This window comes from Geodermatophilus sp. SYSU D00697, from assembly GCF_054050175.1.
In genome coordinates, this window is sequence record NZ_JBJGYV010000009.1 from 111,044 (window position 1) to 158,849 (window position 47,806).

Genomic DNA, 47,806 nt, shown 5'->3' on the forward strand with positions numbered 1-47,806 from the left:
GTGAGGCGGCCTTCGCCCTGGGCATGCGCAAGACCCAGGTGATGACCCTCGTACTGCTGCCACAGGCGGTCCGCCGGATGCTGCCGGTGCTCGTCGCGCAACTGGTCGTCCTGCTCAAGGACTCCTCGCTGGGCTTCATCGTCGGCTACCTGGAGCTGCTGCGGACCGCGCGCAGCCTCGTGGAGTTCTTCAACTTCGAGTTCGGCAACCGGTACACCTTCCAGCTCTACGTGGCCGCCGGCCTCATCTACATCGTGGTCAACCTGCTGTTGTCCTGGCTGGCCCGGTACGTCGAGCGGCGGACCCGGCGCAGCGCGAAGGCGGCGGCCACGACCGAGGCCGAACTGCCCGCGGACGTGCAGATGGGCGGCGGAGGCGGCGCGGTCCCGGTCTGACGGCGACGGGCGATCTCGCTGGGACCCGTGGGGCGCCGGCGGTCACGTCCGGCCCCTCACCTGCCGAGTCCTGTTCCGTGGACACCGCTCTCCGCCCCGCCGTCCCGCCGCTGCCGGCCGCCGTGCGGGTGCCCGACGGCATCACCGATGCGGCTCAGGAGTTCGTGACGCGCCTGCGCGCGGCGGCGCCGGACTTCGCCGCTGCCGCCGGTGCCGACAGCGCGGTGGTCCGCGAGGTGGTCCCGCCGGCCCGTCACCGCCGGTCACGCTGCCGGGTGGTGCTCCGCTCCGCCGGCGGCCAGGAGGCCGACCTGACCTTCCTCGGCCCGGTCAGCCGGGTGCCCTCCTCCCCCGAGCGTGCGTTCGACCTGCAGATCCAGACCTGGCTGGCCCACGGCCGGGGGACCGACGGCGACTGGCTGGTGCCGGACGACGAGGCTCACGACGGGGTGGCGGTCGACGTCTCGGCCTGGTCGGCGACGGCCCGCCCCGTGGGCTGACCCGCTCCCACCCACCTCGTCGCGCGTCGGGCGCGGGAGGAGCCGACCCCGACACGGTCGCCCTGCCGGGGTGAGCGACGTCGGCCAACTCCGCCGCACGCCAGGTCCCGCGCGACACCCACGTCGCATGGCATTGGGTCGCGTCCGGGGAGATGCGGTCTGGCGTTGCCGCCCGGTCCTGGGCGCCTGAGTCCGCGAGCCGCTGGTTCGAGCGCCTGCGCATTCAGGCACGCAGGTGCAGGCACGCAGGTGTCCACGCACGCACGTGTCCAGGCACGCACGTGTCCCGGCACTCGAGACGTCAGGCGCTCAGGGCAGCCAGGCGTCGAGCCCCAGGTCGCTGTGCGGGCCGGGCTCAAGGGAGTGCTCGCCGGTGCGGTCCTCGTCGAGGGCCTCGCGGACGACCCATCCCGCCAGCCCCGATCCGTACCCCTTGCGGGCCAGCATGCCGATGAGCCGGCGCTCGGCGGTGGCCCGGTCGACCCGCCGCAGGCTCGGCAGGCGTCGCTGCACCAGGCGTCGCGCGGTCGCCCACTCGTCCTCGTCGTCGACGAGCGCGACCGCCTCCTCGGCGACCTCCCCGTCGACACCCTTGGCGCGCAACTCGGCCTTGAGGGCGCGTCGGGCGAGGCCGCGTCCGGCCTGCCGGGAGGTGACCCAGGCGCGGGCGAAGGCGGCGTCGTCGATGAGCCCGACCTCTCCGAACCGGTCCAGCACCCGCTCAGCGGCCTCGTCGGGAACACCGCGCTTGGCCAGGAGCTCCTCGAGCTGCCGGCGGGTCTTCGGGGCGCCGGTGAGCGCGCGCAGGCAGATGGACCGGGCGACCTGTTCGGGGTCACCCGGGTCGTCCTCGGGATGCGGGCCGCCGGCCGGCGGGGCGGCGTCCGTACCGTCCGGGTCAGGGGACGGAGCGGATCGCCGCCCACGCCGGCGTCCGGGAGCGGAGCGCCCCCGGGCCTCGGGCCAGCTGCTCACGGTCAGAAGTCGACCGGCTCGTCAGCGGACGCGGGGGCGTCGAGCTTCGGGCCGATGCCGAGCTTCTCCTTGACCTTCTTCTCGATCTCGTCGGCGAGGTCGGGGTTGTCGCGCAGGAAGCTGCGGACGTTCTCCTTGCCCTGACCGAGCTGATCGCCCTCGTACGTGTACCAGGCGCCGGACTTGCGGATGAAGCCCTGCTCGACACCGGCATCGATCAGGCCGCCCTCGCGGCTGAAGCCGGTGCCCCAGAGGAGGTCGAGCTCGGCCTGCTTGAACGGGGCGGCCACCTTGTTCTTGACGACCTTCACGCGCACCCGGCTGCCGACGGCCTCGGTCCCCTGCTTGAGGGTCTCGATGCGCCGGACGTCCAGCCGGACCGACGAGTAGAACTTCAGCGCGCGGCCACCGGTGGTGACCTCCGGGGAGCCGTAGACGACGCCGACCTTCTCGCGCAGCTGGTTGATGAAGATCGCGGTGGTACCGGAGCTGTTCAGTGCACCGGTGATCTTGCGCAGCGCCTGGCTCATCAGCCGGGCCTGCAGACCGACGTGGCTGTCACCCATCTCGCCCTCGATCTCGGCGCGGGGCACCAGGGCGGCGACCGAGTCGATGACGATGATGTCGAGCGCGCCGGAGCGGATCAGCATGTCGGCGATCTCGAGCGCCTGCTCACCGGTGTCGGGCTGGCTCACCAGCAGGGCGTCGGTGTCGACACCGATCGCGCGGGCGTACTCCGGGTCGAGCGCGTGCTCGGCGTCGATGAACGCCGCGATGCCACCTGCGGCCTGGGCGTTGGCCACCGCGTGGAGGGCGACCGTCGTCTTACCGGAGGCCTCGGGGCCGTACACCTCGATGACGCGGCCGCGCGGGAGGCCGCCGATGCCCAGTGCGATGTCGAGGGCGATGGAGCCGGTCGGGATGACCTTGATCGCCTGCGCGGCGTTGTCGCCCAGCCGCATGACCGAGCCCTTGCCGAACTGCTTGTCGATCTGGGCGAGGGCCATGTCGAGGGCCTTGTCGCGGTCGAGCGTTGCCATGGTGCTCACCTTCGGGAAGTCGCGTGGAGCGGGTCGGTGTCGACGCTAGGGCGGGGGTCTGACACTTCCGGGGGAACCGGTGGACCTGTGGACGGGCACCCGGCCTGTGGGCTGCCGGACCAATCTAGCCCGAACGTGTGTTCGACTGCCAGGGTGACACGCCGGGACGACGACTCACCGCTCCTTCTGCGGGACGTCGTACTCCTCACAGATGGCCAGCCACACCGTGCGCACCGGGAGTCCCGCCTCGATCGCCTCGACCGCGGTGCGCCCGCCGAGGGAGGCGAAGACGTGGTCGCGGGCCACGCTCTCGGCCCGCATGGAGCCGAACTGGGAGGTGAGGCGGGACCAGAAATCCTGCAGGCGCACGTCCTCGACGCTAGCGCGCGCTCGCGGAGGACCGCCGGAGCCGGCGGGCTCCTACGCTGGTCGCGTGTTCCCCAGCACCGGGTCGTCGACCTGGGACCTCGTCCTCGAGATCGGCATCGTGCTGTGCCTCGTGGTCTCGCTGGTCCTGCTCTACCGCAACTACCGGGGTCGCTGAGCGGGGTCCGGCACCAGGCCGGCCCGGGCCCAGACCAGCACGAGCGGGACGACCAACGCAGCCGACACCGCCGCCACGAGCCCGTAGCCCCCGAAGGTCAACAGCGGGCCACCGGCGACGCCGGCCAGCGCCGCACCCAGTCCCATGAGCAGGTCCGTCCCGCCCTGCGCCGTGGGCCGCTGCTGCTCCCCGACCGACTCGGTCACCAGGGTGGAGCCGGCGATCAGCCCGCAGGACCAGCCCAGGCCCAGCAGCAGCAGGCCCGCCCCCAGCTGGAGGGCCGCGTCGGGGGCGGCTGTGCCGGCGAGCGCCGCCGCGGCCAGCAGCAGCGCCGCGGCCACGGCGACGACGGCGCGGCGCCCGACCCGGTCGGCCAGCTGCCCGACCAGTGGGGAGAACAGGTACATGCCGGCGACGTGCACGCTGATGACGAGGCCGATGACGCGCAGCGTCGTCCCCTCCGGGCCCCCGGCGTGGCCCATGTGCACGGGCGTCATCACCATCACGCCGACCATCACCGAGTGGGAGACGACGACCGCGGTCAGGCCCAGGCGGCCGCCCGGGTCGGCCCACACCGCACGCAACGCCGTCGCGGTCGCCCGCCGTGGGCGGACGGCACCGCCGGTCACCGCGCCCCTCAGCCGCCGGGCCAGCAGCAGCGGGTCCGGTCGCAGGAGGACGAGGAGGCCGACCGCCACCACCGCGAAGACCGCCATCGAGATGGCGAACGCGCCGGTGAGCGAGGGCAGGCCGAGCGAGTCGCCGAGCAACTCGCCCGGGCCGGCCAGGTTGGGGCCGAGCACGGAGCCGACGGTGGTCGCCCACACGACCAGCGACAGCGCGCGTCCCCGGTGCTCCGGGGCGGCCAGGTCGGCCGCGGCGTAGCGCGCCTGCAGCCCGCAGGCGGTGGCGGCGCCGAAGCCGAACAGGCCCAGCAGCAGCAGCGGCAGGGAGGACAGCAGCGCCGCCGCGACCGTGACGACCGAACCGAGGACGGCGACGGCGTAACCGACGGCCAGCCCCACCCGGCGGCCGGACCGGTCGCTGATCCGCGCCAGGGGGACGGCGATCACCGCGGCCCCGAGCACCCCGGCGGTCTGGCCGAGGCCCCCGGCGCTGTCGGTGCCCGCGACGTCCCGGGCCAGCAGGCCGCCGACGGTGATGCCGACGGTGACCCCCAGCCCCGCGAGGGCCACGCCGGTGCCGAGCACACCGAGGGTCCGGCGCTGGACGGGCACCGGGTCGGGCAGGGCACGCGTCTCCACGGTCACGGCAGACCTGGCCTACAGCCCCATGGAGCGGCCGATGATCTCCCGCATGATCTCGTTGGTCCCGCCGTAGATCGACTGGATGCGGGCGTCACGCCAGGCCTTGGAGACGGGGTACTCGTCCATGTAGCCGTAGCCCCCGTGCAGCTGGAGGCAGCGGTCGGCGACCTTGTTCTGCAGCTCGGTCGTCCAGTACTTCGCCATGGCCGCGTCGACCGGGGTCAGGTCCCCGCTGTCGAGCTGCCGCAGGCACTCGTCGACGAAGGTGCGGGCGATGGTGACCTCGGTCTGCAGCTCGGCCAGCACGAACCGGGTGTTCTGGAAGCTGCTCACCGGCCGGCCGAACGCGGTGCGGCCGGTGACGTACTCGACGGTCTGGGCGAGCACCGTCTCGGCGGAGGCCACCGCACCGACGGCGATGGACAGCCGCTCCTGCGGCAGGTTCTCCATGAGGTGGTAGAAGCCGCGGTTCTCGGTGCCGAGCAGGTTCTCCGCGGGCACTCGGACGTCGTCGAAGAACAGCTCGGCGGTGTCCTGCGCCTTGAGCCCGACCTTCTCCAGGTTGCGGCCGCGGGTGAAGCCGGGCATGTCCCGCTCCACCACGAGCAGGCTGATGCCCTTGGAGCCGGGCGCGTCCGGGTCGGTGCGGGCGACGACGACGACCAGGTCGGCGTTGATGCCGTTGGTGATGAAGGTCTTGCTCCCGTTGAGGACCCACGCGTCGCCGTCCCGGCGAGCCGTGGTGCGGATCCCCTGCAGGTCGCTGCCGGCCGCCGGCTCGGTCATGGCGATGGCGGTGATGAGCTCGCCGCTGCAGAACCCGGGCAGCCAGCGCTGCTTCTGCTCCTCCGTGCCGAGGTCGCGCAGGTAGGGGCCGGTCACGTCGTTGTGCAGTGTGATGCCGACGCCGGTGGCGCCGATCCGCATCAGCTCCTCGTCGATGACCGCCTGGTAGCGGAAGTCCCGGACGCCGCCGCCCCCGAACCGCTCCTCCATGTCGATGCCGAGCAGCCCCTGGGCGCCGGCCGAGATCCAGACGTCCCGCGGGACGATGCCCTCCTTCTCCCACTGGTCGTGGAAGGGCACGATCGTCTTCTCGGCCCAGGCCCGGACCATGTCACGGAAGTCCTCGTGCTCGGCCTCGTACAGGGAACGGCGCATGGCCGTCAGTGTGCCCGACGCCGCCCCCACTCCCGGAGCACGTCGCTGCCGGCGGGAGAGGCGTTGCCACCCCCTCGATCGCGGCCCGGCGAACTGTCGTAGCTGCGGGCGACACTGGTGCCCGTGTCCGCTCTCGACCGGTTCTCCGAGGCCACACGCGCGTGGTTCACCGGGGCCTTCGCCGAACCCACGCCCGCGCAGGAGGGTGCGTGGCAGGCGATCAGCAGCGGCGGGCACGCCCTCGTGGTGGCTCCGACCGGCTCCGGGAAGACCCTCGCCGCCTTCCTGTGGTCGTTGGACCGGCTGGCCAGCAGCCGGGCGCCGGAGGACGAGCGGGCCCGGTGCCGGGTCCTCTACGTCTCCCCCCTCAAGGCCCTCGCCGTCGACGTGGAGCGCAACCTGCGGGCGCCGCTGGCCGGCATCGGGCAGGCCGCGGCGCGGCTGGGGCTGCCCCGCCCCGAGATCTCCGTCGGCATCCGCTCCGGGGACACTCCGGCCGACCAGCGCCGGGCCTTCGCCCGCCGGCCAACCGACATCCTCATCACCACGCCCGAGTCGCTCTTCCTGCTGCTGACCAGCTCGGCCCGTGAGGCCCTGCGCGGGGTGGAGACGGTGATCGTCGACGAGGTGCACGCCGTCGCCGACACCAAGCGCGGAGCGCACCTGGCGGTGTCCCTCGACCGGCTCGACGAGCTGCTCGACCGGCCGGCGCAGCGGATCGGGCTGTCGGCGACGGTGCGGCCGATCGAGGAGGTGGCCACCTTCCTGGCCGGCGGCCGGCCGGTGGAGGTCGTGGCCCCGCCCGCGGCCAAGGTCTGGGATCTCTCGGTGGTGGTCCCGGTCGAGGACATGAGCACCCTCGGGCAGCCGACCGGCGAACTGGACGGCTCGGCGGCCGGCAACCAGCCGCGGACGTCGATCTGGCCGGCGGTCGAGGAGCGGGTGCTCGACCTGGTCGAGGCCCACCGCAGCACCATCGTCTTCGCCAACTCCCGGCGGCTGGCCGAGCGGCTCACCAGCCGGCTCAACGAGCTCGCCTACGAGCGGGCCACCGGGGAGACGGTCCCTCCCGGCACCAACGCCGCCGCCCTCATGGCGCAGGCCGGCTCCGGAGGTGGCGTGCCGGAGGGCGTGCAGCCGGTCGCCGCGGCCCACCACGGCTCGGTCTCCCGCGAGCAGCGGGCGGTGGTGGAGGAGGCCCTGAAGTCGGGTCGGCTGCCGGCGGTGGTCGCCACCTCCAGCCTCGAGCTCGGCATCGACATGGGGTCGGTGGACCTCGTCGTCCAGGTGGAGGCGCCGCCGACCGTCGCCTCGGGTCTGCAGCGGGTCGGGCGGGCCGGGCACCAGGTGGGTGCGGTGAGCCGGGGGGTGCTCTTCCCCAAGTACCGGGGTGACCTGGTGCAGTGCGCGCTGGTCGCAGAGCGCATGCGGGCGGGGGCCATCGAGTCGATCCGGTACCTGCGCAACCCGCTCGACGTCCTCGCCCAGCAGGTCGTCGCGATGGTCTCCGAGGGGCCCCGGACGGTCGAGGAGGTGGCGGCGCTGGTGCGGCGGTCGGCGCCGTTCGGGTCGCTGCCGGACTCCGCGCTGCACGCGGTCCTGGACATGCTGGCCGGCCGGTACCCCTCGGACGCCTTCGCCGAGCTGCGCCCACGGCTCACGTGGGACCGGGTCACCGACACGCTCACCGCTCGCAGCGGCGCCCAGCGGCTGGCGGTCACCAGCGGCGGGACGATCCCCGACCGGGGGCTGTTCGGCGTGTTCCTCGTAGGCGGGGAGGGCTCCGGTGGTCGACGGGTCGGCGAGCTCGACGAGGAGATGGTCTACGAGTCCCGGGTGGGCGACGTCTTCCTGCTCGGCTCCTCCTCGTGGCGGATCGAGGAGATCACCCACGACCGGGTCCTCGTCAGCCCGGCCCCGGGCCAGCCGGGGAAGATGCCGTTCTGGCACGGTGACGCACCCGGACGACCGCTCGAACTCGGCCGCGCGCTGGGCGCCTTCCTGCGCGAGGTCGGATCGGCGACGCCGGCGGCCGGCCTCGAGCGGGCGCGGGCCGCCGGGCTCGACGAGTGGGGTGCGGCCAACCTGCTGGCCTACCTCGCCGAGCAGAAGCAGGCCACCGGGCACCTCCCCGATGAACGCACGCTGCTCGTCGAGCGCTTCCGCGACGAGCTCGGCGACTGGCGGCTGGTCGTCCACTCCCCCTTCGGCGCCCAGGTCAACGCCCCCTGGGCGCTGGTGCTGGCCGCCCGGCTGCGTGAGCGGTACGGCGTGGACGTCGCCTCGATGCACTCCGACGACGGCATCGTGCTCCGACTGCCCGACACCACCGGGGAACCACCCGAGGCCGACCTCGCCGTCCTCGACCCGGACGACGTCGAGCGCGAGGTGACCGCGGAGGTCGGCAACTCCGCCCTGTTCGCCAGCCGCTTCCGCGAGTGTGCCGCCCGCGCCCTGCTCCTGCCCCGCCGCGACCCCCGGCGTCGCACGCCGCTGTGGCAGCAGCGCCAGCGCGCCGCACAGCTGCTGTCGGTGGCCAGCGAGTTCTCCAGCTTCCCCATCACCCTGGAAGCTGCCCGCGAGGTGCTGCAGGACGTCTACGACGTGCCGGGCCTGGTCGAGCTGATGCGGGACGTGCGTTCCCGCCGGGTCCGGGTCGCCGACGTCCAGACCCAGTCCGCCTCGCCGTTCGCCCAGTCGCTGCTGTTCGGCTACGTCGGGCAGTTCCTCTACGAGGGCGACGCCCCGCTGGCCGAGCGGCGCGCGCAGGCGCTGGCCCTCGACACCGGGCTGCTGGCCGAGCTGCTCGGCCGCTCCGAGCTGCGCGAGCTGCTCGACGCCGAGGCGCTCGCCGAGGTCGAGAACGAGCTGCAGCGCCTGCCCGCCGACCGCCACCCCCGCGACCTCGACGGTGCGGCCGACCTGTTGCGCATCCTCGGCGACCTGACCCCCGCGGAGGCCGCGGCCCGCGGTGTTCCCCGCGCCTGGCTCGACGAGCTGGTCGCCGCACGGCGTGCGCTGGTCGTGCGGGTCGCCGGCGAGGAACGGCACGTCGCCATCGAGGACGCCGGCCGGCTGCGCGACGCGCTCGGCACCGCGCTGCCCGTCGGGGTCCCGGAGGTCTTCACCGAGCCGGTTCCCGACCCGCTGGGCGACCTGGTCGGCCGCTACGCCCGCACCCACGGCCCCTTCCAGCCCGCCGAGGTGGCCGACCGGCTCGGCCTGGGCGTCGCCGTGGTCACCGCCACGCTGCAGGGGCTGGTCGGCACCGGGCGACTGGTCACCGGCGAGTTCCGTCCCGGCGGCACCGGGCAGGAGTGGTGCGACGCGGAGGTGCTGCGCTCGATCCGCCGGCGCAGCCTGGCCCGGCTCCGGCAGGAGGTGGAGCCGGTGCCGATCGACACCCTCGCCCGGTTCACCCCGTCCTGGCAGTCGGTGGGCAGCCGGATGCGGGGGCCCGACGGCGTGCTGGCCGTCGTCGAGCAGCTGGCCGGCGCGCTGGTGCCGGCGAGCGCGCTGGAGTCCCTGGTGCTGCCGGCCCGGGTGCGGGACTACTCCCCCGCGATGCTCGACGAGCTGACCAGCGCCGGTGAGGTGCTCTGGGCCGGGGCCGGCGGGCTGCCCGGTGGGGACGGCTGGATCAGCCTCGTCCCGGCCGACCTCGCCCCGCTGCTGCTCCCCGACCCGCTGGAACCGGCCGACGAGGGCAGCGTCGCAGCGGCCGTGCTCGAGCGGCTGGCCGGCGGGCAGGCGATGTTCTTCCGCGGCCTGTCCGACCTGGTCGGCTCCACCGACGACGCCGCACTCGCCGACGTCGTGTGGGACCTCGTGTGGGCCGGTGCCCTCACCAACGACACGCTCGCCCCGCTGCGCACCCGGCTGTCCGGCGGCGGCACGCACAAGCGGCAGCCGGCTCCGCCGCGGGCCCGGTTGGACCGCACCCGGTACGGGCGCCCCCGGCTCGGCCGGCCGGCCATGCCGACCCGCACCGGGCCCCCGACGGTGGCCGGCCGCTGGTCGCGGCTGCCCGACAGGGAGCCCAACCCCACGAAGCGGACGACCGCCCGGGCCGAGGCGCTGCTGGAACGGCACGGCGTGCTGACCCGCGGTGCGGTGATGGCCGAGCAGGTCCCGGGTGGCTTCTCCGCGGTCTACCCGGTGCTCCGGGCCTTCGAGGAGAACGGTCGGGCCCGGCGCGGCTACTTCGTCGAGACCCTCGGCGCCGCCCAGTTCGGCACCCCGGGCTCGGTGGACCGGCTGCGCAGCTTCGCCTCGCCCGACCGGGTCCCCTCGGGGGCGGTGGTGCTGGCCGCGACCGACCCGGCCAACGTCTACGGGGCGGCGTTGCCGTGGCCGGAGCGGTCGACCGGCGGGGACGACGGTGGCAGCGCCCTGGACGGAGGCGCTGCCGTGGACGTCGGCGAGGGCACCGGCGGCGGACGGCGGTCCGGCGCCGGGCACCGGGCCGGTCGCAAGGCCGGCGCCCTGGTGGTGCTCGTCGACGGCGACCTGGTCCTCTACGTCGAGCGGGGCGGCAAGACGTTGCTGTCGTGGACCGAGGACGAGACGGTGCTCAAGGAGGCGGCGACGGCACTGTCCGGGGCGGTGGCCGCCGGTGCGCTCGGCCGGATGGTGGTGCAGAAGGCCGACGGCGCGTCGGTGCACGAGTCCACCCCGCTGTCGGCGGCGCTGCAGGCCGCCGGCTTCGCCGCGACCCCGCGGGGCCTGCGCGTGCGCGCCTGAGAGCGAGGAGCCGGGTCGACCTCGGTCGCGCTGCCCGCGCAACCGGACCGGCCTCGGTCGCCCCGCGCGGACTGCCGGCCCGGCGTCGGTCGCGTCGCGGGACGCGGCCGGCCGGCGTCAGGCGCACTGCGCGGACAGCCGGGCCGGCCCCGGCCGCGCTGCGCGGACTGCCAGCCCGGCGTCAGTCGCGCTGCGGGCGCAGCCAGCCGGCGAACAGCCGGGTGAGCGCCGGCATGACGACGAAGCCGAGCAGCACGACGACGATGCAGGCCGACAGCAGCAGCCGGAACGGCCACGGCCAGCCGGCGACGTGCGGCATGACCAGCAACTGCAGCGTCGAGGTGATGAGGAAGACCGCGGCGATGGTGAGCACCGTGGACCGCCACCGCGGGCCGGGGGTGGCGGGGCGGGTGAAGAAGCTGTCCAGACCGGCGACCCGGGCATACCGCTCCTCGTCGACCATCTCCTGCATGCGCTCGAGGGCGGCCCGCCGCTCCGGCGACCGCTCCCACCCGGCCAGCGAGGCGTCGTCCTTGAACCGGTAGACCAGGTGGTACTCGGAGCTGCCCAGCCCGGGCTTGAGCAGGGTGCCGCCGAGGTTGCCGGGATAGGTGGCCGCGAGCGCGAGCGTCTCCGCTGCCCACCGCTCGAAGGCCTGCCGCCGCTGGGGGCGCACCACCCGCGCCACCGTGACCGTCACCGGCTCCGGGACCCGCCCCGCGACCTCGGTGCGGGCGAGCCGGGAGCGGAGCAGGGTCGTCACAGCCACGCGAGGTCGAGCGCATCGGCGCGGCCGCGTCATCCCGGCTGTCAGCGGTCTCACAGCAGCTCAGCGACACGCGGGGGACACTGGCGGCGTGCCCGAGGGAGACACCGTCTGGTTGGCGGCGAAGCGGATGCACACCGCCCTCGCGGGCGCGACGCTGCGCCGCGGCGAGCTGCGTGTGCCCCGGCTGGCCGCCACCGACCTCGCCGGCCGCACGGTGTCGGAGGTCGTCCCCCGCGGGAAGCACCTGCTCATCCGCTTCGCCGACGGGTGGACGCTGCGCACCCACTTCCGCATGGACGGCAGCTGGCACATCTACCGGCCGGGCGGGAAGTGGCGCGGCGGGCCGGCCTTCGCCGTCCGCGCGGTGCTGGCCACCGAGCAGTGGGAGTGCGTCGGCTACCGGCTGCACGACGTCGCGATGGTCCGCACCGAGCACGAGGACCAGCTCGTCGGCCACCTCGGCCCCGACGTCCTCGGCCCGGACTGGGACCTCGACGAGGCGCTGCGCCGGCTGCGCAGCCGGCCCGGCGAAGAGATCGGCGTCGCGCTGCTCGACCAGCGCAACCTGGCCGGCATCGGCAACCTCTACAAGGTCGAGTCGCTGTTCCTGACGGGCATCCACCCGTGGACCAGGGTGGCCGACGTCCCGGACCTCGCCGGCCTGGTGGAACGGGCCCGCACGCTGATGCGGGCCAACCTCGAGCACCCCGAGCAGAGCACGACGGGCAGCCTGCGCCGCGGCGAGACCCACTGGGTCTACGGCCTCAAGGGCCGTCCCTGCCGGCGCTGCGGCACGCCGATCCTGCTCGGCGACCAGGGGCCGGGCTCGCAGGAACGCGTCACGTACTGGTGCCCGCACTGTCAGGCGGCCCGCTCCCCCATCGACCCGGCGGCTCGCACCGGGGAGCCGGGCCGGCCCCGGCCCCTGGTCGGCTCGTCCTGACGGACGGGGCCACGCCGGGAGTCCTCGGGTCCTGCCCGCCAGCGTGCGCGGAGCCGCGGCCGGACGGCCGTCACCGGCGGCCTACCGGCCCGGCTCGTCCGGGTCGAGGAGGTCGACGAGGAGGACGGCGAGCAGCGTCTCGGCGCGCCGGCGCAGGGACGGAGGAGGGGTCCCCGCCACGACCGTGGCCAGCCGCGCCGGGGAGACCAGCAGCGCCAGGAAGGACAGCAGGGCGGCGCCGGTCGCCACGACCGACCCGACCAGGCCGACGCCGAACACGCCGACGAGGGCCGGCGACCGCAGGACGAGCCCGGCCGTCATCGCCACGACTCCGAGCGCGCAGCTCACCCACGCCCCCCGGACGGCCCAGAGCAGGAGGCGGTAACCGGGGTCGCCGTGCCCGGCTCCCGGGGCATCGCCGCGCACCGCCACCCGGCCATGGTGGACCCGCGGCGAGGCACCGGGCCACCCAGTCAGCCCCGCAGCCCGGTCCATCGGCACAGATGTTGCCCGGAACAGGTGCCCCCCATAGCCTCCACGGCACGTCAAGGCCGCGTGTGACCCCCACCACACGTATGCGCGAAGGAGGCAGCGATGCCGGACTCCATGGAAGCGGTCGTCTGTCACGGCCCCGAGGACTACCGCCTCGAGGAGGTCCCCGTGCCGAAGCGCGGACCCGGCGAGGCGCTGGTCCGGGTCGAGGCCGTCGGGATCTGCGCCAGTGACCTGAAGTGCTACCACGGCGCGGCGAAGTTCTGGGGGGACGAGAACCGTCCCGCCTGGGCCGAGACCGAGGTCATCCCCGGCCACGAGTTCGTCGGCGAGGTCGTCGACCTCGACGAGGAGGCCGCCCGGCGCTGGGGCATCGACGTCGGCGACCGGGTCACCTCGGAGCAGATCGTGCCCTGCTGGAAGTGCCGCTACTGCCTGCGCGGCCAGTACCACATGTGCGCACCGCACGACCTCTACGGCTTCAAGCGCCGCACCCCGGGGGCCATGGCCTCCTACATGGTCTACCCGGCCGAGGCGCTGGTCCACAAGATCTCGAAGGACCTGCCGGCGGCGCACGCGGCCTTCATCGAGCCCCTGTCCTGCGCCCTGCACGCCGTCGAGCGGGCCGACATCCACTTCGAGGACGTCGTGGTCGTCGCCGGGTGCGGCCCGATCGGCCTCGGCATGATCGCCGGCGCCAAGGCGAAGTTCCCCGCCCAGGTCGTGGCCCTCGACGTCGCCCCGGCCAAGCTCGACCTCGCCAGGCAGGTGGGCGCCGACCTCGCCATCAACATCGCCGAGGAGGACGCCGTCGCAAGGATCAAGGACATGACCGACGGCTACGGCGCCGACGTCTACCTCGAGGGGACCGGCCACCCGTCGGCCGTGCCGCAGGGACTCAACCTGCTCCGCAAGCTCGGCACCTTCGTCGAGTACAGCGTCTTCAAGGACGACGTCACCGTCGACTGGAGCATCATCAGCGACGACAAGGAACTCGACGTCCGCGGTGCCCACCTCGGCCCGCACTGCTGGCCCGCCGCCGCCCGCATGCTCGAGTCCGGCATGTTGCCGATGGACCAGATCGTGACCCACCAGCTGCCCGTGCAGGACTTCAAGGAGGGCCTGGACCTGGTCGGCTCCGGCACCAAGTCCGTCAAGGTCTCCCTGATCCCCGGCTGAACCGGCCGACCGCGCCTCCGCCTGCTCGACCCTCCCCGCTCCACGCCCCGGCACGACTCCGCAGACACCTGGAGACCTCCATGCACGGCAGCCACCCCATGTACCGCCGCGACCTCGGGCACCGCCAGCTGTCCCGACGCTCGATGCTGCAGGCGTTCGGGCTCGGGGCGGCCGGCCTCGCCGGCGTGCCCCTGCTGTCGTCGTGCGGGACCGGGGGCACCAGCACCGGAGGGGGGAACGCGGAGAACGGTGCCGCGGAGGTGACCGGCGGGTTCGACTGGAAGAAGGCCGACGGCCAGACCATCTCGATCCTGCAGACGCCGCACCCCTACCAGCAGAGCTTCCAGCCCCTGCTGGCCGAGTTCACCCAGCTGACCGGCATCCAGGTGAACGTCGAACTGGTGCCCGAGGCCGACTACTTCACCCGCCTGAACACCGAGCTCGCCGGTGGCGCCGGCAACTACGACGCGTTCATGACCGGCGCCTACTTCATCTGGCAGTACGGCCCCCCTGGCTGGATGGAGGACCTGCAGCCCTGGATCGACAACGACTCCGCCACGAACCCGGACTACGACTTCGAGGACATCTACGAGGGCCTCCGCAACGCCACCCGCTGGGACTTCCAACTCGGCAGCCCACTGGGCAGCGGCGGCCAGTGGGCGATCCCGTGGGGGTTCGAGACCAACGTCATCGCGTACAACAAGGCGGAGTTCGACCGCCGCGGCATCCGGCCGGCGGAGACCTTCGAGGAACTCCAGCAGATCGCCGTCGACCTGACCGACCGCGCCGCCGGACGCTACGGGATCGCCTTCCGCGGCTCCCGCTCGTGGGCGTCGATCCACCCCGGGTACATGACGCAGTACACCCGGGAGGGAGCCCGGGACTACAACGCGGACGGCGATCAGCTCCAGGCCGTGATGAACTCGCCGGAGGCGGTGGACTTCACCCAGGCGTGGGTGACCCTCGCCAGGGACGCCGGCCCCGCGGGCTGGACCACCTACGAGTACCCGGACGTCACCCGCGACCTCGGCAACGGGGCGGCGATGATGGCCTACGACGCCGACAGCGCCACCTACCCGCTCAACGTCCCGGGGGCGAGCGCCCAGGCCGGCAACATCGCCTGGCACCCCGGGCCGGCCGGCCCCGACGGCAGCTACGCCACGAACCTGTGGACGTGGTCGTGGGCCATGAACTCCGCCTCCCAGAACAAGCTCCCGGCCTGGCTGTTCATCCAGTGGGCGACCGGCTCGGACGCCATGTCCAAGGCCGTCCAGCAGGGCACCTTCGCCGACCCCACCCGCGCCTCGGTGTTCGACGGCGCGTTCAAGCAGACCCTGGGGAACTTCCCCGGCTACCTGGAGACCTTCGAGACCGTCATCGACAGCACCGCGATCCAGTTCACCCCGCAGACCCACTTCTTCGAGACCACCGAGGAGTGGTCGGTCGCGCTCCAGGACATCTACGACGGCGCGGACGCCAAGCAGCGGCTCGACGACCTCGCGGAGCGCAGCACCGAGATCGTGAACGGCTGACCGGGGAGACAGTCGGCGACCAGCAGCGCACCCGTTGCGGAAGGGCAGCTCGTGACCACGACCATCCCGGGCCGGCCGCCCGGCGAACAGCAGGCCCCGTCCCCGGGCGCGGGTGGAGCGCCCCCCGTGGTCCCGAGCTGGCGTCGGCGACTACGTCCCTACGTCCTGGCGGTGCCGGCGCTCGCCATCACGATCGGGATCCTCTACCCGTTCGTCCTGGGCGCCTACTACGCCTTCATCAACTACTCGGCGGTCAACCCGAACCCGACCTTCGTCGGTCTCGACAACTTCCAGGCAGTCCTCGGCAGCAGCGTCTTCTGGGAGAGCGTCCGGACGACCCTGGTGTTCGCCGTGGCCGCCACCGTGCTGGAGACGGTGCTCGGCGTCGGCATCGCCCTGCTGCTCTACCGGGCGAGCTTCGTCGGGCGGGTCTTCGAGCGGGTGCTCATCCTCCCGCTGATGATCGCGCCGGTGATCGCCGGCGTCATCTGGGGGCTGATGTACAACCCGCAGTTCGGCGTCCTCAACTACGTCTTCGGGCTCGGCAACTTCGACTGGCTCAGCCGGGACAACGCGCTGTGGTCGGTCATCCTCGTCGACATCTGGATCTTCACGCCGTTCGTGGCGATCCTCGTGCTCGCCGGCCTGCGGTCGCTGCCACGGGAGCCGTTCGAGGCCTCGCAGGTGGACGGTGCCGGCTGGTTCTACATGTTCCGCCGGCTGATGCTGCCGATGATGTGGCCCTACATCCTGGTCGCGGTGATCTTCCGGTTCATGGACTCGCTGAAGGTCTTCGACCAGGTGTTCGTCCTCACCGCCGGGGGCCCGGGGAACGAGACCCGGACCCTGCAGATCGGGGCCTACCAGGACTCGATCATCAACCTGAACTACTCGCGTGGGGCGACCTACATGTTCCTGCTCTGGGTGCTCGTCTTCATCACCGCCCGCTGGCTGGTCAGCGTGCTCGGCAAGGCCCAGCGCCGCGCCGCCGGAGCGGAGGACTGACATGGCCGCCGAACTGATGCCCGGCCAGAAGCGCTTCACACCGGCCTCGATCGGCGCGGACGTGCTGCTGGTGCTGTGGTTCGTGTTCTCCCTGTTCCCGATCCTCTGGATGATCCTGCTGGCGCTGAAGACGCCGGCGGAGCAGACCACCACGTACTTCGCCTTCTCGCCGACGCTGGAGAACTTCGGGATCGTGCTCAGCGACGAGGGCACCCGGTTGACCAGCGTCAACTACCCCGGGGCGATCCTCTCCAGCGTCGTCAACTGCGGGGGCGCGGTCCTGGTCTCGCTGCTCATCGGGATCCCCGCTGCCTACGCCGCCGGCCGCTACCGCTTCCGCGGCTCGAACGACCTGATGTTCACGATCCTGTCGTTCCGGTTCGCCCCGGAGCTGATGGTGATCGTGCCGCTGTTCGTGATCTACAACCAGATCGGTCTGTTCGACACCCGCCTGGGCATGATCTGGGTGCTCCAGCTGGTCACGATGCCGCTGGTCGTGTGGATCCTGCGGTCCTACTTCGAGGACCTGCCCGCGGACCTGGAGCAGGCCGCGCTGCTCGACGGGTACACCCGCCGCCGGGCGTTCGTGATGGTCGCCCTGCCGCTGGTGCGGCCCGGTATCGCGGCGGCCGCCCTGCTGGCCTTCATCTTCGCCTGGAACAACTACGTGTTCCCCCTCATCCTCGCCGGTTCGGAGAACGCCACGGTCACCGTCGCGATCTCGCGGTTCCTCGGCGGCGGGGGCCAGGCCTTCTACAACCTCACCGCGGCGGCGGCGCTGATCGGCGCCCTGCCACCGCTGATCCTCGCCCTGACCATCCAGCGATACCTGGTGCGAGGCCTGTCGTTCGGGGCGGTGAAGGCCTGATGGGTGCGGTGCAGTTGCAGGGCGTGACCAAGTACTACGGGTCCACCGTGGGGGTCGAGGACCTCACCCTCGACGTCGGCGACGGGGAGTTCTTCGTGATCCTGGGCCCGTCCGGGGCGGGCAAGACGACGACGCTGAAGTCGGTCGCCGGGCTGGTCGACGTCGACCGCGGCGACGTGGTGATCGCCGGCAAGCCGATGAGCGGCGTCGAGCCGTACCACCGCGGGGTGGCGATGGCCTTCGAGAGCTACGCGCTGTACCCGCAGAAGACGGTGTTCCAGAACCTCGCCTCCCCGCTGCGGTCGGGGCGCACCGGCCGGTACGCGGAGGAGGAGCAGCGGCGGCGGATCGACCTGGTCACCACCACGCTGGGGATCAACCACCTGCTCGAGCGCCTCCCGCGGGAACTGTCCAACGGCCAGCGGCAGCGTGTGGCGCTGGGCCGGGTGCTGGTCCGGCCGGCCGACGTCTACCTGCTCGACGAGCCGCTGTCGCACCTGGACGCCAAGCTCCGCGCCGCGATGCGTGCGGAGCTCAAGCAGCTCGGGGGGATGTCCCACACGACCTCGCTGTACGTCACCCACGACTACCAGGAGGCGCTCTCCCTCGGCGACCGGATCGCGGTGCTGCGCCACGGCCGCCTCGTGCAGGTCGGTACACCGGCGGAGGTGTGGCGTGAGCCGGTGGACAGCTTCGTGGCCAAGGCCCTCGGCCAGCCGGAGATCAACGTGATCGACGCGGTGGTGGAGGACGGCCGGGTCCGCGGGGCCGGCGGTGCCATCGACCTCGCCGTCCCCCCCTTGGACCTCGAGCGCGGCCAGCGGGTCCGGCTGGGCATCCGGCCCCGTGACGTCGAGGTCGTCCGCCCCGGGCGGGGCGGTCCCGGCTGGCTGCGGATGAGCGGCCGGATCCGGCTCGCCGAGCGACTCGGCCGCCAGCTGGAGCTCGACGTCCGGGTCGGCGACGTGGACCTGATCGCGGTCGACTCCACCGTCCAGCACGTCGACGAGGGCCAGGACGTGGAGCTGCAGGTCCCCCTGGAGCACGTCCACCTGTTCGCCGACGGTCCGCCCGGCGAGGACACCCGCCGCCTCGGCGGGGCCATGGAGCCCAGTAGCCGCCTGCGCGGGGGCGTGCAGCCGGTCGGACACCAGGAGCAGCGATGACCAGCACCGGGACCGGACGGCACGCCGGCACCGCGGAGGGACCGCAGCCGCTGGTCCTCGAACAACTGCGCAAGACCTACGTCTCCCGGGGGCGGGAGTCCTTCGAGGCGGTCAAGGGGATGGACCTCTACATCGAGCCGGGCGAGCTCATCGCCCTGCTCGGCCCCTCCGGCTGCGGCAAGACGACGACGCTGCGGATGATCGCCGGGCTGGAGACGGTGACCTCGGGCAGCATCCGGATCGGCGACCGCACCGTCCAGGACCTGCCGCCGGGCAAGCGGAACGTGGGGGTCGGCTTCGAGAGCTATGCGCTCTACCCACCGCTGAACGTCCGCGAGAACCTCGCGTACGGGTTGAAGGCCCGGGGGGTCAAGGACGCCGGCCGCCGCGTCGACGAGCTGGCCGAGCGGCTGGAGATGACCGAGCTGCTGCCGATGCGCCCGGCAAACCTCTCCAGCGGGCAGAAGCAGCGGGTGGCCCTGGCCCGCGCCCTCATACGCAACCCCCCGGTGCTGCTGCTCGACGAGCCCCTGTCGCACCTCGACGCCGCGCAACGGCAGCGGGTGCGCCGGGAGCTGAAGGTGCTGCAGCGGGAGTTCGGCTACACGACGGTGGTCGTGACCCACGACCAGCTGGAGGCGCTGAGCCTGGCCGACCGCATGGCGGTGATGGACAAGGGCGTGATCCAGCAGTTCGGGACCCCCGACGAGGTCTTCGACGACCCGGCGAACCAGTTCGTCGCCGACTTCGTCGGCGAGCCGAAGATCAACCTGGTCGAGGGGACGGTCACCCGCGAGGACGGCGAGGTCCGGGTGCGGATCGGCCGGACCGGGGCACTGCCGACGGCGGCGCAGACGCCGGAGCACGACCGGCCGGTCGTCGTGGGCCTGCGCCCCCAGGACTGCCGGGTCGACGTCCCCGAGGGCGAGCCGGCCATCGAGGGCGAGGTGCGGGTCTTCGAGCACCTGCTCGAGTACGGCCAGGCCACGGTCGACGTGCCGGGCGTGGACGGCCCCGTCGTCGCGGTCACGCCGGCCGACGAGGACTGGGACCACGGCACGCCGGTGCGGGTGTCGGCCCCACCGCAGCGGGTCTACCTCTTCGATGCGGACACCGGCGACCGGATCCGCTGACCGCGGCACCGCCGCACCACACCCGACGGGAGGACACCCGTGACCCGCCTGTACGACGACCCGGCGCAGTTCACCGAGGACATGCTGGCCGGCTTCCTCGACGCGTACGCCGGTCGGGTGGTCGGCGTCCCGGGTGGCGTCGTGCGCGCGACCCGGCCGCGTCCGGGCAAGGTGGGTGTGGTGGTCGGTGGCGGTTCCGGGCACTACCCCGCCTTCTGCGGGGTGGTGGGCCCCGGCTTCGCCGACGGGGCGGTGGTCGGGAACGTGTTCACCTCGCCGTCCGCGGCCGAGGCGACCTCCGTCGGGCGCGCGGCCGATGGCGGCGGCGGCGTCCTGCTGACCACCGGCAACTACGCCGGGGACGTCATGAACTTCGGCCTGGCCGTGGAGCGCCTGCGGGCCGAGGGACGGGACGCCCGCTACTTCGCGGTGACCGACGACGTGGCCAGCGCGCCCGGCTCGGAGATCTCGAAGCGGCGCGGCATCGCCGGTGACTTCACCGTCTTCAAGGCCGCCTCGGCGGCCGCGGAGGAGGGGTACGACCTCGACGGCGTGGAACGCGTGGCGCGGCACAGCAACGCGCGCACCCGGACCCTCGGGGTCGCCTTCGACGGCTGCACCATGCCCGGCGCGCGCGAGCCGCTGTTCACGGTGCCCGACGGGATGATGGGCCTGGGGCTGGGCATCCACGGCGAGCCGGGCGTGGCCGAGCAGCCCATGCCCACCGCCTCGGAGCTCGCCGGGATCCTGGTCGAGGGTCTCCTGGCCGAGACCCCGGAGGGCGCCGGGACCCGCGTGGCGGCCATCCTCAACGGCCTCGGTCGGACCAAGTACGAGGAGCTGTTCATCGTCTGGGCCTCGGTGGCCCGCCGGCTGCGGGAAGCCGGGCTGGAGATCGTCGAGCCCGAGGTCGGCGAGCTGGTCACCAGCCTGGACATGGCCGGCTGCTCGCTGACCCTGATGTGGCTGGACGAGGAGCTCGAGCGCTTCTGGCGCGCCCCCGCCGACACGCCCGCCTACCGCAAGGGCACGACGGCCGCCGACTCGGGGGAGGAACGGCGGTCCGCGTCCGAGGTCGCGGCCGCGGCCTCCGCACCGACCGCCGAGGCCGCCGAGGTCGACGACTCGGGCCGGGAGTGCGCGGCCGTCGTGCTCGCCGCGATCGAGGCGATGGCGCAGACGGTGGCCGACATGGAGGAGGAGCTCGGCCGCATCGACGCCGTCGCCGGGGACGGCGACCACGGCCGGGGCATGGTGCGCGGCACCGGCGCCGCCCGAGACGCCGCCCGGAAGGCGGTCGACGCGGGCGGCGCCGGCCCGGGGACGGCTCTCGTCCAGGCCGGCGATGCCTGGGCCGCCAAGGCCGGCGGCACCTCCGGCGTCCTCTGGGGGGCGGCGCTCACGGCGATGGGCCGGCGGCTGGGCGACACCGGCGCCCCCGACGCCCGCACCGTGGCCGCCGGGGTCCGCGACGCCTACGACGCGCTGGTGCGTCTCGGCGGGGCCCAGCCCGGGGACAAGACCATGCTCGACGCCCTCCTGCCCTTCACCGAGTCGCTCTCCGCCTCCGTGGACGCCGGCCAGGACCTGGGCCCGTCCTGGGACGAGGCGGCACGGCGGGCGCAGGACGCCGCCCGGGCCACCGCCGAGCTGCGGCCGCGGGTCGGCCGGGCGCGGCCACTGGCCGAGCGGAGCGTCGGCACGCCGGACGCCGGCGCGGTCTCCCTGGCGGCCTGCCTGACCACGATCGGACAGCTGCTCAAGGACGTCTGACCCGGTCTGGGAGAGGAGTCGGTGTGCCCGATGGGTTGAGGATCGTGGTGGGCTGCGACGACGCGGGGCTGCAGTACAAGGAGCGGCTCAGGGCCGACCTGGAGGCCGACGACCGGGTGGCCGAGGTGACCGACGTGGGTGTCGGCGCCGACGACACCACCGCCTACCCGCACGTGGCCGTGGCCGCGGCGCAGCTGGTCGCCGAGGGCCGGGCCGACCGCGCGCTGCTGGTCTGCGGCACCGGGCTGGGTGTGGCGATCAGCGCCAACAAGGTGCCGGGCGTCCGTGCCGTGACGGCCCACGACAGCTTCTCGGTGGAGCGCTCGGTGCTGAGCAACGACGCGCAGGTGCTCTGCATGGGCCAACGGGTGATCGGCATCGAGCTGGCCCGGCGGCTCGCCCGGGAGTGGCTCGGCTACCACTTCGACCCCACCTCCGCGTCCGCGGCGAAGGTCGACGCGATCCGCGGCTACGAGGCGGCGACGGGGCAGGCCGACTCGGCGTCGGAGCTGGCGGTGGAGGAGGACATGGCCCGCTCGACCTGCGGCTGACCGCACTGGCCGTGGTCGGGCGCCCTGCTCGGGCTCGGCCAGGGGGTCTGCACAGTCCGACGGGCCGGCCGCGCGTGCGGCCGGCCCGTCGGAGGCGGGGTCGGTCAGGCGTTCTGCTCGGGCGCCTCGGCCGGCTGCGCCGCGGGCTGGGCGGCCGGCGTCTGCACCGAGGGGCTGCCCTGCTCCAGCGCCGGGCCCGCGGCACCACCGGTGACCGCGGCCGGCCCGGACGTGCCGCTGGGCAGCTGGTTCATCGACGCGCGGATCTGATCGAGCCGCGAGGACCCCGCGACGTCGAGCGTGGCCTTCTGGACCTCGAGCATCCGGCCCTCGACGGAGGTCTGCGCCAGCTCCGCCTGGCCCAGCGCGTTGGCGTAGCGGGCCTCGATCTTGTCCCGGACCTCGGACAGGCTCGGCGTGTTGCCCGGCGCGGAGAGCTCGTTGACCTGCTTGAGCGAGGAGGCCACGTGCTCCTGCATCTTCGCCTGCTCGAGCTGGCTCATCAGCTTGGTGCGCTCGGCCAGGGTCGTCTGCAGCCGCATGCGGCTCTGCTCGACCGCACCGCGGGCCTGCTCGGCCGCCTGCAGCGCCTCGTCGTGGCTGCGCTTGAGGTCCTCCATGGCCTGCTCCGCGGCCACCAGCTGGGTCGCGAAGGCCTGGGCCGCGTTCTCGTACTCACCGGCCTTGCCCGCGTCACCGGCGGCCCGGCTCTGGTCGGCCAGCACCAGCGCCTGGCGGGCGGAGGCCTGCAGCTTCTCGACCTCCCCGAGCTGGCGATTGAGCCGCATCTCCAGCTGCCGCTGGTTGCCCAGCACGGCCGCGGCCTGGTTGGCCAGCGCCTGGTGCCGCTGCTGCTCGGCCTCGATGGCCTGCGCGATCTGGATCTTCGGGTCGGCCTTCTCGTCGATCTTCGCGTTGGCGGAGGCCGTGAGGTACTTCCACAGCTTTACGAACGGGTTGGGCATCGGTCCTCCTGCTCAGCGCGGGTTCCTCTGCCGGTCGTCTCCGGCCCGGCGGAGCCGCAGCGGTGGTCGTCACCCACCATCGTCCCAGGTGTGGCCCTCCGTGAGCCACCAGGGACGCCCCTGAGGGCTTCCCCCGTTAGGGTCTCGGGGTGTCCACCGAGACCCCGGTCCTCAGTGTCCTCGGCGAGCTGGTGGTCGACCTGATCCCGGTCCCGGAGGCCGGCGCCGGTCCCCAGGGGACCGCCCCGCAGTACGTCGCCCGTCCCGGCGGCAACGCGCTCAACGTCGCCGTGGCCGCGGGCCGGCTCGGCACCCCCGTGCGGCTGCTGGCCCGGCTGGGCTCGGGACCGCTGGCCGCGCCGCTGCGCCGGCACGTCGAGCTGGCCGGGGTCGACCCCGGCGGGCTCGTGGCGGCCGCCGAGCCGGTGAGCCTGGCCGTCGTCGGGCTCGACGACGACGGCGCCCCCGACTACGGCTTCCACGTCCTGGGCGCGGCGGACTGGCAGTGGACCGACGACGAGCTGGCCGCGGTCCTCCCGGAGCGGACGGCGATCCTGCACGTGGGCTCCATCTCCAGCTGGACCCCGCCCGGCTGCGAGGCGATCGCCCGTCTGGTCGAGAGCGTCGCCGCCAGCGGCCGCGCCCTGGTCAGCGTCGACCCGAACATCCGGCCGATGCTGGCCGAGGGGCAGGTCGGCGCGGCGCTGGGCAACACCGCTCCCGAGGTGCACGCGCGGCTGGACCGGCTGCTCGCCCGGGCCGACATCGTCAAGGTCAGCGCCGAGGACCTCGCCTGGCTCGACCCCGACGCGGGCGACGACCTCGACGCCACGGCGCTGCGCTGGGCCGACCGGGGCGCGGCGCTGGTCCTGCTGACCGACGGCGCTGCGCCCCTGCGGGTGGCCCGGCCCGGCCGCGCCCTGCTGCACCGCGAGCCACCGCGGGTGACCGTCGTCGACACCGTGGGCGCGGGGGACTCGCTGGCCGCGGGCCTGTTCGCCGGCCTCCTCGCGGCCGGGGTCACCACGCGCGTCGCGCTGGAGGAGCTGCCCGACGAGCAGCTGCTGCCGATCGTCGACGACGCCGCCCTGGTCGCCGCCCTCAACTGCACCCGGGTCGGCGCCGACCCGCCGACCCGCGAGGAGCTCGCGGCGGCCCGCCGGTGACCCCGCCCGACGACGTCACCCTGGTCGGCCTGGCCGAGTTGTCGGCGACCGTCGTCCGCGCCCGCCTGCTGGCCGCGCACGACCGCTTCTGGGACGCCGACACGCGCGCCCTCCACGACCCGGTGTGGTTCGACCAGTTCGGCGGCTTCGGTGTGCTGGCCCGCAGCACCGACGACGAGGACGTCGGCTACCTCCTCGGCGTGGTGACCGCCGACCGGCTGGCCTACCTCCACCTGCTCGCCGTCCGGGACGAACGGCGGCACACCGGCCTGGCCGCCCGCCTGGTGCGGTGGTTCGACGAGGTGGCCGTCAGCACCGGGGCCCGGATCGTCCAGGTGGTCGTGCGGCCCGACGACGACACCGCCGTCACCCTCCACGTGGGGTTGGGCGCGAGCGGGCACCCGGCGGCCGACCGCGCCGGCCCTGGTCAGGACCGCCTGGTCCTGACCCGCTCCCTGGCTCGCTAGCCGGTCGTCAACCAGACGGCGGTGTCGGGCGGGAGGTCGTCCCCCACGGCCTCGCTGGTGAGCACGGGGTCCCCCAGCCCGGCCAGGGGCAGCGTCCGCGGCGAGAGGTTCACGACGCACCGGAACGCGGTGCCGCGGTCGAAGGCGAGGACGTCGTCGCCGAGCTCGCGCCACACCAGGGCCTCGTCGTCGGTCAGGCCGGGCAGCCCGCGGCGCAGCCGCAGGGCGGCGCGGTACAGCGACAGGGTGGACGACGGGTCGCGTTCCTGGGCGGCCACGGTGAGGTCCCGCCAGGCGGCCGGCTGCGGCAGCCACGGCTGCACGCCGTCGGCGGTGAACCCGAACGGCGGGCTGTCCCCCGCCCAGGGCAGCGGCACCCGGCAACCGTCGCGGCCGCGGGCGGTGTGCCCGGACCGCTCCCAGGTGGGGTCCTGCAGCACCTCCTCCGGCAGGTCCTCCACCTCGGGCAGGCCGAGCTCCTCCCCCTGGTACAGGTAGGCACCGCCGGGGAGGGCGAGGGTCAGCAACGCCGCTGCCCGGGCCCGTCGCAGACCGAGGGCGAGGTCGGCCGGTGCCGCCGGGTCGAACCCCATGGTGGCCGCGCCGCTGTGCGCCCGGCCGAAGCGGGTGACGTGCCGGGTCTCGTCGTGGCTGGAGAGGACCCACGTCGCGGGGGCGCCGACCGGCTGCAGCGCGGCCAGCGTCCCGTCCACGACCGCGCGGAGGCTGCGCGCGTCCCACGGCGCCTTGAGGTAGTCGAAGTTGAAGGTGGTGTGCAGCTCGTCGGGCCGCACGTACCGGCTCAGCCGCTCGGGGCCGTTGACCACCGCCTCGGAGACGAACAGCCGGTCGCCCGGGTAGGTGTCCCCGATCCGGCGCCACCGGCGGAAGACCTCGTGCACCTCGTCGACGTCCCAGTGGGGGTTGCCCACCCAGGAGCTGGACTCGAACAGCGCCCCGGGACCGTGACCGGCGTCCGGCAGGCCCGGGACCTTGGCCATCGCCGGGGCGGCGTCGACCCGGATGCCGTCCACGCCGCGGTCGAGCCAGAAGCGGACGACGTCGTCGAACTCCTCCTGCACCACGGGGTCGCCCCAGTCCAGGTCCGGTTGCTCGGGGGCGAACAGGTGCAGGTACCACTGCCCGGGCCGCCCGTCGGGCTCGAGGACCCGGGTCCAGGCCGGACCGCCGAAGGCGCTGATCCAGTCGTTGGGCGGCTGCGCGCCTCCGGCGCGGCCGTCGCGGAAGAAGTAGCGGGCCCGCTCCGGGGCGCCAGGCCCGCCGGCCAGCGCGGCGGCGAACCAGGGGTGCTGCACGGAGGTGTGGTTCGCCACCAGGTCGATGACGATCCGCAGCCCGAGGTCGTGGGCGTCGGCGAGGAGCGCGTCGGCGTCGGCCAGCGTGCCGAAGCGGGGGTCGATGTCCCTGTAGTCACTGACGTCGTACCCGCCGTCGGCCATCGGGGACGGGTACCACGGGGTGATCCAGACGGCGTCCACGCCGAGGTCGCGCAGGTGGGACAGCCGGCTGCGCAGCCCGCCGATGTCTCCGGTGCCGTCCCCGTCGGAGTCGGCGAAGCTGCGCAGGTAGACCTCGTAGACGACCGCCGTCCGCCACCACGGACGACGGTCGTCTGAGGCAGACACCGTCCCGTTCAGCGCATCCCCGACCCCGTCGTCAGGCGGCGCCGGCCCGGTGCGCTCCGCCTCCTCCGGTGACGGTGGTGCCCTGCGTCTGCGCCTCCTGGACCTGCTCGACGCGGTCCTCCTCGGCCATCTGGGTGAGCCGGGCACCGGCTTCGGCATCCCGGGTCAGGTTCTCCCCGGTCTGCGGGTCGAACACGTGGACCTTGCGGCTGTCGAGCCAGAACTCGGCCTCGCGGCCCTCCCGGATCCGGCTCGTGGCGTCGATGGAGACGATCGCCTGGGTGCGCAGTTCCTCGGAGTCCAGCTCCCGGGACAGCTCGCGCAGCTGGTTGGTGATCGACTCGGGCGCCTCGTACGGGATGTAGGCGTACTGGGAGTCGCCCAGCCACTCGGTGACGTCGACCCGGGCGCGGAAGGTCGAACCCAGCGGCCGCTTGGCCTCGTCGACCAGCGACGCGTCCTCGAAGTACTCCGGCCGGATGCCGACCAGCAGCAGGTCACGGCCGCCGACGGCGGACGCCCGGCCCTCGTCGAGCACGATCGGTCCGAACGGCGTCCGCAGCTGGTTGCCCTCGAGCGTGGCGGGCAGGAAGTTCATCGGCGGGGAGCCGATGAAGCCCGCGACGAACAGGTTGACCGGCTGCTCGTAGAGCTCCCGCGGCGAGGCGACCTGCTGGATGCGCCCCTTCCGCAGCACGCACACGCGGTCGCCGAGGGTCATGGCCTCGGTCTGGTCGTGGGTGACGTACACCGTCGTGATCCCCAGCCGCCGCTGCAGCCGGGAGATCTCGGTGCGCATCTGGCCGCGCAGCTTGGCGTCGAGGTTGGACAGCGGCTCGTCGAAGAGGAACGCCTCGGCCTGGCGCACGATCGCCCGGCCCATCGCCACGCGCTGACGCTGACCACCGGAGAGGTTGGCCGGCTTGCGCTCCAGGTGGTCCCGCAGCTCCAGGACCTCGGCGGCCTCGGTGACCCGACGACGCACCTCGTCGTCGGGCGTCTTGGACAGCCGCAGCGGGAACGCGATGTTCTCGTACACGGTCATGTGCGGGTAGAGCGCGTAGTTCTGGAACACCATGGAGAGGTTGCGCTCCCGAGGTGCCTTGTCGTTGACGCGGACGCCGCCGATGATCATGTCGCCGCTGGTGATGTCCTCCAGCCCGACGATCATGCGCAGCAGGGTCGACTTCCCGCAGCCGGACGGGCCGACCAGGATCATGAACTCCCCGTCGGCGATGTCCAGGCTGACGTCGTTCACGGCGGGATAGCCGTCGCCGTACTGCTTGACGATGTGACGCATCTCGATGGAAGCCATCTGTACTCGTCCCCTCGGGAGGTCGGTGGGAAGCGGCGGCCGTCAGCCCTTGACGGCGCCGTTGGTCAGGCCGGCGACGATGCGTCGCTGGAAGAGCAGCACCAGGACGACGACCGGGATCGTGACGACCACCGCGGCTGCGGCGATGGCCCCGGTCGGGTCCTCGAACTGCGAGGCGCCGGAGAAGAGGCCCAGTGCGGCGGGGACGGGCCGCGACGCGCTGGTCGACGTCAGGGAGATGCCGTAGGCGAAGTCGTTCCACGCGATGAAGAAGGCGATGATCGCGGTGGTGAAGACGCCGGGTGCGGCGAGCGGGACGATGACCTTGCGGAACGCCTGCCAGTTGGTCGCCCCGTCGACCTGGGCGGCCTGCTCCATCTCCCAGGGGATCTCCCGGAAGAACGCCGACATCGTCCAGATGGAGATCGGCAGGGTGAGCGAGAGGTACGGGATGATCAGGCCGGGCCAGGTGTCGTAGAGCCCGATCTGCCGCCACAGGTTGAACAGCGGCGTGACGATCGAGATGACCGGGAAGATGGCCACGCCGAGCGCGGTGGAGAGGATCAGCTTCTTCCCCGGGAAGTCCAGCCGCGCGATCGCGTAGGCGGCGAACATCGACAGCAGGCACGAGATCGCCGTGGCGATCAGGCAGATGCCGAAGGAGTTCCGCAGCGCCGGCAGGAACAGGTCACTCGCCGAGCCGGTGAGGATCGTCGTGTAGTTCTCCCACGTCGGGGACGTCGGGAAGAACTGCGGGGTGGCGATGTCCGAGGCCGCCTTGAACGACAGCGAGACGATCCACGCGATCGGGAACAGGCAGTACAGGACGATCAGCACGCCGCCGACGATCCACCAGGTCTTCTCCCGCCCGGACATCAGCGTTCCCCTCTCGCCTGGGCCAGGTCGACCCGGAAGCCCTTGATGAAGATGAAGGCGATGAGCACCACGCAGAGGAACAGCAGCACCGAGACCGCCGACCCCAGGCCGATCTCCACCCGCGCGATGGTCTGCCGGTAGGCGAGGAACGACACCGACTCGGTGTTGTTCGCCCCCGCGGTCATGATGTAGATCGAGTCGAAGATCCGGAACGCGTCCAGCGTGCGGAACAGCAGGGCCACCATGATCGCGGCCTTCATGTTCGGGATGGTCACCCGCCACATCCGCTGCCACCACGTGGCGCCGTCCACCTTGGCTGCCTCCTGCAGCACCTCCGGCACCTGGGCGAGGCCGGCGAGCAGGAGGAGGGAGATGAACGGCGTGGTCTTCCAGATCTCGGCCAGGCAGACGACCGCCAGTGAGGACCACTGGCCACCGAACCAGTCGGTGTCCGCCGAGACGCCCGGCAACCAGGCGAACCAGCTGTTGACGAAGCCGGTGTCGATCCGGAAGGCGAACGCCCAGGCGAAGGCCGACACGACCGTGATCACCGCGTACGGGATCAGGATCGCGGCCCGGACCACCGGCCGGATGGAGCTCAGCGCCTTGGCCATCACCAGGGCCAGCGCGAAGCCGAGGAGGAGCTCGACCACCACGGTGACCACGGTGATGAACAGCGTCACCCCCAGCGCCGTCCACCAGACCGGGTCGGAGAGGATCACCGCGTAGTTGGACAGGCCGTTGAACGACCGGTTGGCGGGGTCGGTGAGCCGGTAGTTGAACAGCGAGTAGTAGACCGCCTGGAGGATCGGGTAGGCCGTGACCAGCAGCATCACCGCGAACGCCGGTCCGGCCAGCATCCAGCCGAGCTTGCGCTCGGCCCGGGATCGGTCACTGATGGTCCCGCCGGGCGCGGAGACCGGTGCGGTCTTCTCCCGGGGTGGGAGTGTGGTCTGCGTCATCGGTTCGCCTCCGGACTCACTCCGCTGCTCGCTGGTCCCCCGCTGCGATGCCCACTCGCCCGCCGGCGCACGGTCGTCACAGCAGCTGGTCCCCTGAGAGGACGGCGCTGATCAGTTCCTGCGCCTGCTCACCGGTCTCGGGCGACACCGACGACGGCGGGTGGTAGACGCGCTGCAGGCCTCCGGAGACCTCGTTGTAGTACGGGGTCTGCGGGCGGTTCGCCGCGGCCTCCAGCGAGTCCAGGATCGTGGGGGCCATCGGGAAGACCTCCAGCACCTCCGGGTCGTCGTACACCGCGGCCGACGACGCCGGGTTGCCGTTCGTGGTCATGTAGTAGGCCTGGTTCTCGTCGCTGGTGATGCACTCGGTCGCGTCGTAGACCAGGTCGACGTGCTCGCTGAAGGCCGAGACGGCGAGGTCGATGCCGCCGAACGGCGGTGCGCTCGGCTGGTCGGCGTCCACCTGCGGGTACAGGGCCCAGCCGTAGTCCTCCGGCACGGAGGCGTCCAGCGTGCCCGCCTCCACCGCGGCGAGGGCGCGGGAGTAGACGAACGGCCAGTTGACCATGAACCCGCCGTCGGCACTCTCGAACTCCGTGGCGCTGGTGTCCTCGCTCGAGGTCGAGAAGGCCGGGCCCACCACGCCGGAGTTCGCCACGGTGTTCATCACCTCGGCCGCCCGGTCGGCGGCCGGGGTGGTCAGGCCGAGCTGGATGTCCTCGGGGTCGGTCGAGTTCTCCTCGATGATGGAGCCCCCGGCGGACTCGATGAGCGCGTTGAGCCACACCGTCAGGGACTCGGCGCGCCGGCCCTGGGCGCTGAGGAGCTTCCCCTGGTCCTGCGCAGCGGTGACCAGCTGCTCCCAGGTGACCGGCTGGGTCATGTCCAGCCCGGCCGCCTCCGCGACCGACTTGCGGTACCAGAGCAGCTGCGTGTTGGCCCAGAACGGGACGGCGACCAGCTCGCCGTCCCACGTCGCGGAGTCCACCGAGCTCTGGACGACGCCCTCGGTGACCCGCTGCGCGAGGTCCTCGGGCACGGGCGCGAGGAAGCCGGCCTGGGCGAACTCGGGGATGTAGGGCGGGTCCAGGCTCATGAGGTCGATGGAGGTGTCACTGGCCGCGAGTCGGCGGACCAGCTGCTCGCGCTGTGCGGAGGACTCCCGCGGCAGCTGGGAGACCTCGATCGTGTAGGCCCCGTTGGAGGCGTCGCTGCACCGCTGGGCGATCTCGGCCTGGCCCCCCGAGTCGGGGTTGATGTACCAGGTGAGCGTCGGGATCGCGCCCTCGTTCCCGCCACCGCCGCAGGCAGCCAGCGTGGACGCCAGGACCAGCGCGGCCGCGGATCCTCCGAGCGTCCGGCGGGACCGCGCGCGCCGGCGTGGAGAGCCGCTGCTGGGCGGCCCCTCCCTCACGTCGTTCGACACCGTTCTGTCGCCTCCCGATCGGCGAGCGGCGACCCGTGATCACCGCGGTCCTCGTAACGTGGCTCAGGTCACCAAGGGTGTCAACTCGAACGACACCTCTCCGTAACCACCGCTGCGGGGGGCCGCTCCGCGGGTCAGCCGGAGGGGCTCACGAAGGCCGAGGGCGTGGTCAGCTCCTTGGGCGTGCGGGGCAGGACGGTCTCGAAGTAGGACCGCGCCGCCCGCGTCGTCCCGACGTCCGCGCCGGCCTTCTCGGACAGGAACCAGCGGTGCTCGAGGATCTCGTGGAAGACCTCCGCCGGGGCCAGCCGGCCCCGGAGGTCCGGCGGGATCGCGTCGACGACGGGCTGGTAGGCCTCGGCCAGCCAGCGGTAGCCGGCGACGGTCTCCGACACGGGCTGACCGGTCTTCTGCTCGAGGTTGGCGCGGAACGCGCGCAGGTCGTTGAGCAGCCGGCGGGCCTGCCGCTCCTGGACCTCCAGCCCGGTCAGCCGGAACAGCTCCCGGCGGTTCTCCCCCGGCTCGGCGACCCGGGTCTCCACCCTCAGCTTCGCGCCGCCGTCGGGGGTCGTGACCAGCTCGACCTCGCCGACGTCGAACCCCAGGTCGTTGAGCCGCTGCAGGCGCGCGGCCACCCGGTACCGCTGCTCGTCGAGGGCGAAGACCTCCTCGCGGGTGACCTCGTCCCAGAGCGCCGCGTACCGGCGCGGCAGGCTGTCGGCCACCTCGATGGGGTCGATGTCGGGCGGGAGCAGCTCGCCGAACTGCAGGTCGAGCAGCTCGGCGCCGACGCGTTCCCGGGCCAGGTCGACGTCGTAGTTGCGCTGGCCCGGGGTCAGTCGGGGATGGCGCTCGCTGGTCTCGGCGTCGACGAGGTACGCGGCCAGCGTCCCGGCGTCGAGCCGGAAGAGGGTGTTGGACAGCGAGCAGTCCCCCCAGAACACCCCCGCCAGGTGCAGCCGCACGAGCAGCACGACCAGCGTGTCCAGCAGCTGGTCGGCGGAGTGCTCGGAGGTCGGGCGCGAGAACAGGTACCGGTAGGACATCGAGTACTCGAGGTACCGGGTCACCAGGATGGCGTCCTGCCCGTCCGGGCGGTCGACGCAGATCCCGAGCACGGAGACCGACGGCAGCCCCTCCTCCTCGAACTGGCCGAGCAGGGCGTACTCGTGCCGGGCCAGCGACTCGGCGATCTCCTTGAGTGCGAAGACGCACCCGTTCTGCGCGGTGAACCGGACGACGTGGCGCGAGATGCCGCGCTGCGGGACCTCGAGCAGCAGCTCGGGGTCCCACTGCTCGAGGGGCTGGTGCCAGGGCAGCGCGAGCAGGGCGGCCCCGTCGGTGGCCGGGGGCCGGAAGAGGTACCGCACGGCGGCCTCCGTTGGTCGCAGCAGCCGACCCGCCTCGGCTGGGCGGGGTCCGATCGTCACCCTGCCACCACGGCGCTGCCGCGACCACGCCACCGTCAGGACGGCGGGGCGCCCACCAGGACGACGAGCCGCTCGGCGGCCGCCCGTCGGGCCGGCCCCTCCCCCGGCTGCAGGACCAGGCCGACCAGCCAGCGGGCCACGAGCCCGGCGGTGCCCCGGTCGGTCCCCAGCGCCGTGGCGAGCCGGTCGAGGACCTCGGACCAGCGGTCGGGTGGGGCGGCGAGCAGCCCGGTGAGCACCTCGGGCTCGTCCCGGGCGAGGCGCTGCAGCACGGGGTGCCCGGCGACCTCGTCGGCGAGCTCCGCCAGCGCGGTCGCCGGGGGCCGGCCGGCGGCCACGGCACCCAGGCGGTCCAGCTCCGCGGCGAGCAGCGCGCGGGCCACCTCGTCCTTGGTCCGGAAGTGGTTGTACAGGGTCGCCTTGGCGACGCCGGCCGCCGCGGCGACCGACTGCATGGTGCTGCGCCGCAGCCCCCGCTCGGCGAAGGCGCGGGCGGCGCCGTCGAGCAGCCCGGCGCGGGTGCGACCCATGGCGTTGCCGCCGCGGGTGTGGCTCCCGGGTGCGTGGGCGGGGCCGCGCGGCACCCACGCCGACGTCCCTGGGTCGACCGTGGCCATGACCCCCTGTCTGGCACCGCCGGGGCGGTGAGTCAAGGACGTGCGGCCGCGCCGGGGCGTGTCGCGGGGGTCAGGCCGCCAGCGAGACGGCGGTGCGCGCGGCCGGACGGGCGGAGGCGCCGACCAGCGCGAGGGCCGGCTCGGCCACCGGCTGCGCGGCGGCCTGCTCCTCGGCCGGCTGCTCCGCGGCGGGAGCGGCGGCACCGGGCGCGGGGGTCAGCGGGCGCACCCCGCCGGCGTGCCGCAACTCCAGGCTGACCTCGGCCAGCAGGTCGGCCAGTTCCAGGTCGAGGGCGTCGCAGATCGAGGCGAGCAGCTCGGAGGAGGCCTCCTTCTGTCCGCGCTCCACCTCGGAGAGGTAGCCCAGGCTCACCCGGGCGGCACCGGAGACGTCCCGCAGCGTCCGGCGCTGACGCAACCGGTGGCCGCGCAGGGTGTTCCCGAGCTGGGTGCGCAGCAGCGTCATGGCCGTCTCCTGTCCTGCCTGTACGGAAGCGGCGGCGCCCTCGAGGGCGCCGTGCGCTCACGGTACGCGGCGCCACTGACCGGCACCGCGCCATCCCCGGCGCGTCCGCTCTGGGCGTAACGCCCGGGGACGTCGGTCCCTTCCCGCCGGCCGGCGCCGCGGGACGGACGGCGGCCTCGTACCGGGCCGCGCCGCGAGCGGGCGGGTGACGTGCAGGGGCCCGCTTCAGGCGGTGGCGTCGGTGCGCGAGCCGCCGGCGGCACGGCGTGCCGCGGCCGCGCGCATCGCCCGGGCGCTCGTGCGGCGCAGGGTCAGGGCCCGGTAGACGTAGTCGAGGCCGGTGACGACGGTGATCACGACGGCCGCCACCATGACCCACCAGCGGGCAGTGGCCAGCACGCCCTCGAGGGGCAGGATGTAGAGCCCGATCGCGAGTGCCTGGACGACCGTCTTCGCCTTCCCGCCCCGGCTGGCCGCGATCACGCCGTGGCGGATCACCCAGAACCGCAGCAGGGTCACGCCGACCTCGCGGACCAGGATCGTCAGCGTCACCCACCACGCCACCAGGGACAGCACCGACAGCCCGATGAGCGCGGTGCCGGTGAGCGCCTTGTCGGCGATCGGGTCGGCGAGCTTGCCGAACTCGGTCACCTGGCCGCGCCGCCGGGCGATCATCCCGTCGTAGCGGTCGGTGATGATCGCCAGACCGAAGGCCAGCGTGGCCCAGTAGCGCTGGGCCTCGTCCGTGCCGCCGTCGGTGAGCAGGAGGACGGCGAACACCGGCACCACCGCCAGCCGCAGCACCGTCAGGGCGTTGGGCAGGTTGACCAGCCGCACCGACTGCGGCGGCGTGGCGGCGGGGTCGGCGCCTGGGTTCATCGAGCCACCGCGGGGACCAGCGCGGTGGCGACCAGGTCGACGCCCTCGGTGCCGGCGACCTCCGCGGCGACGAGCTGCCCCGCCACCGCCCCGGCGGGCACCCCGGTCACCGTCGTCGTCCCGTCGGCCTCCGGGTCCTGGTGGGCGGCGTGCCCGAGCCAGGTGCCCGGGCCCTCGTCGTCGCCGAGGTCCTCGGTGAGGAGCACCTCGACCCGCTCGCCGACGCGGTCCTCGGCGCGCTGCGCGGTCAGCTCCTCCACGAGGTCGGTGATCCTCCGCACCCGGGCGTCGATCTCGGCCTGGTCCAGCTTGCCGGGCATGCCGGCCGCCTCGGTGCCCTCCTCGTCGGAGTAGCCGAAGACCCCGACCGCGTCGAGCCGGCCCTCCTCGAGGAACCGCTCGAGCTCCGCGACGTCGGCCTCGGTCTCCCCGGGGAAGCCCAGGATGACGTTGGTGCGGAAACCCGCGGTGGGCGCCAGCGCGCGGGCCCGCTCGACGAGCGCGAGGAAGTCGTCGGTGCCGCCGAACCGGCGCATGCGGCGCAGCAGTGTCGGCGAGGAGTGCTGGAAGGACAGGTCGAAGTAGGGGGCCACGCCGTCGGTGGCCGCGATGACCTCGAGCAGGCCCGGCCGGAGCTCGGCCGGCTGCAGGTAGGCCACCCGCACCCGCGCGATCCCCTCCACGGCGGCGAGCTGCGGGAGCAGCCGCTCGAGGGAGCGCAGGTCGCCGAGGTCCTTGCCGTAGGACGTCGAGTTCTCGCTGACCAGCACCAGCTCGGTCACGCCCTGGGACGCCAGCCACTGCGCCTCACCGAGCACCTCGGCCGGCGGGCGGGAGACGAACGCGCCGCGGAAGGCGGGGATGGCGCAGAACGCACACCGCCGGTCACAGCCCGAGGCGAGCTTCAGCGCGGCGGAGGGACCGCTCGCCAGCCGGCGGCGCTGCAGCCAGCCGTGGCCGGGGATGACCGGCGCGGCGCCGTCGTCCGCCCGGCCGGCGGCCACCGCGGCGGTGCGCGCCACCGGGCTGATCGGCAGCAGCGTGCGCCGGTCGCGCGGGTCGTGCGGCACCAGGGACCGGCCGGCGAGGACGTCGTCGAGCCGGTCGCCGATCGCGGCGTAGTCGTCGAAGCCCAGGACGGTGGCCTCGGGGAGCGCGCCGGCGAGCTCGGACCCGTACCGCTCGGCCATGCACCCGACCGCGACGACCGGGGCGCCGGAGTCGGTGGCCGCGAGGATCGCGTCGACCGAGTCCTTCTTTGCCGACTCGATGAAGCCGCAGGTGTTGACCAGGACGGCGTCGGCGTCGTCGGCGTCCTCGACCAGTTCGTAGCCGTCGGCGGCGAGGCGACCGGCCAGCTCCTCCGAGTCGACCTCGTTCCGGGCGCACCCGAGGGTCACCACCGCCACTCTGCGGGCAGGGTTGGGCGGAGCTGTCACCAGTCCATCCTAGGCGCCCGTCGCCACCCCGCCGGGCCGACGCCGTGTGAGGTCAGCCCGGTCCGCGCGCCTGACCCCGCGCTCGGTCCGCTCCTCGCTCGCCGGCGCCCGCCTCCTCGCTCGCTCTGTCGACTGCTCCCCTCCGCGCCCCGGTCCGCTCCTCGCTCGCTGGCGCTCGCTGCGATGCTCCCGCGGCTGTCGTCAGGCCGTGTCCGCTCAGCCTGACTCCGCGCCCCGGTCCGCTCCTCGCTCGCTGGCGCTCGCTGCGATGCTCCCGCGGCTGTCGTCAGGCCGGGTCCCCGCCGCCACGGAGGGTGAAGACCACCGACTCGAGCTCGTCGGGCTTGACCAGCACGTCGCGCGCCTTGGAGCCCTCTGACGGGCCGACGATGCCGCGGCTCTCCATGAGGTCCATGAGGCGACCGGCCTTGGCGAAGCCGACCCGCAGCTTGCGCTGCAGCATCGACGTCGACCCGAACTGGCTGGTGACCACGAGCTCGACCGCCTGGACGAGCAGCTCGAGGTCGCCGCCGATGTCCTCGTCGATCTCCTTCTTCTCGCCGCCGCCGGCGGTGAAGACCTCTTCCCGGTACTCGGGCTCGGCCTGCCGCTTGGTGAACTCGACGACCGCTTCGATCTCGGCGTCGGACACGTAGGCGCCCTGGACGCGCATCGGCTTGCCCGCCCCGATGGGCAGGAACAGCGCGTCACCCATGCCGATGAGCTTCTCGGCGCCGGGCTGGTCGAGGATGACCCGGCTGTCGGTGAGGCTCGAGGTGGAGAACGCCAGCCGCGAGGGAACGTTGGCCTTGATCAGGCCGGTGACGACGTCGACCGACGGCCGCTGCGTGGCCAGCACCAGGTGGATGCCGGCCGCACGGGCCTTCTGGGTGATCCGCACGATGCAGTCCTCGACGTCGCGCGGCGCGACCATCATCAGGTCGGCGAGCTCGTCGACGATCGCGAGGATGTACGGGTAGGGCCGGTACACGCGCTCGCTGCCGGGCGGGGCGGTGATCTCGCCCTTCTCGACCTTGCGGTTGAAGTCGTCGACGTGCCGGACGCCGGAGGCGCGCATGTCCTGGTAGCGCTGCTCCATCTCCTCGACCAGCCAGGCCAGCGCGGTCGCGGCCTTCTTCGGGTCGGTGATGATCGGCGTGATCAGGTGCGGGATGCCGTCGTAGGGCGTCAGCTCCACCATCTTCGGGTCGACCAGGATCATCCGCAGCTGGTCCGGCGTCGCCCGCAGCAGCAGCGAGGTCAGCAGCGAGTTGATGCAGCTGGACTTACCGGCACCGGTGGCACCGGCGACCAGCAGGTGCGGCATCTTCGCCAGGTTGGCGCAGACGAACTCGCCGTCGATGTCCTTGCCGAGGCCGACCAGCATCGGGTGCGGGTCCTGCTTGGCCGTCCGCGAGCGCATGACGTCGCCGAGGCTGACCATCTCGCGATCGCTGTTGGGCACCTCGATGCCGACGGCCGACTTGCCCGGGATCGGCGCCAGGATGCGGATGTTGTCGTTGGCGACGGCGTAGGCGAGGTTGCGGGTCAGCGCGGTGATCTTCTCCACCTTCACCGCGGGCCCGAGGGTCACCTCGTAGCGGGTCACCGTCGGGCCGCGGGTCATCCCGGTGACGTCCGCGTCGATGTTGAACTGCTCGAGGACGCTCCGGATGGCCTCGATGGCGACGTCGTTGGCCTTCGAGCGGGCCTTGGGCGGGTCACCGGGACGCAGCACGGTGACCGACGGCAGCATGTACTCGCCCTCGACCGGCTCGATGCGCAGCTGCTGCGGCTCGTCGATCGGGGGGAGGTCCTCCGGCGGAGCCGTGCGGTCGACGACCACCGGCCGCGCCGGCACCGGGTCGGGCTCGGGCGCCGACCCGACATGCACCGCCTCGGGCGCCTCGTCGTAGGCGGCGTGGTCGATGGCCGGGAGGGTGTCCACCGGCCCGGTGTCCATCAGATCGTCCGCGAGGGAACGGCGGCGGGAGCGCGGCGCCGGAGCCGGGACCGGCTCCTCGTCGTCCTCCCAGTCCTCGTCGTAGTCGTCCTCGTCGGAGGTGTGGCCCAGCAACCGGTCGCCGAGCTCGCGGAGGCGATCGGGGATCTGGTGCACCGGCGTGGCGGTGAGCACGAGCAGGCCGAAGAAGGCCAGCAGGACCAGCAGCACGACGGTGACGACGCTGCCGACGCCGGCGACCAGCGGTGTGCCGACCGCCCAGCCGGTCAGCCCGCCGGTGCCGGGCCGGCCCTCGGCGGGGACGGCACCGTCGCCGACGACCTGCGCGATGCCCAGGACCGACGCGACGGCGCACAGCCAGCCGATCGCCAGGCGGCCGCGGGCCTCGGGGCGCGGGCCGCGGCGGAGCAGCCGGAGGGCGGCGAAGAAGAGGACGACCGGCAGCACCATCACCAGCGCGCCGACCACCCAGCGGACGCCGCCGGCCAGCGCGGCCCCGACCGGGCCGATGCCGTTGGTCCAGGCCGCGGCGCCGAGCACGACGGCCAGACCCAGCACCGCCAGGCCGACACCGTCGCGGCGGTGCTCCGGCGCGAGCGGCTCGGCCTCCTCGGGCCGGGCCACCGAGCGGGCCAGCCCGCCGGCCCCGCGGGCCAGCAGGGACCAGCCACCGCTGATGACGCCCCACAGACCGGGGCCGGAGTTCTTGGGCGCGGACTTCCGGGCGGCGGGCTTGCGGCCGCCGGAGGCGGGCCGCTTCGCGGGCGGGCGCTTCCGGGACGCGGTCGAACCCGAGCCGGAGCGTCCGCGCGCCGGCGACTTACCCGACGCGCGGGTCGTCGTCGTGCGAGCAGGCATGCGTCAGACGGTAATCGCCGCAGGTGCGCGCCGACGGCAGGCGACGCCTCGTGTCCGGCACCTACGGTCAGGGCATGCCGACTCCTCCCCCGCTCCCCCACGGCAGCTGGCCCACCCCGATCACCTCGGAGCTCGTCGTCCGCGCGGCCGCCCGGCTGGGAGAGGTGGCCGTCGACGGCACCGACGTCTGGTGGTCGGAGTCACGGCCCGGGGAGGGCGGCCGGTCGGCCCTGGTCCGCCGGTCCGCGGACGGCGTCGTCGAGGACGCCCTGCCGCCGCCGTGGAACGCCCGGACGCGGGTGCACGAGTACGGCGGCGGCGCGTGGACCGTCGCCGGGGGCACCGTGTGGTTCACCGGGTTCACCGACCAGCGGCTGTACCGGCTCGACGCCGGAGCGGGCGCGCCGGTCACGGTCACGGCGGAGCCCGACCTGCCGGCGGGGGTCCGCTACGCCGACCTGACCCCGACGCGGGGCGGCGCGCTGCTCGCCGTCCGGGAGACGCACACGGCCGGCGGTGCGGCGGCCGACGTGGTCAACGAGATCGTCCGGATCGGGCCCGAGGGGACGGAGGAGGTCCTCGTCAGCGGCCCGGACTTCGTCTCCGACCCGCGCCCCTCGCCCGACGCCCGGTCCCTGGCCTGGCTGCAGTGGGACCACCCGGACATGCCGTGGGACGCCGCGCAGCTCGTCGTCCGCACCGACGACGGCACCGAGACCGTCGTCGCGGGCGGGCGTCGGGACGGCGGCGCCGCGGAGTCGGCCGTCCAGCCGACGTGGGCCGCCGACGGCAGCCTGTGGTTCTGCCTGGACCGCACCGACGTGTGGGCGCTGTACCGCTGGCGGCCGGGTGGGGAGGTCGACCTGGTGCTCGACCTCGGCGCGGACATCGCCGGGCCGCAGTGGGTCTTCGGCGCCCGCCGCTTCGCGCTGCTGCCCGACGGCCGCGTCGTCCTGGCCTACGCGCGGGAGGGCGCCGACCGGCTCGCCGTCCGCGAGACCGACGGGACGGTGCGCGAGCTCGACGTCCCCTACGCGGCGTTCCGGTACGTGACCGCGGCCGACGGCGCGGTGGTGTGCGTGGCCGGGGGCCCGGCCAGCGAGCCGGTGGTGCTGCGGGTACCGGTGGAAGGCGGTGCCGCCGACGTGTTGCGGCCCGCCCGCGACCTCGGCCTGGACCCGGCGTGGTTCGCCAAGCCGGAGCACCTGACCTTCCCCACCCCGGACGACGGCACCGGCATCGACGTGGCGCACGCGCTGGTCTACCCGCCCACCAACCCCGAGGTGACCGCACCGGAGGGGTCGCTGCCGCCCCTCCTGGTCGTCGTCCACGGCGGACCCACGGCCGCGGCGGCCCCGGTGCTGAACCTCGAGGTGCAGTACTGGACCTCGCGGGGGTTCTGCGTGGCCGACGTCGACTACCGGGGGTCGGCCGGCTACGGGCGCCGCTACCGCGAGGCCCTGCGCGGCGCGTGGGGCGTGGTCGACCTCGACGACGTCGTCGCCTGCGCCCGGTTCCTCGCCGACAGCGGCCGGGTCGACCCCGCCCGGATGGCCATCCGCGGCGGCTCGGCCGGTGGCTACACCACGCTGGCGGCGCTGTGCCTGCGGCCGGGCGTGTTCTCCGCGGGCGCCAGCCACTTCGGCGTCGCGGACCTGGGCGCGCTCGCCGCGGACACCCACAAGTTCGAGTCCCGCTACCTCGACTCGCTGGTCGCCCCGTGGCCGGAGGGCGCCGACGTCTACGCCGAGCGCTCCCCGGTCTCGCACGTGGCCGCGTTCGACACGCCGCTGGCGGTCTTCCAGGGCGAGGAGGACCGCGTCGTGCCGCCGGAGCAGGCGGAGGCGATCGTGACGGCGCTGCGGGAGAAGGGGGTGCCGCACGCCTACCTGCTCTTCCCCGGGGAGCAGCACGGCTTCCGGCGGGCGGAGAACATCCGCGCGGCGCTGGACGGCGAGCTGTCCTTCTACGCGCAGGTGTGGGGCTTCGACCTGCCCGAGGAGGAGGGCATCGCGCCGATCGAGCTGCGGTGACGTCGTCGTCCTACCGGACGACACCGCGGCCACGTGCGTCCCCCGTCGCGTTGAGCCGGACCCGGCCCTCCTCGGGGACCCTCCGGGGCCCACTCGTCGAGCCGATCAGACCTCCAGGACGGTGGGGATGATCATCGGCCGGCGGCGGTGGGTGTCCGACACCCACTTGCCGATCGTCCGGCGGATCACCTGAGAGAGCCGGTGGGCGTCGGTCTCGCCGTCGGCGAGGGTGCGCCGCAGCGCGTCCTCGACCAGCTGCAGGGCCGGGTCGAAGACGGTGGGGTCGTCGGCGAAGCCCCGTGCGGACAGGTGCACCGGCCGCACGATCGTGCTGGTCGAGGGCTCGATGACGACGGTGAGCGCGACGAACCCCTCGTCGCCGAGGATGCGCCGCTCCTGCAGCGACTCCTCCCCCACGTCGCCGACGTTGAGCCCGTCGACGTAGACGTCCCCGACCGGGACGCTGCCCACGATCGCGGCCTTGCCGTCGACCAGGTCGACCACGACGCCGTTCTCGGCGAGGAGCACCCGGTCGGCGCTCATCCCGGTCTCCTCGGCCAGGGCGGCGTGCGCCCGCAGGTGCCGCCACTCGCCGTGCACCGGCATGAGGTGGCGGGGCTTGGCGACGTTGAGCAGGGTGCGCAGCTCGCCGGCCGGCGCGTGGCCCGAGACGTGCACCCGCGCGGTCTCCTTGTGCACCACGGTCGCGCCCAGGCGGGCCAGCCCGTTGATGACCTTGTAGACGGCGGTCTCGTTACCAGGCACCAGCGACGAGGCGAGGACGACGGTGTCGCCGGCCTCGATCGTCACCTGGTGGTGCTGGCCCCGCGCCATCCGGCCGAGCGCGGACAGCGGCTCCCCCTGCGAGCCGGTGGAGACCAGCACGACCTGGTCCGGCGGCATGGCCGCGGCCTCGTCGAGGGACACCATCAGCCCGGGCGCCACCCGCAGGAGGCCCAGGTCGCGGGCCACGCCCATGTTGCGGACCATCGACCGGCCGACGAAGGCGACCTTGCGGCGGTGGGTCTCGGCGCAGTCGAGCACCTGCTGGATCCGGTGCACGTGGCTGGCGAAGCTGGAGACGATCAGCCGCTGGGTGGCGCGGGCGAAGACGTCGTCGAGCACCGGGCCGATCGACCGCTCGGAGGTGACGAAGCCGGGGATCTCGGCGTTGGTGGAGTCGGCCAGCAGCAGGTCGATGCCCTCGACCCCGAGCCGGGCGAAGGCGCCCAGGTCGGTGAGGACGCCGTCGAGCGGCAGCTGGTCCATCTTGAAGTCGCCGGTGTGCACCAGCCTCCCGGCCGGCGTGTGGACGGCGACCGCGAGGGCGTCGGGGATCGAGTGGTTGACCGCGATGAACTCGCAGTGGAAGGGCCCGGCCACGTGGTCGTCCCCGGCCGCGACCTCGACCAGCGTCGGGTCGATGCGGTGCTCGCGCAGCTTGGCCGAGACCAGGGCGAGGGTGAACCGCGACCCGACCAGGGGGATGTCACCGCGCATCCGCAGCAGGTACGGGATGGCGCCGATGTGGTCCTCGTGCCCGTGGGTGAGGACGACGGCGGCGATGTCCTCGAGCCGGTGCTCGATGACCCCGAAGTCCGGGAGGATCAGGTCGACGCCGGGCTGCTCGGCCTCGGGGAACAGGACGCCGCAGTCGATGACCAGCAGGCTCCCGTCGTACTCCAGGACGGCCATGTTGCGGCCGATCTCGCCGAGTCCGCCCAGCGCCATCACGCGCAGGCCGCCGGCCGGCAGCGGGGGTGGTGCCTTGAGGTCGAGGTGGGGCTGGGTGATCGGGCCGCCGGGGGCCGCGCTCACAGCGTCACCCCGCCCGCGGCGAGGTCCTCCCGCAGCGTGGCGAGCTGCTCGGGGGTGGCGTCGACCAGCGGCGGGCGCACCGGCCCCGCGGGCATGCCGAGCGCGTTCAGCGCCGCCTTGACCAGGATGACGCCCTGGGTCCGGAAGATGCCGGTGTAGACCGGGAGCAGGCTCTCGTTGACCGCCCGGGCCTTGACCAGGTCCCCGGACTCCACCGCGCCGATCAGCTCGGCCAGTCGCGGGCCGACCAGGTGGCCGACGACGCTCACCACACCGACCGCGCCGACGGCCAGGAGCGGCAGGTTGAGCATGTCCTCGCCGCTGTAGTAGGCCAGGTCGGTGCGCGCGAGGGTCCAGGCCACCGCGCCGAGGTCGCCCTTGGCGTCCTTCACCGCGACGATCCGCGGGTGCTCCGCGGCCCGGACCAGCGTCTCCACCTCGATGGGCACGACGGTGCGCGGCGGGATGTCGTAGAGCATCACCGGCAGGTCGGTGGAGTCCGCGACGGCGGTGAAGTGCCGCAGCAGGCCCGCCTGCGGGGGCTTGTTGTAGTACGGCGTCACCACCATCAGGCCGTGCGCGCCGAGCCGCTCGGCGTCCCGGGCCTTGTCGATGGAGTGGGCGGTGTCGTTGGTCCCCACACCGGCGACGACGGTCGCCCGGTCGCCGACCGCGTCCAGGACCGCCTCGAGGACGGCGCGCTGCTCGGCGTCGCTCAAGGTCGGTGACTCCCCCGTCGTCCCGCAGACGACGAGGCCATCGTGGGCTCCGCGGTCGACCAGGTGGGCAGCCAGTTCCTGGGCGCCGGCGAGGTCGATCGAGCCGTCCTCGGCCAGCGGGGTGACCATCGCCGTCAGGACGCGCCCGAAGGGCCGAGCGGGGTCGCTGGTCATGGGGTGAATCTACCGATCGGGGACGGCCGTGTTCCGCCCCGGCGCGGCGGACGCCGTCCCCCGGCGGTACTCCGACACCGCGTACCGCAGCCCGGTGGCCGACGTCGACCAGCCCTCGGCGGGGTCGCGGGAGACCCGGCGCCACTCCGGTCCGGGCACCGGCGCCCACGTGTCGCCGTCCACCTGCGTGTCGACCTCGGTGACGACCAGCCGGTCGGCGTGCGGGAGGAAGGCGGCGTAGACCCGGCCGCCGCCGATGACCCACAGGTCCCCGACGTCGGCGAGGACCTCCTCGACCGAGCCGGCGCGGCGGGCGCCGTCGGCGGACCAGCACGGGTCGGTGGTGAGGACGAGGTTGGCCCGCCCGGGCAGCGGGCGGAACCGCTCGGGCAGCGATTCCCAGGTGCGCCGGCCCATGACGACCGTCGAGCCGGTGGTGAGGGTGCGGAAGAGCCTCAGGTCCTCGGGCAGGTGCCAGGGCAGCGCGCCGTCCGCGCCGATGACCCCGCCCGCGGCCTGCGCCCAGATCAGCGCGACGCCCACCCGGTCACACCGCCACCGGGGCCTTGATCGCCGGGTGGTGCCGGTAGTCGTGGAGGGTGAGGTCCTCGTAGGCGTAGTCGAACAGCGAGGGCGCGGGCGCGAGCTCGAGCGTCGGGAAGGGCAGCACCTCGCGGGAGAGCTGCTCGGTCACCTGCTCGACGTGGTTGCTGTAGACGTGGCAGTCCCCGCCCACCCAGATGAAGTCCCCGGGGGCCAGGCCGACCTGGTCGGCGACCATGCGGGTCAGCAGCGCGTAGCTGGCGATGTTGAACGGCACGCCCAGGAAGAGGTCGGCGCTGCGCTGGTAGAGCTGGCAGGAGAGCCGGCCGTCGGCGACGTGGAACTGGAACAGCGCGTGGCACGGCGCCAGCGCCATCTCCGGCAGCGCGGCCACGTTCCACGCCGAGACCAGCATCCGGCGGGAGTCCGGATCGGTGCGCAGGGTCTCCAGGACGGCGGTGATCTGGTCGACGTGCCCGCCGTCCGGCGTGGGCCACGAGCGCCACTGGACGCCGTAGACCGGCCCCAGCTCCCCCTCGGGCGAGGCCCACTCGTCCCAGATGGTGACGCCCTTGTCGCGCAGCCAGCCGACGTTGGAGTCGCCGCGCAGGAACCACAGCAGCTCGTAGGCGACCGACTTGAAGTGGACCCGCTTGGTGGTGATGAGGGGGAAGCGCTCGGAGAGGTCGTACCGCAGCCGCTCGCCGAAGAGGCTGACCGTGCCGGTGCCGGTGCGGTCCTGCTTGGGGGTGCCGCGCTCGAGCACCCGGCGCAGCAGGTCCTCGTACTGGGTGTCGATGGGGCCGTCGGTCGCGCTCGTCACGCGCCCGAGGGTACGGCCGGCCCCCGACAGGGTCCCGCACCCGGACCGCTCCTGCCCCACGGGTCAGACTCGTCCCGTGGAGTGGTGGAGCGCGCTTCTCGCGGTCGCCGGCGGCCTGCTCGTGCTGTGGGCCGCGCTCCTGCTGGTGCTGTGGCGGACGCGGCCGCCCGACCTGACCGTCCGGGAGGCGCTGCGCCTGCTGCCCGACCTGGTCCGGCTGGTGCGCAGGCTGGCCGCCGACCGGTCGCTCCCCCGCGGGGTGCGGCTGCGGCTGTGGCTGCTGCTGGCCTACCTGCTGTCGCCGATCGACCTCGTGCCCGACGTCGTCCCGGTGCTGGGCTACGCCGACGACGTCGTCGTGGTGGCCCTGGCCCTGCGGGCGGTGGTGCGCGCCGCGGGCGCACCGGCCCTGGCCCGGGCCTGGCCGGGCGGTCCGGCGGGGCTCGCGGTCGTGCAGCGGCTGGCCGGCCGCTGACCGGCCCCCTCAGCGCAGGGCGACGGCCAGGTCCCCGGCGAGGTCCCCCCGCTCGGCGACGGTCACCGACCCCAGCTCCAGCCAGCCGGCCATGAGGGCCAGCTCGGCGGCGAGGGCGTCGGCCACCTCGGCGCGGTCGACCCCCTCCTCGGCGAAGGCCGACTGGACCCGCAGCACCCCCGCCTGGCGGTCGGCCTTGAGGTCCACCCGCGCCACGAGCCGGTCGCCGAGCAGGAACGGCAGCACGTAGTAGCCGTGCACCCGCTTGGCCGCCGGCGTGTAGATCTCCAGGCGGTAGCGGAAGCCGAAGATGCGCTCGACCCGCGGCCGCTCCCAGACCAGCGAGTCGAACGGGCTGAGCAACGCCCGGGCCCGGATCCAGCGGGGCCGGCGCGCCTCCGGGTGCAGGAAGGCCGGCCCGCCCCATCCGGCGACCTCGACGGGCAGGAGCTCGCCGGCGTCGGTGAGCTCGGCGATCGCGGCCCGGGTGGGCGCGGGCTTGAGCCGGAAGTAGTCGCGCAGGTCCCGCTCGGTGGCCACGCCCAGCGCGCGGGCGGCGGTGCGCACCAGCTCGCGCACCGCCTCGGCCGGCTCCGGGGTCGGCGCCTGGAGCACGGCGGCCGGCAGGACTCGTTCGGTCAGGTCGTAGACCCGCTCGAAGGCCGTGGTGCGGCCGCGGGTGGTGAGGACGCCGGTGTAGAACAGCCACTCCAGCGCGACCTTGCCCGCGTGCCAGTTCCACATGCTGCCCGGCCGGTCGGGCCGGGGTTCGGCGAGGTCGCTGGCCTTGAGCGGGCCACCCTCCCGCACCCGGTCGAGCACCTCCGCGACGTAGCCGGGCCGCTCCCGCTGGATGCGCACCATCGAGCCCCAGGCGTGCTCCTCGGCAGCGGCCATGCGCCAGCGCAGGTACGGGTGCAGGCGCACGGGGAGGAAGGACGCCTCGTGCGCCCAGTACTCGAACAGCGCCCGGCTGCGGCCGGCGAGCGCGTCGATGGCCGCGCGGGGGTAGGGCCCGAACCGGCTGAACGCCGGCAGGTAGTGCGCCCGGGACAGCACGTTGACCGAGTCGATCTGCACGACGGCCAGCCGGGAGGTCATCCGCCGCAGGTGCCGGCCGTCGACGACGCCGTCGGGCCGCGGGTCGGCGAACCCCTGCGCGGCGAGGGCGATGCGGCGCGCCAGCGGAGCCGGCAGACGGTCGACGACGGGGAGGCCCACAGCGGGCGATCCTGCCTGCTGGGTACGACAGGTGCCGCGCGGCCCTACGCTGCCCGGCGTGGACCCGACCTCGCCGTTCCCGCGCCTGACCGGTAGCGCCGAGGTCTCCGTCCGGCCCGCCCGCCCGGCGGATGCCGCCGACGTCGCCCGGATCCAGGCCGTCACCTGGCGGACGGCGTACCGGGCCGCGCTGCCCGCCGACGTCCTCGACGCATGGGACGAGGAGGCGGCCACGGCGGCGTGGCGCGCGGCGGTGGTCGCCCCGCCGACGCCGGCGCACGGCGTGCTCGTGGCCGTCGAGCACGAGACCGTCGTCGGCTTCGCCGCGTACGGTCCGCCGGAGGCCGCCGACGTCGACGGCGCGGCGGTCGGGCCGACGACCGAGGTCGCCACCCTGCTCGTGGAGCCCCGGTGGGGACGGCGCGGGCACGGCAGCCGCCTGCTGGCCGCCGTGGCCGACCTCGCGCGGGCCTCGGGCGCGGTGCGGCTGCAGACGTGGCTGGCGGAACAGGACCGGGTGTCGGCCGACTTCTTCGAGTCGGCCGGCTGGGCACCGGATGGCTGGGTGCGCACGCTCGACACGGGCGGCGCACCGCTGCGGGAGCGGCGCTGGCACGCCCTGCTGGACGAGACGGACAGGAGCCGATGAGCTTCGAGGGGTTCCCCGACGAGGGGCTGGTCTTCTACGAGGGCCTGGAGGCCGACAACAGCAAGACCTACTGGACCCGCCACCGCGCCGTCTACGACGACTGCGTGCGGGCGCCGCTGCAGGCCCTGGTCGAGGAGCTGGCGCCGGAGTTCGGCACCGCCAAGGTGTTCCGCCCGTACCGCGACGTCCGGTTCAGCCATGACAAGACGCCGTACAAGACCCACCAAGGTGCGGTGGTGAACCCGGAGGGCCGGGGCGCCGGCGCCTGGTACGTGCAGATCTCCACCGACGGCCTCATGGTGGCCGGCGGGTGCTGGCGGCTGGAGTCCGACCAGGTGGCCCGGTACCGCCGCGCCGTCGCCGACGACCTCCAGGGCGGGCGGCTGCGCGCGGAGGTGGACCGGCTGTCCTCGGGCGGCTGGGACATCGAGGGGGAGCAGCTCAGGCGGGTCCCCTCCGGCTTCGCCGTGGACGACGACCGCACCGACCTGCTGCGGCACAAGTCGTTGCACGCCGCTCGCCGGTGGGAACCCGCTGACTGGCTGCACCACCGCCGAGCCCTCGAGGAGGTCCGGACGGCGTGGCGGGACCTCGTCGCGCTCAACACCTGGTTCGCCGACAACGTCGGGGCGACGACGAAGGAACCGCGGGCCCGGCGCTGAGGGCCTCCCCAGGCCGGGCGCCGGCTCGCTGCGGAGTGCCCCTGCCATGGCGTGGCGGGGGATGCGCGAAGGGGCCCCAGCGGTTGCTGGGGCCCCTTCGTGGAGTGTTGTCCGGCGGCGTCCTACTCTCCCACCCCGTCTCCGGGGCAGTACCATCGGCGCTGAGAGGCTTAGCTT

Annotated in this window: 42 protein-coding genes (1 of these 42 only partly in view); 18 read left to right on the top strand and 24 right to left on the bottom strand. The window is 73.7% G+C overall.

Features of this window, described 5'->3' with window-relative positions; genetic code table 11:
- A protein-coding gene (locus ACI79C_RS10385) for an amino acid ABC transporter permease (protein ID WP_456945569.1) crosses the window boundary here: on the top strand, positions 1-395 show its 3' portion. 505 nt of this gene lie to the left of the window's left edge; the window shows 395 of its 900 coding nt (coding positions 506-900); its start codon lies off the left edge, out of view; its stop codon occupies positions 393-395.
- Between the two features lie 77 nt (positions 396-472).
- Positions 473-895 carry a hypothetical protein gene (locus ACI79C_RS10390; RefSeq protein ID WP_456945570.1) on the top strand — a complete coding sequence of 141 codons (423 nt, stop codon included), beginning with the start codon at positions 473-475 and terminating at the stop codon, positions 893-895.
- Between the two features lie 309 nt (positions 896-1,204).
- Here ACI79C_RS10390 and ACI79C_RS10395 read toward each other — a convergent pair whose 3' ends face one another.
- From ACI79C_RS10395 to ACI79C_RS10415, 5 genes are all read right to left on the bottom strand, one after another.
- On the bottom strand, positions 1,205-1,870 hold the full coding sequence (locus ACI79C_RS10395) for a regulatory protein RecX (RefSeq protein WP_456945571.1): 666 nt from the start codon (positions 1,868-1,870) through the stop codon (positions 1,205-1,207).
- Positions 1,871-1,872: 2 nt separating this feature from the next.
- Positions 1,873-2,910, bottom strand: coding sequence for a recombinase RecA (gene recA / locus ACI79C_RS10400; protein WP_456945572.1), 1,038 nt, complete (start codon positions 2,908-2,910; stop codon positions 1,873-1,875).
- 174 nt (positions 2,911-3,084) lie between these two features.
- On the bottom strand, positions 3,085-3,279 hold the full coding sequence (locus ACI79C_RS10405; protein ID WP_456945573.1) for a DUF3046 domain-containing protein: 195 nt from the start codon (positions 3,277-3,279) through the stop codon (positions 3,085-3,087).
- 159 nt (positions 3,280-3,438) lie between these two features.
- Positions 3,439-4,725, bottom strand: coding sequence for an MFS transporter (locus ACI79C_RS10410; protein ID WP_456945574.1), 1,287 nt, complete (start codon positions 4,723-4,725; stop codon positions 3,439-3,441).
- 12 nt (positions 4,726-4,737) lie between these two features.
- Positions 4,738-5,883 carry an acyl-CoA dehydrogenase family protein gene (locus tag ACI79C_RS10415; RefSeq protein WP_456945575.1) on the bottom strand — a complete coding sequence of 382 codons (1,146 nt, stop codon included), beginning with the start codon at positions 5,881-5,883 and terminating at the stop codon, positions 4,738-4,740.
- Between the two features lie 123 nt (positions 5,884-6,006).
- Between ACI79C_RS10415 and ACI79C_RS10420 the strand changes: the two genes are divergently transcribed.
- The gene (locus ACI79C_RS10420) at positions 6,007-10,626 is read left to right on the top strand and encodes an ATP-dependent helicase (RefSeq protein WP_456945576.1); all 4,620 of its coding nucleotides are present in this window, start codon (positions 6,007-6,009) and stop codon (positions 10,624-10,626) included.
- Positions 10,627-10,807: 181 nt separating this feature from the next.
- On the opposite strand, the gene ACI79C_RS10425 is transcribed toward ACI79C_RS10420, so the two are convergent.
- On the bottom strand, positions 10,808-11,395 hold the full coding sequence (locus ACI79C_RS10425; RefSeq protein ID WP_456945577.1) for an antibiotic biosynthesis monooxygenase: 588 nt from the start codon (positions 11,393-11,395) through the stop codon (positions 10,808-10,810).
- An 88-nt stretch (positions 11,396-11,483) separates the two neighbouring features.
- On the opposite strand from ACI79C_RS10425, the gene ACI79C_RS10430 reads away from it, so the two are divergent.
- Positions 11,484-12,338, top strand: a complete 855-nt coding sequence (locus ACI79C_RS10430; RefSeq protein ID WP_456945578.1) for a DNA-formamidopyrimidine glycosylase family protein — start codon at positions 11,484-11,486, stop codon at positions 12,336-12,338.
- 81 nt (positions 12,339-12,419) lie between these two features.
- Here the strand turns inward: ACI79C_RS10430 and ACI79C_RS10435 are convergent, their stop codons facing one another.
- On the bottom strand, positions 12,420-12,770 hold the full coding sequence (locus ACI79C_RS10435; protein WP_456945579.1) for a hypothetical protein: 351 nt from the start codon (positions 12,768-12,770) through the stop codon (positions 12,420-12,422).
- A 162-nt stretch (positions 12,771-12,932) separates the two neighbouring features.
- On the opposite strand from ACI79C_RS10435, the gene eltD reads away from it, so the two are divergent.
- The 8 genes from eltD (at position 12,933) to ACI79C_RS10475 (ending at position 22,037) form a co-directional block, all read left to right on the top strand.
- Positions 12,933-14,009, top strand: coding sequence for an erythritol/L-threitol dehyrogenase (eltD, locus tag ACI79C_RS10440; RefSeq protein ID WP_456945580.1), 1,077 nt, complete (start codon positions 12,933-12,935; stop codon positions 14,007-14,009).
- An 80-nt stretch (positions 14,010-14,089) separates the two neighbouring features.
- Positions 14,090-15,541 carry an ABC transporter substrate-binding protein gene (locus ACI79C_RS10445; protein WP_456945581.1) on the top strand — a complete coding sequence of 484 codons (1,452 nt, stop codon included), beginning with the start codon at positions 14,090-14,092 and terminating at the stop codon, positions 15,539-15,541.
- 126 nt (positions 15,542-15,667) lie between these two features.
- The gene (locus ACI79C_RS10450; protein WP_456945582.1) at positions 15,668-16,546 is read left to right on the top strand and encodes a carbohydrate ABC transporter permease; all 879 of its coding nucleotides are present in this window, start codon (positions 15,668-15,670) and stop codon (positions 16,544-16,546) included.
- A 1-nt stretch (position 16,547) separates the two neighbouring features.
- Positions 16,548-17,414, top strand: a complete 867-nt coding sequence (locus ACI79C_RS10455) for a carbohydrate ABC transporter permease (protein WP_456945583.1) — start codon at positions 16,548-16,550, stop codon at positions 17,412-17,414.
- Entirely contained in the window at positions 17,414-18,580 is a 1,167-nt protein-coding gene (locus ACI79C_RS10460) for an ABC transporter ATP-binding protein (RefSeq protein ID WP_456945584.1), read from the top strand. Before ACI79C_RS10455 ends, ACI79C_RS10460 begins: the two co-directional genes overlap by 1 nt.
- Complete coding sequence (locus ACI79C_RS10465) at positions 18,577-19,713, top strand: ABC transporter ATP-binding protein (protein WP_456945585.1); 1,137 nt, start codon at positions 18,577-18,579, stop codon at positions 19,711-19,713. Before ACI79C_RS10460 ends, ACI79C_RS10465 begins: the two co-directional genes overlap by 4 nt.
- A gap of 39 nt (positions 19,714-19,752) precedes the next feature.
- Positions 19,753-21,486 carry a dihydroxyacetone kinase family protein gene (locus ACI79C_RS10470; RefSeq protein WP_456945586.1) on the top strand — a complete coding sequence of 578 codons (1,734 nt, stop codon included), beginning with the start codon at positions 19,753-19,755 and terminating at the stop codon, positions 21,484-21,486.
- 23 nt (positions 21,487-21,509) lie between these two features.
- Positions 21,510-22,037 (top strand): ribose-5-phosphate isomerase, encoded by a 528-nt coding sequence (locus tag ACI79C_RS10475; RefSeq protein WP_456945587.1) that lies wholly within the window; start codon positions 21,510-21,512, stop codon positions 22,035-22,037.
- A 104-nt stretch (positions 22,038-22,141) separates the two neighbouring features.
- On the opposite strand, the gene ACI79C_RS10480 is transcribed toward ACI79C_RS10475, so the two are convergent.
- Positions 22,142-23,002: a PspA/IM30 family protein gene (locus tag ACI79C_RS10480; RefSeq protein ID WP_456945588.1), complete on the bottom strand. Its 861-nt coding sequence runs from the start codon at positions 23,000-23,002 to the stop codon at positions 22,142-22,144.
- A 149-nt stretch (positions 23,003-23,151) separates the two neighbouring features.
- Between ACI79C_RS10480 and ACI79C_RS10485 the strand changes: the two genes are divergently transcribed.
- Together ACI79C_RS10485 and ACI79C_RS10490 are read left to right on the top strand one after the other, a co-directional pair.
- The gene (locus ACI79C_RS10485; protein ID WP_456945589.1) at positions 23,152-24,168 is read left to right on the top strand and encodes a carbohydrate kinase family protein; all 1,017 of its coding nucleotides are present in this window, start codon (positions 23,152-23,154) and stop codon (positions 24,166-24,168) included.
- Complete coding sequence (locus ACI79C_RS10490; RefSeq protein WP_456945590.1) at positions 24,165-24,635, top strand: GNAT family N-acetyltransferase; 471 nt, start codon at positions 24,165-24,167, stop codon at positions 24,633-24,635. Before ACI79C_RS10485 ends, ACI79C_RS10490 begins: the two co-directional genes overlap by 4 nt.
- On the opposite strand, the gene ACI79C_RS10495 is transcribed toward ACI79C_RS10490, so the two are convergent.
- The 11 genes from ACI79C_RS10495 to ACI79C_RS10545 all read right to left on the bottom strand — a co-directional run bounded on the left by ACI79C_RS10495 (position 24,632) and on the right by ACI79C_RS10545 (position 38,512).
- Positions 24,632-26,281 carry a glycoside hydrolase family 13 protein gene (locus ACI79C_RS10495; protein ID WP_456945591.1) on the bottom strand — a complete coding sequence of 550 codons (1,650 nt, stop codon included), beginning with the start codon at positions 26,279-26,281 and terminating at the stop codon, positions 24,632-24,634. The genes ACI79C_RS10490 and ACI79C_RS10495 overlap by 4 nt on opposite strands.
- 31 nt (positions 26,282-26,312) lie before the next feature.
- Complete coding sequence (locus ACI79C_RS10500; protein WP_456945592.1) at positions 26,313-27,596, bottom strand: ABC transporter ATP-binding protein; 1,284 nt, start codon at positions 27,594-27,596, stop codon at positions 26,313-26,315.
- Positions 27,597-27,638: 42 nt separating this feature from the next.
- Positions 27,639-28,472 (bottom strand): carbohydrate ABC transporter permease, encoded by an 834-nt coding sequence (locus tag ACI79C_RS10505; RefSeq protein WP_456945593.1) that lies wholly within the window; start codon positions 28,470-28,472, stop codon positions 27,639-27,641.
- Entirely contained in the window at positions 28,472-29,434 is a 963-nt protein-coding gene (locus tag ACI79C_RS10510) for a carbohydrate ABC transporter permease (RefSeq protein WP_456945594.1), read from the bottom strand. The genes ACI79C_RS10505 and ACI79C_RS10510 overlap by 1 nt, the downstream gene beginning before the upstream one ends.
- Positions 29,435-29,510: 76 nt before the next feature.
- The gene (locus tag ACI79C_RS10515) at positions 29,511-30,860 is read right to left on the bottom strand and encodes an extracellular solute-binding protein (RefSeq protein WP_456945595.1); all 1,350 of its coding nucleotides are present in this window, start codon (positions 30,858-30,860) and stop codon (positions 29,511-29,513) included.
- Between the two features lie 134 nt (positions 30,861-30,994).
- Positions 30,995-32,290 (bottom strand): DUF4032 domain-containing protein, encoded by a 1,296-nt coding sequence (locus ACI79C_RS10520; protein ID WP_456945596.1) that lies wholly within the window; start codon positions 32,288-32,290, stop codon positions 30,995-30,997.
- Positions 32,291-32,325: 35 nt separating this feature from the next.
- Complete coding sequence (locus ACI79C_RS10525) at positions 32,326-32,907, bottom strand: TetR family transcriptional regulator (protein ID WP_456945597.1); 582 nt, start codon at positions 32,905-32,907, stop codon at positions 32,326-32,328.
- Between the two features lie 70 nt (positions 32,908-32,977).
- Positions 32,978-33,373 carry a helix-turn-helix domain-containing protein gene (locus ACI79C_RS10530; RefSeq protein ID WP_456945598.1) on the bottom strand — a complete coding sequence of 132 codons (396 nt, stop codon included), beginning with the start codon at positions 33,371-33,373 and terminating at the stop codon, positions 32,978-32,980.
- Positions 33,374-33,598: 225 nt separating this feature from the next.
- Positions 33,599-34,252: a CDP-diacylglycerol--glycerol-3-phosphate 3-phosphatidyltransferase gene (gene pgsA / locus ACI79C_RS10535; protein ID WP_456945599.1), complete on the bottom strand. Its 654-nt coding sequence runs from the start codon at positions 34,250-34,252 to the stop codon at positions 33,599-33,601.
- Positions 34,249-35,691, bottom strand: a complete 1,443-nt coding sequence (gene rimO / locus ACI79C_RS10540) for a 30S ribosomal protein S12 methylthiotransferase RimO (protein WP_456945600.1) — start codon at positions 35,689-35,691, stop codon at positions 34,249-34,251. Before rimO ends, pgsA begins: the two co-directional genes overlap by 4 nt.
- Before the next feature lie 286 nt (positions 35,692-35,977).
- Positions 35,978-38,512 carry a DNA translocase FtsK 4TM domain-containing protein gene (locus ACI79C_RS10545; protein WP_456945601.1) on the bottom strand — a complete coding sequence of 845 codons (2,535 nt, stop codon included), beginning with the start codon at positions 38,510-38,512 and terminating at the stop codon, positions 35,978-35,980.
- Between the two features lie 74 nt (positions 38,513-38,586).
- On the opposite strand from ACI79C_RS10545, the gene ACI79C_RS10550 reads away from it, so the two are divergent.
- Positions 38,587-40,545, top strand: a complete 1,959-nt coding sequence (locus tag ACI79C_RS10550; protein WP_456945602.1) for a prolyl oligopeptidase family serine peptidase — start codon at positions 38,587-38,589, stop codon at positions 40,543-40,545.
- Between the two features lie 105 nt (positions 40,546-40,650).
- Here the strand turns inward: ACI79C_RS10550 and ACI79C_RS10555 are convergent, their stop codons facing one another.
- The 4 genes from ACI79C_RS10555 to ACI79C_RS10570 are packed head-to-tail and all read right to left on the bottom strand — an operon-like array spanning position 40,651 to position 44,622.
- Positions 40,651-42,363, bottom strand: a complete 1,713-nt coding sequence (locus ACI79C_RS10555) for a ribonuclease J (protein ID WP_456945603.1) — start codon at positions 42,361-42,363, stop codon at positions 40,651-40,653.
- Positions 42,360-43,256: a 4-hydroxy-tetrahydrodipicolinate synthase gene (dapA, locus tag ACI79C_RS10560; protein WP_456945604.1), complete on the bottom strand. Its 897-nt coding sequence runs from the start codon at positions 43,254-43,256 to the stop codon at positions 42,360-42,362. The genes ACI79C_RS10555 and dapA overlap by 4 nt, the downstream gene beginning before the upstream one ends.
- A gap of 9 nt (positions 43,257-43,265) precedes the next feature.
- Positions 43,266-43,799 (bottom strand): dihydrofolate reductase, encoded by a 534-nt coding sequence (locus ACI79C_RS10565; RefSeq protein ID WP_456945605.1) that lies wholly within the window; start codon positions 43,797-43,799, stop codon positions 43,266-43,268.
- Between the two features lie 4 nt (positions 43,800-43,803).
- The gene (locus ACI79C_RS10570; protein ID WP_456945606.1) at positions 43,804-44,622 is read right to left on the bottom strand and encodes a thymidylate synthase; all 819 of its coding nucleotides are present in this window, start codon (positions 44,620-44,622) and stop codon (positions 43,804-43,806) included.
- Positions 44,623-44,698: 76 nt separating this feature from the next.
- On the opposite strand from ACI79C_RS10570, the gene ACI79C_RS10575 reads away from it, so the two are divergent.
- Positions 44,699-45,097, top strand: a complete 399-nt coding sequence (locus ACI79C_RS10575) for a YkvA family protein (RefSeq protein ID WP_456945607.1) — start codon at positions 44,699-44,701, stop codon at positions 45,095-45,097.
- 9 nt (positions 45,098-45,106) lie between these two features.
- Here ACI79C_RS10575 and ACI79C_RS10580 read toward each other — a convergent pair whose 3' ends face one another.
- The gene (locus ACI79C_RS10580; RefSeq protein WP_456945608.1) at positions 45,107-46,318 is read right to left on the bottom strand and encodes a winged helix-turn-helix domain-containing protein; all 1,212 of its coding nucleotides are present in this window, start codon (positions 46,316-46,318) and stop codon (positions 45,107-45,109) included.
- A gap of 58 nt (positions 46,319-46,376) precedes the next feature.
- Here ACI79C_RS10580 and ACI79C_RS10585 point away from each other — a divergent pair, with 58 nt between their 5' ends.
- The gene (locus ACI79C_RS10585; RefSeq protein WP_456945609.1) at positions 46,377-46,967 is read left to right on the top strand and encodes an N-acetyltransferase family protein; all 591 of its coding nucleotides are present in this window, start codon (positions 46,377-46,379) and stop codon (positions 46,965-46,967) included.
- Positions 46,964-47,629 carry a DUF2461 domain-containing protein gene (locus ACI79C_RS10590; RefSeq protein ID WP_456945610.1) on the top strand — a complete coding sequence of 222 codons (666 nt, stop codon included), beginning with the start codon at positions 46,964-46,966 and terminating at the stop codon, positions 47,627-47,629. The genes ACI79C_RS10585 and ACI79C_RS10590 overlap by 4 nt, the downstream gene beginning before the upstream one ends.
- Positions 47,630-47,806 lie beyond the last annotated feature (177 nt).

Excerpts from the sequence above, each read along its gene's own strand:
- pgsA (WP_456945599.1), bottom strand. The coding sequence starts at position 34,252 with ATGAACCCAGGCGCCGACCCCGCCGCCACGCCGCCGCAGTCGGTGCGG.
- ACI79C_RS10510 (WP_456945594.1), bottom strand. The coding sequence starts at position 29,434 with ATGACGCAGACCACACTCCCACCCCGGGAGAAGACCGCACCGGTCTCC.
- ACI79C_RS10545 (WP_456945601.1), bottom strand. The coding sequence starts at position 38,512 with ATGCCTGCTCGCACGACGACGACCCGCGCGTCGGGTAAGTCGCCGGCG.
- ACI79C_RS10525 (WP_456945597.1), bottom strand. The coding sequence starts at position 32,907 with ATGGCCACGGTCGACCCAGGGACGTCGGCGTGGGTGCCGCGCGGCCCC.
- ACI79C_RS10465 (WP_456945585.1), top strand. The coding sequence starts at position 18,577 with ATGACCAGCACCGGGACCGGACGGCACGCCGGCACCGCGGAGGGACCG.
- eltD (WP_456945580.1), top strand. The coding sequence starts at position 12,933 with ATGCCGGACTCCATGGAAGCGGTCGTCTGTCACGGCCCCGAGGACTAC.
- ACI79C_RS10590 (WP_456945610.1), top strand. The coding sequence starts at position 46,964 with ATGAGCTTCGAGGGGTTCCCCGACGAGGGGCTGGTCTTCTACGAGGGC.
- ACI79C_RS10415 (WP_456945575.1), bottom strand. The coding sequence starts at position 5,883 with ATGCGCCGTTCCCTGTACGAGGCCGAGCACGAGGACTTCCGTGACATG.
- ACI79C_RS10550 (WP_456945602.1), top strand. The coding sequence starts at position 38,587 with ATGCCGACTCCTCCCCCGCTCCCCCACGGCAGCTGGCCCACCCCGATC.
- recA (WP_456945572.1), bottom strand. The coding sequence starts at position 2,910 with ATGGCAACGCTCGACCGCGACAAGGCCCTCGACATGGCCCTCGCCCAG.
- ACI79C_RS10460 (WP_456945584.1), top strand. The coding sequence starts at position 17,414 with ATGGGTGCGGTGCAGTTGCAGGGCGTGACCAAGTACTACGGGTCCACC.
- dapA (WP_456945604.1), bottom strand. The coding sequence starts at position 43,256 with ATGACCAGCGACCCCGCTCGGCCCTTCGGGCGCGTCCTGACGGCGATG.
- ACI79C_RS10505 (WP_456945593.1), bottom strand. The coding sequence starts at position 28,472 with ATGTCCGGGCGGGAGAAGACCTGGTGGATCGTCGGCGGCGTGCTGATC.
- ACI79C_RS10480 (WP_456945588.1), bottom strand. The coding sequence starts at position 23,002 with ATGCCCAACCCGTTCGTAAAGCTGTGGAAGTACCTCACGGCCTCCGCC.
- ACI79C_RS10455 (WP_456945583.1), top strand. The coding sequence starts at position 16,548 with ATGGCCGCCGAACTGATGCCCGGCCAGAAGCGCTTCACACCGGCCTCG.
- ACI79C_RS10530 (WP_456945598.1), bottom strand. The coding sequence starts at position 33,373 with ATGACGCTGCTGCGCACCCAGCTCGGGAACACCCTGCGCGGCCACCGG.
- ACI79C_RS10445 (WP_456945581.1), top strand. The coding sequence starts at position 14,090 with ATGCACGGCAGCCACCCCATGTACCGCCGCGACCTCGGGCACCGCCAG.
- ACI79C_RS10500 (WP_456945592.1), bottom strand. The coding sequence starts at position 27,596 with ATGGCTTCCATCGAGATGCGTCACATCGTCAAGCAGTACGGCGACGGC.